Below are 43,633 nucleotides of genomic sequence, written 5' to 3'. Positions count from 1 at the left end.
GCCGGCTGGTCCACCGGATCCCGGTACGGGTCCGGCACTACTGGAAACTGCTCGCCACCTGCGCGGCGACGCTACTCGCGTTCGCCGTGGTGTTCAGCACCGTCCGCGTCGCACCGCTGGTCACCAGCGCGAGCAACGAGTCCGCCGACACCGTCACCCAGAACATCGAGGGCAGCACCGACCTGTTCGACGCCACGCAGGCGCACAGCATCAAGCTGACGTTCCGCGACGCCGACTACCAGGAGCTGCTCGACTCGTTCTGGGCGGACGGCGAAAAGGAGTACCTGGAGGCCGACCTCACTGTCGACGGGGTCACCATCCCGAGCGTGGGGATCCGGCTGAAGGGCAACTCCACCCTGTCCGGGCTCACCCGCAACGGTGAAACCAGCCCGAACGGGTTCGGCGGCGGCCGACGCGGCGGCGGTGGCGCCGGCCCGCAGATGCCGGAGGGCATGCAGCCACCGGAGGGCATGCAACTGCCCGAAGGTATGGAGATGCCCGGCGGCGGCCAGGGCGGTCCCGGTGGCGGGTTCGGCGGGTTCAGTTCGCTCAAGGCCGAGGAACCGGAGACCCTTCCCTGGCTGATCCGCTTCGACGAATTCGTCGAGGGCCGCCGCTACCAGGGGCACCGGGAGGTCACCGTCCGGGTGGCCGGTATGGGTGGCGGCACGACGGTCCTCAACGAGGCGGTATCGCTCAACGTGCTGAACACCGCGGGGCAACCGGCGCAGAAGTACGCCTATACGAGCTTCACCGTCAACGACCGGCCCACCACGGCCCGGCTCGTCGTCGAGCACCCCGACGAGAACTTCGCCGACACGCTCGGCGGCAACGGGGTCCTCTACAAGAGCCTGGCCAGCGGCCAGTTCACCGACCAGGGTGACGACCAGACCGAGTACGCCGACGACTTCAAGCAGATCTCCAAGAAGGGCAGCCAGGATCTGCAGCCGGTCATCGACCTGGTCCGGTGGGTCAACACAGCCAGCGACGCCGACTTCGACGAGCATCTCGGCGACCACGTCGACGTCGCGTCGTTCGCCCGCTACCTCGCCGTCCAGAATCTGCTGCTCAACTCGGACGACATGGCCGGTCCCGGCCGCAACTACTACCTCTGGTACGACCTGGACACCAGGAAATTCTCGGTCGTCGGCTGGGACTACAACCTCACCCTGTCCGGCAACGCCGAACAGGATCCGACCGAGGCGGTCAGCATGTTCGGCGGGGGAGGCGGCCCGGGTGGCGGGGGCATGCCCGAGGGCTTCCAACTGCCCGAAGGAATGCAGCTGCCCGAGGGCATGCAGCCGCCCGGTGAGGGCGGTGGTGGCGGACCCGGCGGTGGTCGTGGCCTCGGCGGGCACAAGCTCAAAGAACGCTTCCTGGCCAGCGCCGCCTACAAGTCGGCCTACCAGGACGCCTACCGCGAGCTGTACCAGCAGATCTACGGCAGCGGCGCCGCAGCATCGGCGGTCGACACGATCAGCAAGGTTCTTTCGACCGTCGACGGCCTCGACCAGCAGGCCGCGACCGACGAGGCGACCAAGCTGCGCACGCTGATCCAGCAGCGTACGAAATATCTCGCCAGCACCGAGATCATCAAGAAGTCCTGAGCGTTGCGGTGGGGCCGGCCCGTCCGGCCCCACCGCGGAGAGGACCCGACATGACACGCACCGGTGCCGGCCGGCTCCTGCTCGTCGACGCCGACCAGCAGGACAACCAGATGCTGCGGTCGGCGCTCACCCTCGAGGGCTGGCAGACCCGCGGCGCCGACAGCGGGCACACCGCCACCGCGACCGCCGCAGAGTTCCGCCCGCACATCGTCGTGGTCAACCTGGCGCTCCCGGACACCGACGGTTTGGGCCTCATGCACCGCCTGCACGACGACCGGCCCGATCTCCCGGTGATGTTCCTGACCAGGGCCGACCACGTGGAGACCCGGATCCGGGTGCTCACCGCCGGCGCTGACGACTGCATGACCAAACCACTGTTCGTCCCGGAGTTCGTCAGCCGCGTGCGCGCGCTGCTGCGCCGCACCCGGCTCGCGGAGAACCACACCCCGGCTCTGACCGTCGGCGACCTGACCCTGCACGAGCAGACCCGCCGGGTCCACCGCGGCGGTTGCACGATCAGCCTGACCACCACCGAGTTCGATCTGCTGCGCTATCTGATGGCCAACGCCGGCCGGGTCCTACCCCGCGAGCAGCTCCTGGAGCGGGTCTGGCAGTTCCACCTCGACGGAACTTCACGCATGGTCGAGCTGTACATCGGCCGCCTACGCCGCAAGATCGACATCGACGGGCGGCCACTGATCCACACCGTCCGCGGTATCGGCTACATCGTCGAGGACCGCGGCGCCTGACGCAGCACGGGACCGGCCTGCTCACCTGGTGGACACACGCCCGTACCTGCTCGGACAGGCCGACCAGCCGCACCCAGGCTTCGGCCCGGGTCTCGTCGGGGTGCCCGAGACTCACACCGAAGTACCGCATCCGTGGCGGGCGCACCGCCTGTTCCCGGGCCGAGGTCAAGACCGTCACAGGACTGATCGTGAGACCCGTACCGCAACGTGGAGCATCGCCGGAGCGGCCGGCGGGTGAACCTCGACCACAGACAATCACCCGGGCCGGACCGGCAGGACCAGACGGAAGACCGCGCCTACCGGCCGGTCGGTGTCGACCTCCAGCCGGCCACCGTGACGGTGGGTGATGGTGGCCGCGATGGCCAGGCCGAGGCCGGAGCCTCCGTTGTCGCGGGAGCGTGACCTGTCGACGCGGTAGAAGCGTTCGAACACGCGGGCCGCGTGCTCCGTGGTGAGACCGGGACCGTGGTCGGTGACCTCGACGACGGCGACCGCGGTTCCCGGAACCATCGGACGGTGATCACTGCATCGCCCGGGCGCGTCCGTGCCGCCGTCCTCCTTGCTGACGGCTGCTGCCCGAACCCGTACCTGCACGGTGGTCGCCTCCGGGGTGTGACGGAGGGCGTTGGCCAGCAGGTTGACGATGACCTGCTGGAGTCGGTCCGCATCGCCGCGGACGTGGACCGGTTCGGCGGCGACCAGCCGCAGACGGTGCTTGGGCGCGTGGGGAGCGGCTGACGCGATGGCGTCGGCCACCAGGTCCAGCAGGTCGACGTCGGTGGTCCGGATCGCCGGTTCACGGTCCAGCCGGGCCAGCAGAAGCAGGTCGTTGATGAGCCGGCTCATCCGCTCGGAGTCGCGGGCGATGATGCGGTCGGCCTCGCCGCGCTCTTCCGCGGTCCGGCCGGGGGAGCGCAGCGCCAGCTGGGCGAAGCCTTGAATGGTCGTCAGCGGCGTCCGCAGTTCGTGGCCGGCGTCCGCGACGAATCGGCGTAGTCGTTCCTCGGAGGCCCGGGTCTGTCGCAGGGCGGTCTCCAGCCGGTCGAGCATGGTGTTGAGCACGACGCCGAGCCGCCCGGTCTCGGTGCGGGCATCGACGTCGGCGATCCGCCGGTTGAGGTCGTGCGCGGTGATCTCGCCTGCCGTGCGCTCGATCCGGGCCAGGGGCCGTAACCCCATCCCGGCGACGATCCAGCCGAGGAACACGACGGCGGCCAGGCCGGCGAGCAGCAACAGCGCGTCGATCCAGAGCAGTTTGGCGGTGGTGTCCTCAACCGTGTCCAGCGGCAGACAGATCACGAAGACACCGCCGTCGGGCCCGGAGCGGACGCTGACCCGCCAGTTGCCGGTGCCGGTCTCGGCCGGGACCGAGTACGGCTGCCGGGCCGACGCCGGCAGCCCGGCGGCATCAGCGGGCAGCAGCGGTCCGGGAGCGGCGCCGTGACCGACGGTCACACGCCGCGGCCCCGTCGCGGCGTAGACGACGACCCGGAAGTCCGAGGGCAGGGTGATCCCGGTGTCCGAGGGAGGGCGGGGCATCCGCTCGTCCGGCAGCGGGAAGCTGGTCAGTTGCTCGTCGACCCGGTCCAGCAGCCAGGAGTGCAGGACGAGCAGGCCGGCCGCCTGGGTACCGAGCACCACGGAGGCGGTCAGCAGGGCGATACCCCACACCAGCCGCCCCCGCAGCGATCGCGGTCCGATCATCGTGTGTCAGCCGGGCGGCGCAGGCAGTACCCGACTCCGCGTACCGTGTGGATCAGCGGCGGGTCGAAGCAGTCGATCTTGCCGCGCAGGTAGCGGACGTAGACCTCTACGATCTTGGTTCCGCCGGCGAAATCGTGACCCCACACCGCGTCGACGATCTGGTACTTGCTGAATACCTGATTCGGACGGCGCATCAGGAAAGTCAGCAGCCGGAACTCGGTAGAAGTCAGCCACACCTCCTGACCGGCCCGCTGCACGCGATGCCCGTCCTCGTCCACCACGAGATCGGCGAAACGCAGGTGCTCCCCGGGGGTCACCTCAGGCAGCCCCGGATGGGCCCGCCGCAGCAGGCACCGGATCCGCAGCAGCAACTCATCGACGTTGAACGGCTTGGTGACATAGTCGTCGCCGCCGGCCTGGAAGCCGACCACCCGGTCCTCCGGCTCGCCCAGGCCGGTGAGGAACAGCACCGGCACCGTCCGGCCCTCCTCCCGCAGCATGCGGACCAGCCCCACCCCGTCGAGGTCGGGAAGCATCACGTCGACCAGCATCAGGTGCGGTTCCCGGCGGCGGACGCTGCGCAACGCGTCCATGCCGCCGGGAACACTGTCGGCGACGTAACCGGCCAGGCGCAGGGTCGAACCGAGCAGCAGCCGAATCCCGGGATCGTCCTCGACGACCAGGATCCTGGTGACGTCGCCGCCGGTCACGCCGGCCCGTCCGGCCGGGCGGCGCAGTCGTACAGCACGGACGCCATGAACGAGTCGCCGGACTGCCCACCGCCGTACTCGGCGGCCGGGACCACGGCGCAGTTCGCCGCCAGCCAGTCGGATCGCTGCTGGGCCGGCCCACCGTCGAGGCCGGGCATGCCACGTCCCATGCCGCCGCCCGAACCTCGGCCCAGCACATACCGGAGTTCACCGGCGGCAACCCAGGTCTGCAGCTGACTCACCGAAGGGGCGTCGTCCATCCCGCTGAAACCACCCATGCCGATGACCGTCGCGTCACTGCCGAGGATGTAGGCCGACGTGCCCATGGCGCCGCCCTCGACCGCGAGGGTGATCCGTGCACCGTCCGCACCGGCGACCGCGTAGGCGAGGCTGCTGCGCTGCTCGTCGGTCAGACCCTGATCGCCGCCGAAGCCACGCCCGCCCATCCCGCCGGGCCGCCCACCCATGCCACCCGGCATGCCGCCCTGCGTACCCGGGCCGGCCGGAAGGTCGGCGCCGGTGGGAAGGTCCACCCCGCCCGGTGGCGCGCCGAAACCGCCCGGGCCGCCGCCGGGACCGCCACCGGGTCCGCCACGACCGAAGGACATCACCGCCGGTCCGGCGGTCGGGTTGGTGCCGCCCATCGCGGCTTGCGACCAGGTCACCGACGCCGACCAGAATCCCGGCGCGAGCAGGATCGCCGCCAGCGCGACGGCCACCGCCACCGGCAGCAGCCGCCGCCGCAGAAACGCCACGGCCAGTAGAGCCACCGCGGCAACAGCCAGCCCGAGCACCGCCCAGCGCAGCCACCCGTGCCACGACGGCACCCGCGCGACGACCGCGAAAGCCCAGCCGGCACTCCCGGCGACGGTCACCCCGACGACCGGCAACGCCCAGCGCGCCCCGGCGTGATGAGACCGCCACAACGTCACAGCGAGCCCACCACACAGCGCACCGATCGCCGGCGACAGCTGCGAGGTGTAGTACGGGTGGAAGATGCCCTGCTGCGTGCTGAACACGACGGCACAGGTCAACAGCCAGACACCCCACAGGATCCAACCGGAACCGGGGAGCGGCTCTCCGGCCGAGGCGACACCCCGGCGATACAGCACCGCGACGACGGTCGCCACGATCACCGCAATCGCGCAGACCGGCAGCAGCCAGCTGATCTGCCCCGCCACCTGATCGTTGAACAGCCGGTCCCAGCCGGCCGAGCCACCGAACGAGGCGCCACCGCCCAGGCGGCCCATGCCACCGCCCGCGGACTGACCGAACACCCGGCCCAGCCCGTTGTAACCGATCACCAGATCCCAGGCGCCGCCATCGGTGCTGCCGCCGATGTAGGGCCGTTCGCCCGGCCACACCGCGACCAGCGCGACCCACCACAGCGACGAGACCACCAGCACCCCGCCCGCGACGGACAACCGCCAGATCCGTCCCCACCAGCCGCCGGTCGCCCCGATCAGCCACGCTAGGGCGAACGCCGGCACGACCATCCACGCGGCCAGCATCTTGGTGAGGAACCCGCCGCCGATCAGAAAACCACAGAGACAGAGCCAGGCCACGGAGTACGCCCGAAGCGCGCGAGTGAGTGCGTAGGCGGCCGCCACCAGCAACAGGATGAGCAGCGTGTCCGGGTTGTTGTCGCGGTCGATGGCCACCGTGATCGGCGTCAGGGTGAGCACGGCCGCAGCGATCAGCCCGGCTCCGTGGCCGGCCCAGCGGCGTACGGTCAGGTAGAGCAGCCACACGGCGACCACGCCGAGAATCGCCTGCGGCAGGATCACCGCCCAGCCGTGCATGCCGAAGATCTTCGTGCTCAGCACCTGTGGCCATAGTGCGGCCGGCGGTTTGTCGACCGTGACGACACCCGCTGGGTCGTACGCGCCGAAGAGGAAGTTGGTCCAGTTCAGACCCATCGACTTGACCGCGGCCGAATAATAGCTGTTGCCCCAGCCGAGCGAGCCGATCGCCCAGATGTGCAGGACCGCCGCGACCGTCACGATGCCCGCGAGTGGCGTGTGCCGCTTCACCGACTGTGTGTTCATGCGGCGGTCCTCCGGAACACCAGCGTCCGCAGAACCACGAAGCGCACCACCGTCACCAGCAGCGACGCAACGACGAGCACCACTGTCTCGGCGCGGACCGAAGCGCCCGGATTGAACTCCCGGAAGGCCAGCACCGCTCCGGACGTCACGAGATAACCGAGCAGGAACAGCAGGCCGGCCCCGAGATGGGCCCGCCGGACCGGGGTCGCTGCGGCGCGGAACGTCAACCGGCGGCTAACCTCGGTGTTCAGCACCGTCATGACAACCAGCGAGGCGAAGGTGGCGACCGCGGGCGGCCACCACAACCGCAGCAGCCAGTAGAGCAGGGCCTGCCCGGCGGTCGACACGGCGCCGACCGCCGCGAAACAGACCAGCTCCCAGCGCAGTCGGTCATGTCCGCTGGAGGGCGCGAGCACCGCCTGTGGATGCTGGGCAGCGGGTTCAGGCCGAGCCGGTATCACCACGGCGGCGTCGCCGGAGCCCTTCATCCGCCGGATCCGCCACAGACCACGCAGGTCCTCGGTGGCGGTGCGCACGACGTCGACGCGGGTGTCGACGTCCTCCACCCAGTCCACCGGCACCTCATGGATGCGCAGTCCGTTGAACTCGGCCAGCAACAGCAGTTCGGTGTCGAAGAACCACGCGTCGTCGCTGGTCTTGGCCAGCAGCGGCCGCAGAGCGTCGGTGCGGGCCGCCTTGAAACCGCACTGAGCGTCGCTGAACCGGGCTCCGTGTGTGAGCCGAATCAACGAGTTGTAGCAGCGGGAGATCAACTCGCGTCGCGGGCCCCGGACGGTACGGGATCCGGGCGCGAGCCGGCTGCCGATGGCCAGGTCCGAATGGCCACTGGCCAGCGGTGCGATCAGCGGCAGCAGCCCGTCCAGGCCGGTCGACAGGTCGACGTCCATGTAGGCGACAATGTCGGCGTCGCTGCTGCCCCACACCTCCCGTAAGGCCAGGCCGCGACCCTTGCGTTCCAGATGTATCACCGCGACGTTCGGCAATTCCGCCGCCAGCTGCCGGGCAACCGACAGCGTGGCGTCGACGCTGGCGTTGTCGGCGATCGTGATGCGCCACGGGAACGGAAGATCGTCACGCAGCCGGGTGTGCAGCGTTCGGATGCAGCCCGGCAAAGCTCGTTCCTCGTTGTAGACCGGAACGACGATCTCCACCGTTGGCGCCTGTACCTCGTCCACCGATCGTTCGGCGAACAGCACCCGGCGGGCGGCGATCGATGACGGGTCTGCGGACATGTGGTGTCCTCTTTCGGGTCGGGTCGGATACGACTCCCAGACCCTCCCGAGCCAGACCCCAAATTCGCCTAGAGCAACCTCAAAGCTCCGTAAACAGGACGTATCCTGGTCAACTGCATCCAGTGTTCTCGCAGCTCAGCGCGAGTGCCCACGTGCCGGACGGGTGGCCATTTGTGACGGGGGTCATATTCTGCTCGTCACTCGATAGTGAACATCAATCGAACCCCGCCATTCGCGCTGCTTAACGCATGTTTGCCGGCGCGGTTCGGAACGATCCGGCAGCGTGACCGGCCGACTGCTAAACGGCGATGTCGACCAGATCACCGCGGCGGTCGAGCACGTCCCGCAGGGCGGAGAGGTCGACACCTCTGCTCCGCAGCAGGCCGACCAGACTGGAGGCGCAAGTCACCTGATCGGCCACCATGCCGGCGTCCATGTCCAGCAGCCGGCTGATCCGGTCGAGTTTGCGGCCGTCGGTCAGGCCGGCGTTCGTCCCTCTCGGGCCGCCCGGCAGCGGGCCGAGCTCCGGCTGCGACGGCGTCTGGCTCGCGCCGGCGATCTGCTCGGCCAGGGCGTCGATGTCCTGCCTCCCGCCCGCGGCCTTGGCAGGCAGACCCCGCTTGATCGCGGCGATCAGGTCGTCGTGGCGGACGCCCCGGGATTCGGCGATGGCGCTGAGGCTCCGGCCGGCCGACCGCTGACGGTTCAGGGCCTCATGCGAAAGGCCGAGCACGACGGCCACCGGCGCCATCGGATCCTCGCCGCCAGACGACCGTCCGGTACGCCGGACGCGGGCAGAGTCGCTCATCGTCGTAACCCCTTCCCCGGGTGCGCCGTTCGCCCCCACATGCCGGGCCCATCGGGAAGACTCCGAACCGGATGTGGATTTGACAGCACCTCCACAGCAACTCTCAGCTCGCTGCTAGCCGGCCGCGGCACCGGCGCGACTATGCGGGAACCGACCATACTGCGGGCGGGCCCGAACATGCCCGGATGAATGGCCGGTCAGGTCAGGCGTTTGAGCCAGGTGCGGGCTTGTGGGGTGGCGGCGGTGACGGTGGCGAGCGTGGTGGTGGCGGCCCACCAGAGTAGGACGGCGATGTAGGCCCAGGTCAGATAGGCGATGGTGGTGACGCTGCTGACCAGGGCGTACCCGCCGCCGAGAATGACGGCGGTGATGACCCGCAGCAGGGGTTGGCGGGTGGCGGTCAGCGCGGTCGCGATCCCGAGCAGCACCGCGCCGACGATCTGTGCGAGCCCGTGTGCGGGTAGCAGGTCGGCGGGGAACGTATTGGTGAACGCCGCCCGCTGCAGGTACACGCCGAGGGCGGCGAGGGCGATCGCGGTGACCGGCGGGTTCGCCCGGCCGAGCCAGGCGACGATGCCGTCCTGCGGGATGCGCGGCGCGACGAGGGCGATGATCGCGGCACACGCGGCGAGCGGGATCGCACAGGTCAGCGCCGTCTTCAGATAGGCCGGGTCGTCGAAGCCGACACCGACGCCCACGCCGAGTCCCCAGAGCCCGGCGACGGCGAGCCCAAGGGCGGCGGCACCGAGATAGCCGCGCCGCAACAGGGCCCCGGTGGTGACGTCATCGTCAGCGTGAGCGGCCGTCAGCCACGTCGTCGGAACGAGCTGCGCGGCGGTCCACGCCGTCAGTACGGCCAGAGCGGCGGCGAGTCCGACGTTCTCGACCGGCAGCAGCACGCCGATGATGTCGCCGCCGAGTTTGCCGACGTCAGCGGTGGTGATGGTCTGCAACAGCACCGCGACGCTGGCGGCGGCGAGGACCGCGACGCGCGCCAGATTAGTGAGGGTGATCCGGGTGCGCGGCAGGCGCCCCGTCGCCACAGTGCCACCGGCCGGGGGAGTGGCACCGGCCAGCGGCTGGGTGATGCGGAGCGCACCGCGGGCGACAGCGTGCGGCTCGTCGACCACGACGGGGGCGGGCAGCCCGGCCGCAGTGAGCGCGGCCCCCAGCTCGGGGACGACCGCGTCGCCGCCGGTGACGATCACCGTGGTGACGTCGGCGGTGTCGAGGTCGGCGTCGGCCAACGCTTGTTTGACGGCTTCCGGCACCCGGGCCAGGTGCGGGGCAGCGGCCGCCGACACGTCGTCGCGTTCCAGGACCGCAGCCGGATGAGGCTGGGGGAGCAGCAGTGACGCCCGCGGCTGACCGGCGAGCACCGTCCGCGCCTGCCGGACTTCCCGCAGGACGGGCCAGCCGGTGGGCGGCGGATCGGCGAGGCGGGCCAGCAGCGCGGTGTCGATGTCAGGGTGGTCGGGATCGACGATGTCGGTGTGCGCGACCTGCTGATACCCGTCGTCCAGGTCGAGGATCGCCAGGTCGGGAGCCGTGGTGGCGACCAACACGAAACGGCCGGTGGTGGCCGTACCCGCGCTCAATGCCGCAGCCGCGGTGACGATCCCGGGAACCGGAAGCCCCACCTGGTTTGCCGCCTGTTGCAGGCGCTGCCGGGCGCGGTGCCCCCACCCGGTGGCGGTGACGACCGTCAGCGCCGTCACCGGGGTTCCGGCGAGCGCCGAGGCGTGGGTGGCGACGTGCGCGAGGACGGCGGCGACCGCCGTGACGTCGGTGCCGTTGTGCGCCAGGCCCATCGGATCGGGCCGGTACTCGTCGGTCCCGGCCATTGCGGCGGCGAGTGCGGCAGTGCCGGTGAGCAGGGAACCCGTGCCCGGTTCGGCAATGACACCGCTGGGCATCCGGGCCTGGCCGGCGAAATAGACCGGATGGGTGACGCCGCCCTGTTCGTAGACCGCGGTGGTCCACCAGGAGGCGATCTCGACGGCCAGGTGAAGATCCGTTGCGGGCATGCCGGGCAGTGTCGCAAAACGACATCACACCGGTCGACCTGAATTGTTCTTCTTCGCATAGTGATAGACCGCCGCAAATGCGGTGGCCGATGGTCGGTGGTGGCCGGTAGAGATCAGGGTTCGATCACGACCCCAGGGCAGGCAATGAGCGAGGACGTGCGCCGCAAGACCGCGGAGCTCACCCGGCAACCGACCGTCTGGCCGGCACCCCCACCACCGCAAAAGAAACCCAAGCGGGCCATACCCGGCGTCCTCGCGCTCGTCGTCGTACCGCCGTTGCTGCTGACTCTGGTCTTCGGCCCGCCGGCTGACCTGCTGCCGTCCTGGCCGCAGATCACCGGATTCGTCACCGGCGGTCAACGCCAGACCGGCACCCGGCTGATCATCGGCGCGGCCGCGATCCTGCTGTGGCTGGTCTGGGCGGCCATGATGCTGCTGCTCACCGGCAGTGTCCTGACCGTCGTCGCCGGCTGGAAGCTCCCGCGATGGCGGCTGCCGGCCCCATTGCACCGGATGCTGTTCGGCCTGGCCGGGACCGCGGTCGTCGCCGTCGCCACCACCCCGACCGGCACCGGCCCGGCTTCGACACCGGCAACGGCCGCGGCGACCTCGGGCGACAGCGTGCTGCCGCGCGGCACCGTCACCGTCATGGTCGGTCAGACCCGATTCGAGTACGAGGTGAGGCGCGGCGATTCACTGTCGAGGATCGCCCGGCGCTGGCTGGGTGACGCCGACCGCTGGCCGGAGATCTGCCGCCTCAACCGCCACCGCCACCAGTCCGGCGGCACCCGCCTGACCGACTGCGACCTGATCCAGCCGGGCTGGCACCTGCGGCTACCCGCCGACGCCCGCCCACCCGCCGGCACCCGCACCACACCACCACAACAGCCACCGACGACGCGACCCACACGACCGCAGACATCCACAGAACCGCCGCCCGAGCCGCCGCAGCAAACCAGGGCACCGGCGGACACCCCGTCCGCGGCCGCGGCGACAACGCCATCGCCTCGCAATGCTCAGCATGACGCGCCAGCGGAGGGTGAGGCATCCAGCAGCGACGACGGCATCCACCTGCCCGGCGGCAGCATCATCACCTGGGGCCTGGCCACCGCGATCGCCGGTGCCGCCGCACTGATGTGGACCCGCCGCCGGCGCCCGCGCCCGGACGAGACCGTCGTCCTGCCCGCGCCGACGCCACCGGAACCCGTCGCCGCGATCCGTCGCCACGTCGACAACGCCACGGTGCCGGCCCCGGCCCTACCATCGCTGCCGTCGCATCCCACCGGGATCGAAGGACCCGGCGCCGACGGCGCCCTCCGCGGCCTGATCCTCGCCGCCCTGACCGCCGACCATCCCGCCGACGTGCTCATCGACCGCGCCCTGTGCACCGACCTGTTCGGCCCCGACACGCCGCAGCTGCGCATCACCCGCGACTTCGCCGACACCCTCGCCACCGTCGACGCCCAGCTCCTGCACCGCAGCCGCATCCTCGCCGAACGCGCCGGCAACCAGGAAACCCTTCCGCCGACACTGGTGCTCGCCCGCGCCACCGACGCCACCGGCGAACACGCCCGCATCACCCTCAGCCTCGCCCACGGCCTGGACATCACCGCCGTCCTGCTCGGCCCCTGGCCACACGGCACCACCCACACCGTCACCGCCGACGGCCACACCTCCGACAGCGACAACCGGGCCCTACCCGGCCGCGTCGACGTCCTCGAACGCGACGACGCCCTCGCCATCCTGGCCGGCATCAACCCGTCGCCCCCGTCACCGCCCACCGAGCCCGCGACACCCGCCCCGGCCACGTTCGTGCAGGTGAGAGTGTTCGGCGTCCCCCGCATCGACGACATCACCCACCCCGGCCGCCCGCTACGCGCCAAAGCCGCCGAACTCGCCGTCTTCCTCGCCTGCCACCCCGGCGGCGCCGACAGCGACACCCTCGTCGAACACCTGCACGGCGACGCCCGCCAACGCCAGGCCAAACAGCAGCTGCACACCAACGCCTCCAACCTGCGCCACGTCCTGGCCCGCGCCGGAGGCCCACTACGCGGCGGCTACCTGCTCAAACGCGGCACCACCGACCGTTACCGCCTCGACCCGGCCACCGTCCAGGTCGACCTGTGGCAGCTACGCGACCTGCTCAACAAGGCCCGCCGCACCACCCCACCGCAACGCCTCACCCTGCTCCGGCAGGCATGCGACCTCTACACGGCACCGCTGGCCGACGGCCACTATTACGAATGGATCGACGTCGAACGCCGCAACGCCCACCGCTGGGGCATCGAAGCCCACCTGCTGCTCGCCGAGTCCCTGCTCCCCGACGACCCACAGGCGGCCACCGAGATCCTCGACAAGGCCATAAACCTCGACCCCTACAACGAGGACCTCTACCGTACGGCCATGCGCGCCCGCCACGCCGCCGGCGACCATGACGGCATCCCCATCCTGCTGCAGGCGCTGACCGCCGCGCTGGCCGAGATCGACACCGAACCGACCGTCGAGACGGTGCAGTTGGCCCACGAACTCGGAGCCTGACTTCCGCGTCGTGACCACGGTGTGAGACTCGGAAGAAACCGCGATCAGGAGTGTCGATCGAAGTCACGCTCCGGTCAGGCAATGCCGGGAGGTGGTGATTCGAAGTCGAAGGGATGAGCGATCACACCCGCCCCGGTCAACCCGAACCTCCGCACACGCTCAGCAGCGGCGGTGTCGCCGGCCCGTTCCCTCAACCGAGCCAGCTGCTGCAGCGCGCGAGTGTCGCCGTGATCGGTGGCCCGCCGGTACAGGGCCTCAGCAGTGGTGGTGTCGCCGGCCCGTTCTCTCAGCCTCGCGAGCTGCTGCAAGGCGAAGGTGTCGCCGTGATCGGCGGCTCGGTGGTACAGGATCTCGGCGCTGGTGGTGTCGCCGGCCCGCTCTCTCAACCGGGCGAGTTCCTGAAGAGCGTTGGTGTCGCCGTGGTCGGCTGCGCGCACCGCCAGAGTCTCGGCGCCGGTGGTGTCGCCGGCCCGCTCTCGCCGCGCGGCCAGTTGCCGCAGCGCATGGGTGTCGCCGTGATCGGCGGCTCGCCGGTACAGGACCTCAGCACCGGCGCTATCCCCATCCTGCTCTCTCAGCCGAGCCAGCTGGCGCAGCGCGAAGGTGTCGCCCTGTTCGATGGCTTGCCGGTACAGGATCTCGGCGCCGGTGGTGTCGCCGGCCCGCTCTTTCAGCCGGGCCAGCTCCCAGGGCGCGAGGGTGTCACCGCGATCGGTGGCCTGCCGGTACAGGATCTCGGCGCCGATGGTGTCGCCGGCCCCTTCTCTCAGCCTCGCGAGCTGCCGCAAGGCGAAGGTGTCGCCGCGATCGGCGGCCTGCCGGTACAGGATTTCGGCGCCGGTGGTGTCGCCGGCTCGCTCCCTCAGCCCAGCCAGTGTCTGGAGCGCGAAGGTGTCGCCGTGGTCGGCGGCCCGCATCGCGAGAGCTTCGGCGTCCCTGGTGTTCCCGGCCTGTTCCCGCCGCGCGGCCAGTGCCTGGAGCGCGAAGGTGTCGCCGTAGTCGGCAGCCCGCCGGAACAGGATCTCGGCGCGGACGGGGTCGCCGTTCTGCTCCTGCAGAACGGCCAACATACGCAGGGCGAAGGCGTCGCCGTGGTCGGCGGCCCGCACCGCCAAAGCCTCGGCCCCGGTGGTGTCTCCGGCCTGTTCCCGCCGCCATGCCAGCGTTTGCAGCGCGTGGGTGTCGCCCTGATCGGCGGCTAGCGTCGCCAAGGCCTCGGCGCGGTTGGTCTCCCCGCTTCGTTCCCACCGTGCGGCCAACTGCCGTAGTGCGTGGGTGTCGCCGTGATCGGCGGCCTGCCGGTACAGGACCTCGGCCCCGGCAGCGTCCCCGGCCTTCTCCCGGCGTGCCGCCAGTCGCCGTAGCGCGTGGGTGTCACCGCGATCGGCGGCTCGCCGGTACAGCCAGATCGCGTGCTCGTAGCGGCCTCGCCGTTCAGCCTGGTCACCGAGAGTACGCAGCAGATCGGGGTCGGTGACCGTGATGGCGAAGGCGTGCCACAGGCTGTCGGGCGGGTACACGCCGGCGCGTTCGGTGCGGCCGGCCTGTTCCAAGTAGTCGGCCAGCCGGTAGTACTGCCCGCCATCAGGGGTGTGTCCACCTGGGCGGGAACGGATCCGCGTGAGCGGCCCGCGGGCACCTTTGCACGGACGGGCGGTATCTGCCAGAGCCTGTTCCAGCCAGTCTGCCCCCAGCCCGTCCCAGTCGTGGTCGTCAAGGTAGCCCGGTGCAGCTCGTTCCAGGAGAGTGCGGGCGATGGCGAGAGGGTGACCGAGCCGCCGGGCGTCCATGGCGACCTGGATGAGTGCCCGGGCGGCCGGGTCGACGGTGCGGTAGCGGGTCTGCAGTTCAGGCGCGCCGGCCAGGTACTGGGTGATCCTGCCGTCCTCGACGTGGACGGCGGCGTACCGCAGCCGCGCATCAGCGCCCGCAGCGGCCAGTCCGGCGACCTGCTCAGGGGTGAAGGTGTCGGCGATCGGTACAGCAGTGCCGACTACCAGCTCCCGGGCCTGAGCGTGTGGATCCGGCTGGCCCGTGCCCGGCCGGACGGTGAGCGTGTCCCAGTGCTGCGGCCACAGGGTGGCGAGTACCAGCACCGGTGCCCGTCCTGAATCCTGGAGCAGTGTCCGCAGACCGGCAGCGAGCCGTTCCCCCAGGGCGGGATCGGTCGGCATCAGATAGTGCTGGGCCTCGTTCAACCACATCACCGTCTGCGGGCCGACCTGCTTCAGGTCGGCCACCGCCGCCTGGGGCCTGGTCGGGTCGTACGGGTGCCATACGCGCCACCGCCCCGGCTGTCGCTGATCGAGGTAGCGGGCCAGTTCCCAACAGGCGCGGGTCTTACCCGTCGACGACCCGCCCACCAGCGTCACCAACCGTGAGGATCCATCGCCGAGCACCTGATCAGCGACTTCGCGCAGCAGGAGGTCGTGTGACCGTGGCACATACCGGGGAAGCGGATCCACTGGTGCACTCACATCCGGGATCTGGATCGCCCGGTGCACCTCCAACGCCAGTGGATCGCAGTCGTTGACCGGGCGTCCTAGCCGCTGTGCCGGGGGCGGTGGCTCCGCGGTCGCGGCGGCAATCCACAGTCGGCGGACCTGATCCGCGATCGGCACGGTGTTCCTACGTCCGGCAGCCCGAGCCAGCGCCACCGCGACGGTCACGGCGTCGTGCTGACTGGCCAACCCGTCACCACTGATGATCTTGCCGATCAGGTCCTTGCCCGGCGAACCGGGAAAGTCGTCCTCGTTGTCCTTCGCTATCTGCTGGGCGAGCTCGGCCAACTGCGGGCGGTCCGCCTCCGCGTACAACCTGTAGACCGCGTCACGCAGATCCCTCGCCGGTCCGGTGGGCAGCACCTTCTTCTCCACCGCCCGAGGACGGCGACTCGACGATGGTCGGGACTCGTCGGCACTCATCGCGGTCCATCATGGCCGACCGCCCCTGATCGACACACTCATCGACACTCACCGGTAGGAGAAACGGCCGCGACAGGTGGGTCCGACTCTGGGGTGCACAGCCGGCGCCGGCTCCCACTCACCGATCAGACACCAGCGGAGCATCCCGATGACGCGAACCCCACGCAGGCCGAACAAGAACAGGACCCGTATTGCCCTGGCCGCACTCACCGGTCTCCTTGCCGGCGCCACCCGCGCGATCACCGACTGGCTACTCGATCACCTCGACAGCTAGCCGAACCGGACATCGAAGGTGACGCCGAAGGCTCGGCTGTGGAAAATCGGTCGCGACGATGTGTTGTGATCGATGTATGGGACTCGACTTCGAATGCTTGGCCGTTCCGCTGGACGCCGATCCGGTGCGGGCGATCCGTGCGAGTCCCGAGCTGTGGGCGATGGCCGACGATCAGCCGCCGTTCTCGGGTCCGTGGCCGGACGAGGAACTACCCGACATCACCCGGCGACTGCTTGCCGTGCTGCCGGAGGGCACGAGCAGGAATCTCGACTTCTTCGGCAGCCGCAATCACGAGCAGGCCGAGTACCTTCTGGATCCGGTGGCGTCCCGTACCACCCAGACGTGGGAGCAGCGCCGACACCTGCCGACCTACCAGGCGGTCTTCGGGGCGGAGCTGTTCGCCGAACACGCCGCGAGTGGCCAGGGCATCCGATGGCGGTGCTCGACACCGGACCAGCTGGCCGCCGCCGTACAACTGATCGACGCCCTGGACGTGGCCGCGGTGCGACGGGAGTTCTCCCTGGCGGAGATGGTGCGGCTCGGCGTGTACAAGGTGCACCCGGAGGAGGACGAGCAGGACTACTTCACCAGGAACCTCCAGGATCTGCGCACCTGGGCCGACCACTGCCGCCACGTCGCCACGCAGAACCTGGGCCTGATGATCACCCTCTTCTGAGTGCAGGGGGCTCCTCACGGGTGTTGCGTACGCTTACGGCCGGCGTCGGCCGTGCTAGCTTCTACAGCTTGTAGAAGACGCGTGCGGAGCAGAGGGATCATGACGGCCACGCTCGGCGACATCCTGCTCGTATTCCTTGCCGATCGACCCGGTACGGCCCACGACCTGCAACAACGTCACGCGCAGACGTTCGGGCAGCAGCGTGCCGTCGACGTCACGCGCGTCGGGGCGACGCTGCGCCGCCTGGAACGGCAGGGCCATGTTCGCGATCTGACGACGGCCAAGCTGGCCATCCGCCGGATCTGCACCGTGACCGACGCGGGACGGCAGCGGCAGCGTTCCTGGCTCCTCGACGTTCCGGCGGAGATGACCGGCCCGGAAGCCGTGGACCGGGTGCTGCTGGCGATGACCGCATCGGACCGGGCGACGTTCGAGCAGGTCGCCGCCGCGTGCGTGGCCACGCTGGAGGCCAGGCATCAGCGGGAGGCCCGGATGCCCCGCCCCGTGATGTCCGCCCGGTATGCCCTGGAAGAGTTCGAGGACGTCGTGACGGTCTCGGCCATCACCTGGATCAGCGACCTGACCGGGCGCTGCCGCGAGCGTGACGCGGCCTGACCAGGAAAGACGCGGCCAGCGAAAGGCGGCAGGGCCGAAGCGGGCAGGTTCGGCCCTACCGCCCTGGTGATGATCACCAGGGTCAGTTCCGGGCGAGCAGCCTCGGTCATTCGGCCTGCCACACCCTCGATCCAGCAGATGTCAGGGCGGGCGTCGGCATCCACTACAGTCGACCCACTGTCGATATTGGGGGGTGCGGTTACCCGATGGCTTTCACCGACGAGCTGGCGCGCGGGCTGGTGGCCGAGATATCCCCGGCCGAACTGCCGGTGTTCGAACTGGTCCGTGCCGGGTTCGAGGAGGACCCCGCTCGCATGCTGGGCCGCGGCGACCGCCCTGGCTCGGTGCTCGGCTCCGGCTTCGAGACGGTCCTGCTCGTGGTGACCCCGGTGGCACTGGCCGTCGCCGTCGCCGTTCAGCAGCAGCTGATCGATCGAGCTGCGGGATTCACGGTCGACGCGGTCATCCGGGCTGCAAAGAAGGGATGGAGGTCCCGGCGCGGAAGCCCTCAGCCCTCGCCGGAGATCACCGACAGCATGCGGGACGAGGCCGCGGCCGGCACCCGTCAGCTCGTCGAGGAGATCACCGGCGACGCGGACCTCGCCGTTCGATGCGCCGAGGTGATCCGGATCCTGCTGGCCGAGAAGGGCTGAGATGCCCGCGGCGCCGTCCGGCACCTCGGTGCGTTTCGGCGCGCTGGCTGCGGTCGCCGTTGCGGGAACACTTGTCGCGTACGCGAAATTCGCGACCTTGTGGCCCACCGATGGGGTCCGGCGTGAGGAAGCCTGCCAGGTCCGTGTCGGCATGTACTTCACCGATACGCTGGCTGTCGACCCCGACGAGGCGACGTGGGCGGCGTACCGTGCCTGTCTGGCCTCGGTCTGGCAGGCACGCCTGGGCTGGCTCGTCGGTGGCATGCTCGCGTTGGCTCTGGCAGCGGCCCTGCTCTACCGCCTCCAGCCAGTCTGGCGGATCCGGCGGTCCCGGCTGCGCCGGCTCGACGAATTCCCCTCGGTGAGCGCATTCCTCACCGGGCCGCTCACGGAGCTGATCGCCGTTGCCGGGCTGCGGCACCCACCTGTCTTCCTGCTGGACCCGGCGAGCCCGCGCGCCGGTGGCCTGGCATTCGGCCGACGACACCCCACCTACGTCTGCCTGGACGCCGGGATCGTCGCCGCGGCCGTCCGGGACCGGCCGACATTCGACGCGGTCGTGTTGCACGAACTGGCCCACGTCCGTGCCGGAGACGTGCCCGTCACCTACCTCACCATCGCCGTGTGGCGGGCATTCCTGCTGGTCGCTCTGCTTCCGTTCGTGGCGGTCACCTTCCACCCGGCGCTTCTGTCCGCCAACCCGTGGCGGATGCCGGATGCGGAGTCGGTCACCGCGACGAGCGTGTCCATGATGGGCCACGCGGTCGTGATGGTGGCGATGGTCTTCCTGGCCCGGGTGGCCGTGCTGCGGGCCCGGGAGAAGCATGCCGATGTGCTGGTGGCCGACTGGACCGGCCGCCACCAGCCGTACACCTCGGTGATCGCGACACCACCGGCGCGCCGCTGGCGCAGATGGACGACTCACCCGAGCAACGCCGCCCGTAGCCGGGCGATGCGCCGGCCGTACCTGCTGCTGCGTCCCGGTGTCGGCGAGTATTTCGCTCTCGGGCTCGCGGTGGATCTGGCCTGGCTCGAAACCGTCGAGGCGTTGCGCCTGCTCTACTGGTATCACGGCGACAACGCGTCTTTCCTGGTCATGCGGGTCGTGTGGGGCCTGTCGGCCGGACTGCTGATCTGCGGCCTGGTTCTGCAGGGGGTGGCATTCCGCCGAGCGGCCGCCGGCGCCCGGAGTGGTGTTTTCGTTCTGCCAGGGTTCGCGCTGGGCTCAGGGCTCGCGCTGGGCGCGCTGCTTCACGCGCCGGTCGGGGTGACACCCCTGGCCGGCCTCGGCGACCCGGTGCCGCTCGTGTTCGCGGCGGGTGTCGCGGTTTGCTGCGCGGCGCTCAGCGGATGGGCGGGACGCTGCACCGAACTGGCCGGGCCTGCCGTGGCCGGGTGGCGCACCGGCGCCGTCGCGGCCGTCACCCTGCTGACCTGTGTCGTGGTGATCGCGCCGCTGTATCGCTATCCGCACGCCGCGTCCACCGCGGTGTGGCAGTCGCTCGTCAGTCCCGCGCTCGATCTGGTGCGTGAGTACGCCACGGTGGCCGGCGACCCCACCCTCGCGACGCCCTCCCTGTGGGCAGTGGTGGTGCCGTTCCTCTACAACCCCGGCTACCGCGCGGTCGGCGTCTGCCTGGCCGCGTTGTGGGTGCTTCCGGTGCTACTGGTACCCGGCCTCGGCCGCCGACTGCGAGCCGGGCTCCTCGGCTCCGCCGTCGCGACAGCGGTATGGGTCCCGCTGATCGTGTTCCCGGGCGCCGACGACGACCCGGCCACCGCGCTGGTGATGTCCGCCCGCGAACTCACCGGCGCCGCGATCCTGCAACTGGTGATCGCCGTCGTGCTGACCCGCCGGTCAGGCTGGCTGGCGGCGTCCGTCGGCGTCTGGGCGTTCGCCGCGATCTGCACCGCCGGCATCTGGCTCGCGCACGGCAACGACGGTGTCGTCGACAGCGTCCTCGCCGCCCGCCCGATGCAGTTCCTGCCGCTCACCGCCACAGCGGCGCTCCTGATCGGAGCCGCCGTCCCTCGGCCGGCAGGCCCGCAGCCCACCGCTGCCGTCGCCTGGGGCGGCCGCGCCGGCTCCGGCCAGCCGGTTCTCGCCCTGGCCGCGTTGCTCACCATCGTCGGCGCCACACTCGTGTACTCGCCGAAGGCGCCAGGCGCGGTCCCGATACTGCCGCCTGCCACGGCCCCGGCCCGGATCAACCCCGACCAGGCCCTGGTCATCTGGAGCAACGGTGGCGGCCTGCAACAGCTCAACGCGATCACGGCCGCCAACGCGGAGATCTTCTCCGGCCCCGCCACCCCGGAGCACTATGCGGCGGCCTGCCGCCGTTTCCAGCCGGTCGTGGCCGATGCGGCGGCCTTCCCATCCCCGCCCGTGGAACCGGTACGGTCGCAGTGGCAGGCGATGCTGAAATCCTGGCAGACGGCCGCGTCCGAGTGCGTCCGCATCTTCGGCGAGCAAGGAACCGGATCCGACCTGCTGGGCAGGAGCTTCCAGGAGGCGCCGTCCCTGACCACGACGATCCTCGGCGAGTTGGATGCGGCCGCCGCCCGGGTAACCGGAGGCCGCTGAGTGGGTGTTTCAAACAGGATTGGCCGGATGAGTCGATCACATAGCGGGTCTGGCGTTTGGTGGGTCCGCCGCGGGTAGGCCGGTTGAGCATTCCGGTGAACCTGGCCGAGGTCGCACCACCGGCTCGTCCCGGTGGCCCGGGCGCCCGGGCATCTGCGACGCAGGCAGCAAGCCGAGGGCGGCGAGGACGGCCAGGACCAGCAAAGCCGGGCCCATCCTCGCGACAGCGGAGCCGGCTGCGCCGGCGGCGACGGCGATGCCCAGGGTCGGCCCGATGTTCATCGCTGTCTGCTTGAGCCCACCGACGACTCCCGCGTATCCGGGCGGTGCGTCACCGACCACGCTGGCGGTGGCAGTGACCATCACGGTGGCATACCCGGCACCGATGACGGCCAGGGCCGCGGGCATGCCGATCCACGGGCTGTTCGGACCGACCCGGGACAGCCCCACGATGCCGAGCACGACGAGGACAGTGCCCGCGATCGCGGTGCGCCGAGCACCGTGCCGACGGAGCGCGACGCTCGCGGCGGGTGCGCCGAGGATCATGAGCGCGGTCAGCGGAAGGACACGCACTCCACTGGCGAGCGGGTCGAGGTGAAGGGCGTCCTGCAGGAAGAACGTGCCCATGAACAGCACACCGAAGAGGCCACCGCTGATGACCAGCAAGAGTGCCATCGACGCCATCACCGGTACGGACCGCGCCACGGCACGCGCAACGATCGGGTGTGGAGTGCGGCGCTCGTGCCAGGCGAGCACCGCCACGACACCGGTGAAGGCGAGGATCTCCAGCAGCGTCGGCGCTGCGGTCCACCCCCGCGCTGGTACCCCGGCCAAGGCATGAACCAGGATCGCGAGCGCGATCGCGAGCAGGCCCGCCCCGGTCAGGTTGAGCTGCGACGAGACGGCACGTTGCGGTGCAGGCGTGCGCACAGCGGCGGCGAGCGCGGCGATGACCAACGCGATAGGCACGTTGACCCAGAACGCAGCTCGCCAACCCAACTGCGCCACCAGCACACCGCCGAGGAGGGGACCGGAGCCCGCTGCCACCGCGATCGCCGCGGTGCGGACGGCGATCGGCGTGCCGAGCCGGTCGGCGGGATACACCAACCTCAGCAGCGCGAGTGTCGCGGGCTGCAGAAGGGCACCGAACCCGCCCTGCACCGCGCGCAGGACGATCACCCCTTCGATGGCCGATACGAGCGCGATCCCGGCTGAGGCGGCCCCGAAACCGAGCACGCCGACGAACAGTAGGCGCGGATGCCCGTACCGGTCCCCGAGACGCCCGGCGATGACGAGTAGCGCAGCCACCGTGACCAGATAGCCGGTACTCGTCCACTGGACCTGCGCCACGCTCGCGTCGAGGTCACGCTGCAGGCTGGGCTGCGCCATGAGCAGGATGGTGCCGTCCAATGCGACGATCATCGCGCCTGCCGCACTGACCAGAAGAGCGAGCCGCCGCTGTAAGGGTGTGGTCATGAAGCCACCGGACCTGGATGGGCGTCCGCGACCCGCGATGCCGGACCGGCCACCGTGCCGAGCATGCTGTCCAAGGCTCCTCGTCAGCTTCGGGTCAGGATGAAGTCTTTGCGGCTGCGCACTGCGGCGAGCACCTCGCGTGGCGCCCGTTGCGGTGAACCGGCCTGGTAGGGCGGCTGCGGGTCGTACTCGTGAGCCAGCTGAACGGCCTGCGCAACGGCATCTCCGGCGATGCGGCCGGCCAGGGTGAAGGCCATGTCGAGTCCGGCGGACACGCCGGCGGCGGTCAGGTACTTGCCGTCGGTCACCACCCGCTGTGCGACCGGGACGGCTCCGAGCGGGGCGAGTTGATCGTGTGCCAGCCAGTGTGTGGTGGCGCGCCGGCCGGTAAGTAGCCCCGCGGCGGCTAGCAGGAGCGAGCCGGTGCAGACCGAGGTGGTCCAGGTGCTGGTGGTGTCCACCGCGCGTAGCCAGTCACGGATCGGCCCGTCGCCCATGTGGTGGCGTTGCCCAGGCCCGCCGGGCACCACGACCACGTCGGGCCGGTCCACCTCGGACAGGGCGGCGTCGGCGGTCAGCGCCAGGCTGCCGACCTCGGTGCGTACCGGTCCAGGTCGTTCGCCCACGAACACGACCTGCGCTCCGGGCAGGTGGGCCAGTACCTCGTACGGGCCGACCGCGTCCAGGGCGGTGAGCCGGTCGAAGAGCAGGACGGCAATCTGCATGGAAACCCTCCGTTGATCGGTCAGAATCGGCGCCGGTATTCGCCGGGCGAGACGCCCAACTCGCGGACGAACGCGCGGCGCATCGTCTCGGCCGTGCCGTAGCCGCAGCGGGCGGCGATGCGTTCCAGCCCGTCGTCACCGTCGTGCAGCAGACGGCGCGCGGCCTCCAGCCGTACGTTGTCGACGTAGCGGCCCGGTGTCCGGCCGACCTCGTCGGCGAAGGCTCGCGCGAACTGGCGCGGCGACAGGCTCGCCCGCCGGGCCAGGGCCGCCACGCTGAGATCCGCGTGCGGGTTGTCGGCGATCCACCGCTGCACCTCGCGCAGCCCCGGCCGCGCCGCGAGCTGCCCCGACAACTGGGTGCTGAACTGCGCCTGATTGCCCGGCCGCCGCAGGAACATCACCAGATGCCGGGCGATCTCCAACGCGATCTCCCGGCCGAGGTCCTCCTCGACCAGCGCCAACGCCAGGTCGATGCCGGCCGTGACGCCGGCCGAGGTGGCGATCGGCCCGTCCCGTACGAAGATGGGTTGCGGGTCGACCTCGACGTCCGGGTATCGCCGCGCCAGACTGTCGCACACCCGCCAGTGGGTGGTCGCCCGGCGGCCGGCGAGCAGGCCCGCTTCCGCCAACAGGAACGCCCCGCTGCACACCGAGGCCACTCGCCGCGCCCGCGACGCGTGCCGCCGCAACCAGTCGACCACCGCGGGGTCGTTGCTGCGGGTTCCTTCGCCGCCGGGCACGACCACCGTGTCCGGCGGCGGCGCGGCGGACAGGTCGAGGTCGGGAAGCAGGGTCAGGCCGCTCGACGTACGCACCGGCGTCCCGTCGGGGCTCGCAGTCGTGACCCGGTAGGCCCGTGGGCCGGCGCCGGTGAACACTTCCAGCGGACCCGTCACATCGAGGCTCTGCACGCCCTCGAAGACGATGATCAAAACGTCGCGGCCTGCCACGAACTCAGCTTCCTGGTCGTGGGCGGTGACAGCAATGTCGTAGATCCCACCTTTCCTGCCACCCATGTCGCCGCTCTCGTCAATGACGAGCGGACCGAGGACCATAGTGCGCCGGGCGTCTGCCGGGGGACCGGCTTGCCCGCAACCTCGACGAACTCCGCAGGCTCGTGCGGACGCTGACTGGCAAGGCCGTGCGGGGGGAAGCCCGTCAAGAAGGGCCCCATGGCCATCGGCTGCTGCCGGTGATGGGTGCCTTCGCCGAGTACGAGCGCGCCCTGATCCTGGAACGCCAGCGCGAGGGCATCGCCGTGGCTGGCCGCCGGCACCACCGCCTGCCCTCGATCAAGGCCCGCCTTCGGCGACCCGTTCGGCAACCACATCCGCGTCACCCAGCCAGCCGAGCAGGCGACCGCCATCACCGACAAGGACCGAGCCCGCTGGTACGGCTCCGCCGTGTCCTCGGAGTCGTTGGGCGGAGCGATCCGCGCCAGAGGAGGCCGACGATCTCGGCGCCGGTAGGCCCTTTCGCGAACCTGATCCGCACCGCCTGAACTCCACGCTGACCCCGCTTTGCGGACGGATGCCACGATGCCCGTCGTGACGACGCCTCTGACACCGATGAATGCCGGTATCGCCCTGTCCGGTCGTGCAGCAACTGTTCTCGGTGCGGCGACGGCCGTGTTTCTTCTCGGCATCCACCTGCAAGGCGATGGCGTCTGCAGCCCTGACGAGACCGCCGTGAACGCGTTCATCGTGGCTGCCATGATCGCGGTCGTGGGCTTGACCGCGGTGGCACTCACCGTGCTGCGCAGCAGATACCGGGGTGTGCGGGTCGCTGCCCTGGCCGGATGGTGCGCGACCCTGCTGCCGGCGTATCTACTAATGGACTGGTCGATGCGATACATCGCTTCGACCAGTTCGGGCTGCCCGATGTGAGGCTCAAGCGGATCGGCTCGACCAACGTCCCGCCACATCGACCCCGCAGTGACCGGGGCCCGGCCAGACTGGGCCGTCAGCCACCGGCACGACGATGCTGGCACAAAACCGTGATCACTCCGGGCGCGGGTATCCCTAGGCTGACCAACGTCAATTGATCAACACGTTCGTTGGAGACACCGTGTCCACCCGCACCATCGCGTTACTGCTCGCCGGCGCCGGCCTGATCCTGAGCACCACCGCCTGCACCAGCGGCACGACCACCCCGGCCGCCGCGGCCAGCGTCCCGGCTACCGAGGCCACGTCTCCGGCCCCGGCAACACCCAGCCGGTCGTCCGACTCCACCGGTGTACCGGGCACTCCGACCGGGTCCGCGGCGCTGAAGGCGAACCAGCGACTCGCCGACGAGGGCGCGTTCCCGTTCCAGGCGGCACTGCTGAACCTGAAGGCCACCGAGGAGGGGAAACCCGCCTCCGATGACCGGGAACGACTCTCCTGCGGCGGCAGCCTGCTCGACGAACGCCACGTCCTGTCCGCCGCTCACTGCTTCTACTTCGACTCGGCGGAGGCACCCGACCCGCTGCAGGACTTCCGCGTCGTGGTCGGCCGTACCACCCTCACCAGCAAGCAGGGGCAGGTGCGCCGGATCGCCCGGGTCGACCTGCACCCCAAATACAGCGTGCGGCCGCAGAGTTACGACGTCGCCGTGATCACGCTCGACCAGCCGGTGACCGGCATCGAACCGGTGACGCTGGTAGAGCCGGGCGACACGTCCCTGCAGCGTCTCGGCAGCCTGGTCACCTACACCGGGTGGGGTTCCCCGGAGACGCACCTGGACGATGATCCCCTCCAGCCCACTTCGGATCGCATGAAGCAGGCCAGCGTGCCGATGATGGCCGGTGACGCCTGCCGGACGGCCTACCAGAAGCACGCGTATCAGGCCGCGCCGGACCTGCGGGTGTCGCTGTGCACCAGCACCACGGATCGGATCGGTCACTGCGTCGGCGACAGCGGAGGCCCGCTGTTCGCCACCGACGCGGGCCGGGTCGTCCAGCTGGGCGTCGTCAGCTTCGCGGCGGGATGCGGCGATCCCCGCTATCCGAGCGTGTACACCCGGCTGAACAAGGGCGACATCAACGCCTTCATCCGAAAGACTGCCGGTTCAGGCGCCTGATCGATCCCATCTTGTACGCCTTCCGTGAACCGACGGGCGGCGCAGCCGGCGCCGCCCGCCGGATCATGGACGGGCCGACTCTGTCACAACGCCGGGACCCGCTCGCCCCGTTGAAGGCGGGCGCCGAGTCCGGCCCGGCCGATGCGTTCGGCGTAGAACGTCAGCGCGTACGGCTGCACCGACAGCAGAATCAGGAGCCGGTCTCGACGACGATCGCCAGGCCCGCCAGGCCCAGCAGGCTCAGCGTGACCGCCGCGAGCAGGAGCACGAGCAGCAGCTTGGGGTAGGGCCGGGAGAAGTAGACGCCGGCGGCGCAGACACCACCGACCGCGCAGGCCAGGGTAGGAACCAGGCGGGCGCCGGTGCTGTCGCCCCAGGCGATCGACAGCACGGCGAGGATTCCGATGGACAGGCATACGCTGGCGATGGTCGAACGCAGGTTCCAGTAGGCCGTGCGCTGAAGCCGCTCGATGGCCTCTCGATACCTTGCCGCGGCGGCTTCCCGTTCCTGCGGCGTACCACGCCTTCTGCGCTCGTTGTCGTCCGCCATGACATCGACCGTAGTCATAGGCGCGGATCGGTGCCGGCATGCGGCGGTGTTGTTGACGTGGACCAGGTGGCATTAGCGCTTGCGAGCGACGCCGGCCCAGGCGTGGGCCGCCTCCAAGTTGTTGACCGGTTCGTCGGGCCGCCATGCCGACACCGGGCAGAGGCCCGGGCACAACAGCTCCCAGTCGCCGAAGAACTTCTGTACTGCTTCACGGGCGCGGGCGGTCAGGGGCATGCCGGCATCGGTTGCCGTGGCGATCGCCGTGTTGATACCGGCGGGGTTGAAGTCGGCGGTCGGGTGGGTGATTGCCAGGTAGCTGCCGGATGGCAGGGCGTCTCGTAGCTGGTCGACCTGGCTCCATGGGTCGTCGGTGTCGGCCAGGAGCATGAGGGTCGCGATCAGGGTGAGCCCGACCGGCCGGTTCAGGTCGAGGGTGTCGCACAGTGTCGGGTCGGTCAGGATGGTGGCCGGGTTGCGGAGGTCGGCGTCGAGGTAGGCGACGTGGCCGTCGGGGTGGCTGGTCATCAGGGCGCTGGCGTGGACGAGCACGATGGGATCGTTGTCGACGTAGACGATCCGTGCCGTCGGATCGACGTCTTGGGCGATCTCGTGCAGGTTCGGTGGGTGGGGTAGGCCGATGCCGATGTCGAGGAACTGGCGGATGCCCTCCTCTGCGGCCAGATAGCGGGTCACCCGATGGACGAACCTGCGGTTCTCGGCGGCAGTGTGATGCAGTCGGGGAACAGCGCGGATCATCGCGTCGCCGACGGCGCGGTCGACGATGAAGTTGTCCTTACCGCCGAGCCAGTAGTCGTACACGCGGGCGTAGTGCGGCGCGCTGATGTCGACGCCGCTGCGTCTGGGCGAGGAAGTCCTGTCGTCGGTCATGACCTCGCCGCCCTCGGAGAACCGTCGGCGTCGGCCGATGCCGGGCAGATGATCTGGCGATGGCTACGCGAGGTGACGGTGTTCCAGGCCTGTTCGGCGGCGAATACCGCCGACAGGTCGGGTGCGCCGTCAGTGTCGAGCTGCCGGGTGCAGACGGGGCGATGCTCAGCGACGAGGCGCATCGCGGTCGGTGATCCGGGGAGGATGATCGGTTCCAGTACCGATTCCCGCGACCATGCCGTCCTGCGTGTCTGGGTGCGCAGGTCTGCCGCCTCTCGGCGCATCTGGCAGCCGACGAGGGCTTGGGCGTAGACGACCGCGATCCGTACGCCCAGTCGCGCGCTCCGGATGCGGATAGTGGTCCAGTCCTGCCAGGTTCGGCTGGTATGCCACAGAGCCTGGCCGCACCGGCCGCCATGGTGCGGGCTGCCGGCCAGCCGCAGACGCAGCCGCACTGTGAAGGAGTCGTCCCCGTGGCCGGAGGCCCGCTGCTTAAACGGCTGCGGGCAGCCAGGGTTGCCGTCGTAGGTCTGTCCGTGTCGTAACCAGGCCGGTGGCGCCGCGAGTTGATGCAGCCACTCCTCATCATCTGCGTTCACGCGGACCTCCGGGACCGGCGGCGGGGGACCAGCCGGTGTGTGGTTGCTCGGGAACGTCATGCCGCCGCTCGCCCGCCAGCCTGCAGAGAGGGCTCCGGCGTGCTTCTCAGCGCGTCGGCCCATGCGATCACGCGTTTGCGGATCACGCCTGGCAGTACGCCGGTCGTGCGTTCGCCGTATACGTCTTCCAGCATTTCGATGGCTGCCGACGCCAGGTAGAGGAAGAGAATGTTGCGGTTCATGTACTGCTCGGCCAGTTCGACCTTGCCGGGCGCGCACGGCCACGCCTCTTCGCACTTCCGGCAGTTCCAGGAGGGGCGGTTCGGTTGATGCTCGGTGCGGGGTGTCAGCATCACCACGACCGCCCGATGTCCGTGTTGTTCCCCGGCCGCGTCTGCGGGTAGCGGGTGTGTACAGACTCCAGCCGCGCGTCCGGACACCGGTGCCAGCGAAGGCCACAGGCGCACAGCGCCGTGCGGAACCAACGTCTCCGTCGTTCGTGCACCTGACCTCCTCCGAGGCGGAATCTCGCCCTGGGACCTTGTCGTTTGCATCCAAGAGCGGAAGGCCAGAGGGTTCTGGCATATGCCACTCAGGTGGAGTGTGGCATAGGCCAGTCGAAGTCGGCAATGTGCGGTGACGTTCTGTTCACGGACGTGGAGGAGCTGCGGCGATCACGCCACCGGGTAAGTCGCCTCGAACGCCCAGCGATCCGGTGGATACATGGCCTCAGTGAACTCGAGCGGCCGATCCTCGCTGTCATACACCACGTGACGTACAAGCAGGACGGCCGACGGATCCGGTAACCGCAGGAACTCGCGCTCGACATCTGTGGCAAGCCTGGAGCTCATCTCGTCGCGGGCGTACCGCGCCTGCCGGCCGGTAGCCTGCTCGACATATGCCATCGTGCCGACACGGATGCGTTCCCGAATCAACAGATCGGGTGCCTTCTCGCCGACCGCGTGCGCGTACCAGGCAGTGGAGAGTTCGACCGGTGCATCATCGGCATGGATCAGCCGCTGACGGCGTACCACCCGGTCGCCGACAGCAAGACTGAGTGCCTCTGCCACATGAACTGGGGCAACGTCATAGGCGGCGGACAGGATCACCGCGTGCTCGTTCGCTGGATAGATCTTGCCGGTATCCCGCGCCCGGGAGTACCGCTCCCGAGCCAAGCGGTTGGGTTTCATGCGGTCACGCACATACGTGCCCGAACCCTGTCGACTCTCCACGAAACCCTGCTGTCGCAGAGCATCGAGTGCTCGCGCGGCGGTGGGCCGGGCAACGGACCAGTCGACGGCGATCTGCCGCTCTGACGGCACCTCGTCGCCGGGACCCAGGTCGCCGCGCAGGATCTGATCGCGCACGTGGTTGGCGATCTGCAAGTACTTGGGCAGGACCCGCTGAAGCTCCGGCAACTCGTTACCTTCTGTGACTGGCATAGCCTGGTGGCCACTGCGCCGAGTATGCCATCGATAGGCTGGCAGGATGGGAACGCTACTGGTCGCCGCTGGCGGCGGCGGCGACGCCATCGCGGCAGCAGCTCTGTCGGCGCTGGCCCCGGATGAAGCCGTCGGCATAGCGACCATGGCCTGGGACCGGTTGATCATCGACCCTCTACCGGGTCCCCGCCGCGCAGCCGACTTCCGTGCACTGGAAAAGCGTCAAGGCTGGTGGCAGGTGACTCCGCACAGCCGACCCATCGCTCCGGCAGGATCCACGCTGCCACGCCTCGCTGACGAGATCCCGCTACCTCTGGTGCTGCTGGACCCAACCAACGGCGCCCACGACATGCGACAACAGATCGAGAACGCTGCGACGGAGCTGCGCGCCGACCACATCCGCCTGGTCGACGTGGGCGGCGACCTGCTCGGCCAACCCGGAGACAGCGGGCTGCGGAGCCCGTTCGGCGACGCACTCACCGCCGCCAGCTGTCTGACACTTCCCACCAAAGCGTGGATCGCCGGCCCCGGACTCGACGGCGAACTGAGCGAAAGCCTCGTCTGGCGCCGTGCCGAGAAGCACGCGACAGTGCAGACCCTCGACCCCGAAATCTGGAAACCCTACCTTCGTACGCTCGACTGGCACCCGACCGAGGCCACAGCCCTTCTCGTCTCCGCGACCTACGGCCTTCGCGGAACAGTCGAAATCCGTGACGCCGGACTACCTGTTTGCCTTTCCACGCGGAGCCCGACCGTCCTCGAGATGGAGCTGACCGCCGTCGCCGACATCAATCCTCTCGTTTCGCTGCTGGCCGACACCGAGTCCCTCGCCGAGGCCGAGAGCCGTGCCGTGCAGACCATGGGCGCCACCGAACTCGAAACCGAAAGAACCAAAGCAGCCAAGACCAAGCGGAGTCGCGTTTTTGCCTCCGACGTGCTCATGTCGCTGCCCGAATGGGAAACGGAGGCCAGGGGCCGCAACGTTGACTTCGTCACCTATCGACGCCTTGCTGAAGCACTCGGCCACATTGATGTGCCAGCCATGAAGGCGCTTCTGGCGGCTCGTCATCCCCGTCGAGTAAACGGCTTTCTCTGGGCAGTTAGTGACGAAGCGGACCAGCCGCTTCAATGACCTCGCCTCAACACGTGATGTGGGCACCGACGTACGCCAGCCAGGAGCAATCCCCGAAATGTCGGCTCCATCGGGCAATATGGCAGCGTGCTCAGCGACCTTCTCGCCCTGGCGGAACAGAACCGGGTGGCTGCCTTGGCCGGCCTCGACCCGAAGACTCAGGATTCCCTGGGTCAGTTCTTCACGCCCGCGCGCGCGGCGGCGCTGATCGCCTCGTTGCCGCGGCTTCCCGGCAGCGGTCGGATTCGAGTGCTGGATCCCGGCGCCGGTTCGGGGATGCTGACCGCCGGGTTGGTGGCTCGCGTGATCCAGGAGCGACCCGGCCTCGCCGTTCACGTGGTGGCCGTGGAGCGTGACGAGGCTGTCCTCCCGCAGCTGGCGGACACCCTCGACGCTTGTAAGGCCGCTGGCGATGGTCGATTGACCTGCGAGCTGATCCCCGGCGACTTCATCGCTGCCGCCACCGGATCGAGCGCGGACGAGCGTCTCACCGGCTTCGACCTGGTGATCCAGAACCCGCCCTACGCCAAATTGGCCGTGTCGTCGCCGGCCCGGGCAGCCGTGCGCACGGCTGGCGCAGACGCTCCTAACCTGTATGCGGCTTTCCTGACCCTGGGGGCTGCCGCACTCAACCCCGGTGGCCAGCTGGTCGCGATCACTCCCCGATCATTCTGTAACGGGCCGTACTTCGGTGGCTTCCGCGCTTACCTGCTGCGTCAGATCGCGCTCGACCGTTTGCATGTCTTCGAGTCCCGTTCGACCGTCTTCGCCGACACCGGCGTGTCACAGGAGAATGTGGTTTTGTCAGGCACCAAGGGCGGACTCCGCGAGACGGTGGTGTTGTCCACGAGCACCGGACACGAAGACGACGCTGCTCACCGCGAGGTGCAATACGCTGATGTGGTTCATCCTGACGATCCGCATCGGTTCATCCGGATCGCCACCAATGATGACGACACCGCGGCGGCTGAGCGCATGCTGTCGCTACCGGACACCTTGGCGTCACTGGAAATCACCGTGTCGACCGGCCGCGTGGTCGGCTTCCGTTCGCGGGATTGCCTGCTCACTGATGCCTACCCGAACGCCGCTCCGCTGGTCTACCCGGGAAACCTCAGGGGTGGCCGGGTGGTGTGGCCGCGGCAGATCGGGAAACCCCAGTGGTACCGCGCTGTCGCCGAAAGGGATGAGAAGCTGCTGCTCCCGGAGGGTTGGTACTGCGTCGTCAAAAGGTTCTCCTCCAAGGAGGAGCGCCGCCGCATTGTTGCCGCCGTCTGGTCACCCGAGCAGGTCCCGGGTCCGGTGGCGTTCGAGAACCACGTGAACGTGTTTCATGCCGGCGGTGCGGGCCTCGACCGCGACATCGTTTTCGGCCTGTCGATGTGGCTCAACTCATCGTTGGTCGACACGTTCTTCCGAACTTTCTCCGGTCATACCCAGGTCAACGCCACGGACCTCCGGACCATGCGATTCCCCGACGCGGAGTCGTTGCGGCAGATCGGTCGACTGGCCCCGGCACAGCTGCCTGAGCAGGCCGACATCGACGCTACGGTCTACAAGGTGCTGGACGCGACCGGTTCAGCGCCTGGCAGCGAGCCTTTCACAGCCAGTAGATGAAGACCGTCTGGCCGCCGCCCGTGGGTCTCACAGCTGGCGTCGCTGTGCCAACAGCGCTTCGGATGACCTGCGGAGCGCGTGCCGCCGTACATCTGCCGTCTCAGGTTTTTGACCTTGATGTTGGTGGGTTTCAGGTGGTGTGGGCCTCGATCTGGTGCAGGAATCGGTTGGCGTGCCGGCGGCTGGTCAGGTGCAGGTAACGGGCGTGTCCGGCATGGTCGGCCACGAGCTGGTCGACGCGTGGGCGCATGCGGCGGCGGTAGCCGAGGACGTACTTGACGAACGACCAGGTGATGCGGTCGTAGACGCCGTCGGTGTGCTGCCCGCCCCGGTACTGCCGGCGGCGCCGGACGATGCTCGCGAGACAGATCGCGGCGGGCAGGTCGAGGAAGATGACAGTGTCGGCGCGTTCCAGGCGGATCGGCAGCGTCGAGGCGTAGTTGCCCTCGATGATCCACCGCTCGCCGGCGACCAGGTCCCGTTGTGCCGCGGCGAACCTCTCCGGCGGGCTGGGGTTCCAGTCGTCGTCGTAGTACAGCGCGTCGAGGTTGGTGACCGGCAGTCCGAGACGGGCCGCGAGCGCGCGGGCGAGGACGGTCTTGCCGGAGCCGCCGCAGCCGATGACGGCGATTCTGTCCATGGACTCCGACGGTAATCCCCGCTGCGGTGCATGCCGGTCACCGCCGGACTTCCGCCGAGGTGACGTTGCGCCAGCCCACCATTACGAATACAGTGTTCGCGAACGGTGTTCTCCAATAGGTGAGGCGACGATGACCAGAACCCACATCACTGCAACCAACGGTGACGTACGGCTCGCCGTCGACGATCTCGGCGGCGCCGGCGGTGATCCGCTGCTGCTGATCATGGGGCTCGGCGTATCCCGCTTCTACTGGCCCGACGGCCTGGTCAACGCACTGATCGAGGCCGGCTTCAGCATGGCCTCGTTCGACGGACGCGACGCCGGCGGCTCCACCCACTTCGACGACGTCCCGGTCGGCAACCCGGTGACCGAGCTGTTCCGGCGCCGGCCGCCCGTCTACACCGCCGAGGACATGACCGACGACACCGTCGCCGTCCTGGACGCGCTCGGCTGGCAGCGCGCCCACCTCTTCGGCGTCTCCCAGGGCGGCCTGGTCGCCCAGCGCACCGCGCTACGACACCCGGACCGGGTACACACCATGACCACGTACGCCGCCATACCCAGCGACATCCGCGGCGCGTCCGTCCTGCGCTACGTTCGACTGCCGTTCCTGGCACGCATGGCCCGCATGCGCCACCCCGCCGGCCGCGACGGCGACATCGCCGCCGGCCTGGACCTGCTCCGGGCGGTCGCCTCACCGGTCTACCCGTTCGACGAGCACGACGCCCGCCTCCGGGTGGAACGCGAACTCGACGCCGGACTGCCCAGCGGTGTCCGCGACAGCCGCGCCCAGGCCCGGCAGGTCAGCGCCACCTGGCACGGCCCGCGCCTGCGCGAACTCCGCGTGCCTACCCTGGTGATGCACGGCGAACTCGACCCGCTGGGCCGCCCTGCCGCCGGCCGCCGCATCGCCGCGTCGGTGCCGGGCGCCCGCTACGTCGAACTGCCCGGCGCCGGCCACGACCTGCCCCGGGAGATCTGGCCCACGGTGGTCCGCGAGATCCGCGCCCTGGCCGGCTGACGAAGCTGTCGCCGCGTGAAGGGCCGACAGGGCCCCGCCTCCTGTCCGGCCACTTCGTGTCAGGATGCGGTCATGGCGGTTCCGCGATCCCACACCTCCGGCGCGGTAGCGGCGATCGGGACGTCCGTGCTGCTGCTGGCCTACTGCGCTTTCATCAGTCTCGGCCTGCCCGACGGTCTGCTCGGCGTCGGATGGCCGTCGATGGCACGCGAGCTGCGGGTCTCCACCGATTCCGTGGGCGTGCTGCTGTTCGCCAGCACGGTCGGCTACCTGCTGTCCAGCGTCGCGGCCGGATTCACCCTCGCCCGGCTGGGTGTCGGACGGCTCCTGGCCGGCAGCACGGCGCTCGCCGCCCTCGCCCTGGCCGGATACGCCGCCTCCCCGGCGCTGGGATGGCTGCTGCCCTGCGCCCTGCTCGCCGGAATCGGCGGCGGAGCGATCGATACGGGCCTCAACGCGTACGCCGCGAACGCCTTCGGTCCTCGGCACATGAACTGGTTGCACGCGTTCTTCGGCCTCGGTGTCGCCATCGGGCCTCTGATCATGACCGGTGTGCTCGGTGGCGATCTGTCATGGCGATGGGGCTACGGGCTGGTGGCCTGCGCGCAGGCGATACTGGCCATCGCCTTCGTCGTGACCGCACGGGCCTGGACACCCCACCGCGCCGCCGGCACGCAGGCGCAGGCATCCGGGGCCGCCCCGGACGTGCCGCTGCCGCGAGTCGGAGCGACCCTGAGGATGCCCGCGGTGTGGCTCAGCATGTCGGCGTTCGCCGTCTATGTCGGGCTCGAGGTGGCCACCGGCCTGTGGGCGTACCTGTTGCTCACCGAAGTCCACGCCCTCAGCGCCACCGCTGCGGGGCTGTGTGTCTCGGCCTACTGGGCGAGTCTGTTCGTCGGCCGGGTCGTGCAGGGCTTCACCGTGGAACGGCTCGGCACCACCCGTACCCTCCTCGGCGGCCTCGTCGGCATGCTGGCAGGCGCTGTGCTGATCGCCGTTCCCGGCCCGGCCTGGGTGGCCGTCGCCGGCCTGATGATGATCGGTTTCGCCGCGGCGCCCGTGTTCCCGCTGCTGACGTTGACCACGGCTGACCGGGTCGGGCCGGCGCACGCCGACCGGGTGATCGGTTTGCAGATGTCGGCCACGGGTCTGGGTGGAGTACTCATTCCCGCCGGCGTCGGTGTGCTCGTCGAGCGCGTCGGGGCGTACACCCTCGGGCCGTCACTGACCGTTCTGTCGGTGGCCCTGCTGGCGCTGTATGTGGCCGCGACCCGCTATCGCGGGCGCTCTTCCTGACCGGTCGCCTGTCTCGAGTGCCGCTGACGCCCGGCCCCGAGACAGGCGACCGTGCCGACCGGGCCGCGATCGGTCACCGTTCGAACAGGTCTTCCGGTTCGCTCACCCAGGCGGAGAAGACCGGCACTCCGTGCCATGGCCCGGTGGTACGGCCAGGTGCGGACGGCTGTGCGGCCACGGCCACCACGGCGTACGGATGGGCGAACCGCAGCTCGGCCTCCCGGGCGAGCAGCGGGCCGAGTCCGCCGGATCGGTAGGACGCCATGGTGGTCAGTCCGGCGGCCTCGAAGCCGTACCGCCCGTACCGGGCGACCGCCGTCTGCAGTGCCTGATGCGGGAGGCTCTCGGCGCCGAGCAGGCCCGCGAGGACGTCCGCCGCGGCGGGGAAGCCCGGACCCGCTACGGACAGGTCGTGCGTGGAGTTCGCCGACCAGCAGGGAAGCACCGCGGAGTAGCGCTCGGTGGCGCCGTGCACCTCGGTCTCCCGGATGGTCCACAACGGGGTCTCACCGAGCGGCAGTTTGTACAGCGAGACCTGGCTCTTCGGCTGACGGTTCGAGACACATGCGGGAGCGATCTCGTACGCCGCGGCCAGCACCTGGGCCGGATCGACGCCGGGTGCCGCGGCCACCGACACCACCTCGAGGGCGTCCCCGTCGGACGCCTGGTCGTCGTCCTCGGCGGGCTCGCCCGACGCCACATGCACGATGATCTCACCGGCTTGTTCCGACCGGGCGATGAACATCCGGTGGCCCTTGTCCGGTGTCCGCAGCACCCGGCGCAGCCGCGACGCCCACGGCGTGTCCCGGCCGAGATCCGCCGCCGGGGTGTCCTCGAACGGCGTCCGCCACGAAACCTTCGTCGCCAGCACGCTCGCCAGCGTCAGCAGTGCCTGGGGCGAGATCTCCGGCATCGAACCGATGAGACCGAGGCTATGGTCCTGCACCCATCGGTCCAGCTCCGGCCGGCCTGGCAGCGGCCCGGCACTCGTCGTCGACGGCAGTCCGGCCCACCAGCCGGCCAGCCCGGAGACATTGGCTGTTGGGCCGTGCCACACCGCGGAGGCGGCCGCCACCATGCTGTGCGGCTGATCGAGCAGGGCGCCTGCCACGGCGGCCGCCTCGTCCGAGTCCATCCCGAGGGCCTCGGCCAAGGCGTGACCGGGCGGTGCCGCCTTCGCGACCAGCGCCAGCAGCAGCCAGGCGCCCAGCGGAGAGGCCACATGGTGCCGTGCCCCGGCGGCCTGGTGAAGCCGCTTCGCACACCGGCCCAGCGCCGAGGTCCACTCCATCGCCACGTCCCTCCGTCGGGTGTGGCTCCACCTTCGCAGGCGGGTTCAAGAACCACCCCGGCCCGGTGGCGGCGGCCTCCGAACGGCCTGCTCATCGGATGGGTCAGCGCAGACGGCTCCGCCACGACGCCGGCCGCAGACGGGCGCGCCGGGCAGCGGCCCGCCGTCGGCGGGCCACCACGATCACCGTGCCGACGACGGTCGCGACCGCCGCGGCGATCGCCGCGGGCGGCACCGCTCGGCGGACCCGCGGATCCTGGCTCGCCTCGGACACCCGTACCTTCGCGGCGTCGACCGCGTCCACAGCGGTCGTCTTCGCCGTGGACAACTGCTGCCGGGTCCGGTCGGCGGCCCCGTCGAGGGCTTGCTTGGCGCGAGCCTTCACGTCGGTCTTGGCCGCCAGCGCCTCGACGGTGTCGCCCAGTTCGGCGCGGGTCTGCTCGATCTCGTCACGCAGGTGCTCCGGCTGACCGGGAACGTCGGATGAAGTCATGAGTGCCGTCCTCGTTGAACTGCGTTCTTCACTGTCTGCACGTCGCTCTCCACGCGGGCGATCGTGTCCTGCGGCACGAGCGGCCCGGCCTTCGCCAGCTGCTTCTTGCCCAGCAGTGCGGCGATCCCGGCGGCGGCGAACACCACGACCATCACGACCAGGACGGCCAGCCAGAGCGGCCAGGCCAGATCCAGCGCCACGACCGCGAAGGTCAGCAGCAGACCGAGACCGAACCAGGCCAGCACTGCCGCTCCGCCGAACAGTCCACCACCGACCCCGGCACGCTTGCCCTTCTCCGCCAGTTCGGCCTTCGCCAACGCCAGCTCGTCACGCACCAGCGTCGAGATCTGGGCTGCGGCCTGACTCACCAGGTCCGCTGTCGACGCCGTATCGGGGCCACTGTGCGCCGGCCCGTTCACCGTCACGGTTCGCACCTCGTATCAACCATGCGAAAGCTGTGCCCGCCACATCAACAGGCGAAACTGCCATTCCCTCCATACCCGGCCCGGTCGCCGCACGTGCCCCGCAAGGCCACGACCCCCGCCCATCGCCACGATTGGAGGGCCGAGCGGCGGAAGCGGGTACGGCTCCGACGTCATCCCGGCGGTGCTGCCGATGCTGGAGGTCGCCGGCACCGACGACCACAGGCGCGCGATTGTGCTTCGGCGGTGCGGAACCGAGCTCGGCAGCACCGCCGGGATGCCGTCTCAGGCGTACGGATCGGTTATCTCCCGCAGGTCGGTGAGGATCTCACGGAGGCGATCGGCCCGGTCCGCGCCGAGGTGGGCGGTCCACTCGGCCTCCACCTCGGAGACGATCGCGGCGGCCACCGGTACGGCTCGGGCGCCGCGCGGGGCGATGCGGACGAGCCGGGCGCGGGCGTCGGTCGGGTCCGGGACCCGTTCGACGTAGCCGGCTCGGGCGAGCTGGTCGACCAGGAATCCGGCGGACTGCTTGGTGATCTGTGCCTGCTCAGCGAGGTCGGTCAGCCGGCTGCCGGTGGGGGCGATGCGCTGGAAGACCCGGGCCTGTGCGGGCGTGATGTCGTCGAAGCCGGCTGCGGCCAGGGCGGCGAAGACCCGGGCCTCCATGGACCGGTACGGGATGAGCAGGAGCAGTCCGAGATTCAGCGGTTCGGGGGCCACCGGAAGCCTTCCATATCGTCAGTCTCTCTGACTAATATTAGTCAGAGAGACTGACCATAACAGGAGGGTGGCGCCGACATGGACGAGGAGACCAGTTGGACGGTCATCACCGAGCAGCGGCTGGCGCTCGCCGACCTGCTCGACGGCCTGACCGCCCAGGAGTGGGAACGCCCGTCGTTGTGCGACGCCTGGCGGATCCGGGACGTGGCCGCCCACGTCGCCATGGCACCCCAGCCGCCGCCCCTGGCCGTCATGCTCGGCACAGCGATCCGCGCCCGGGGTGACTTCGACAGGATCAACCACGATCTGGCCGTACGGCATGCGCCCGGCCCGCCCGACGAGATCGCCGCGCAGTTGCGCCGTCACGCCGCATCGCGGCGCCTGCCGGTGGTGACCAACCACCGCAACATCGTCGTGGACGTCCTGGTGCACGGCCAGGACATCGCCGTCCCGCTCGGCCGCGACCTGCCGATGCCGATCGTCGCGGCCCGGGCCGCCGCCGACCGGGTGTGGACGATGGGCTGGCCGTTCCACGCCCGGCGCCGCCTCCGCGGCCTGCGGCTGACCGCGACCGACACTGACTGGTCGGCCGGCGCCGGTGATGACGTGACCGGCCCGATCGATGCCCTGCTGCTCCTGCTCACCGGCCGCACGGCGACCGCTTGGCCCCGCCTGACCGGACCGAAATAGCCCGCCGAGCCGACGTCCGATTGTCGGCGCCGGCCTGTTCACCACCGTCACCGTCGCCGGGGCGTCACCGCGGCGGCCGACTGCTGAACCGGTAGCGGGCCCGGCCCGGGCAGACGGGATGTGACGTAGTGTCGAAGCGGCGGCTGGAGTAGCGGCCGCCCGCCGCACCCTGACCGCTAGCAGGGGAGCATCAATGGACCCGTCCACCGATCCGCTCGCATTCGGCCAACGCCTCCAGATCCTCCGGACGCGCCGGGGACTCACCCGAGACCAACTCGGCGGCCTGGCCGGTAAGTCCGGGTCGTGGGTCAAAGGCCTGGAGACCGGCCGCCTGAAAATGCCGAAGCTGGAGGTCATCCTCGCCCTCGCCGAAGCGCTGCGGGTCCGCGACCTCGCCGACCTCACCGGCGACCAGTCACTGCACGTCGACCTGTTCGTCGGCCCCGGCCATCCGCGTCTTGCAGCCGTCAAAGCCGCCGTCGACGCCTGGCCAATCGCGACCGCACGGGAGGCGCCGGCGATCGTGCATGTCCGTGCCCGGCTCGCCAGCGCCTGGACCGCACGCCACTCGGCCCCCAACCACCGTGAGGTGATCGGTGCGCTGCTGCCCGAGCTGATCCGAGACGCGCAGATCGTCGTCCGGCAGGCCGACACCGCCTCGGAGCGCCGGGCCGCGCAGGCCGTGCTGGCCGAGGTCTATTCGCTGACACAGTTCTTCGTGGCCTATCAGCCAGACTCCGCCCTGCTGTGGCGCGTCGCCGAGCGCGGCCTGGTCGCGGCTCAGGAATCCGAGGATCCGTACGCGATCGGTGTGGCGGCATGGCTGGCCACCCAGGCCCACCGCGATACCGGGCCGGGACAGTACGACGCCGCCGACGCGGTGAACCGGGCGACGCTGGACTACCTGGAGCCTCTGCTGGCGGACGCGTCGTATGAGGTCCTGGCGATCGCGGGGGCGCTGACCTTCGAAGCCGGGTACACCGCCGCACGGCGCGGTGAGACCGGTGTGGCGTGGCGGTACTGGGAGACCGCCCGAGCGATGGCCAATGAGCTGCCGACCGGTTTCTATGACCCCGTCACCTCGTTCTCCCAGACGATCATGAGCGCGCACGCGGTGACCGTTGCCGTCGAGCTACGCCACGGCGGCGAGTCGATGCGGCAGGCTACCGCAGCCGAAGCGGTCACGATTCCGTCTCGCCCTCGGCGGGCCCGGCACCGGATCGAGGAGGCCCGCGGATACCAGATCGCCGGCCAGCCTGACGTCGCCCTGGCCACCTTGGAGAAAGCACACGAGGCCGCGCCCGAGACGATCCGCTACAACGGTTACGCGAAGCGGATCGTCCTCGAGGAGGCTGAGTCCAAGACCCCGGCCCGGCGCCGGCGCGCGTCTCAACTCGCCGTCAAGATCGGCTTACTGGCCGCATAGCGAGGGGGCACGAACTGTGCCTCTAACCTCACTCGCGCGCCCCTACCTTCGGTTGCAGCGGCGGCAGGTATCTCGTGCCCGTCGTCGCCCCGAGTCGGCGGCGGGCGTCCCGTGATGCGCCCGCCGCCTCCCTGATCGGAGGCGAGCGTGTTCACCGAGATCGTGCGGCGAGTGATGTGGCGACGGCGGCTGCGTCGGGCCCGGGCCTGGCAGGAGGCCGAGCGTACGCAGGCGGCTGAGCACAGCGCCGCGGTGCGACGCATCCTCGACCAGACAAGACACGCCGCGTGAACCGGTCGATCCTGGTCGAAGGACCACGCGCACTCCCGGCCGGCGGCCGGGTAGGGGTCTGGGTCGACACCGGATCCGGACCGGGTCACGTGAACCAGGTCGGCGTCGACCGCCTGGCCCTGGCCGACATCGACGACGGACAGTCCAGCCGGGCGATCTACGAGCTCCACGAGCAACGGGGAGGGCGCCGACCTGAACGGCGCGAAGTGGCGCACGAGCAGCCGGTCCGGCACTGCCGGACACTGCGCTACGAGGATTGAGTCCTCAGCGGCGGGTGCCAGAATCCGTCTGTGCCGGACGCTGACTACTTCGCCGCCACCGCACCGAGGAGGACCTGTGCCGGACCACACGCCGATGGATCTCGCCGTGTTCGCCGACGACGAGGGGAACAGCGTCCGCATCACCGTCCTCGGCCCAGAACCGAGCTGGTCGGGAGGTTTCGCAGCCGAGATCATCGTGGAGACCCCGTTCGTGAACGGGCGCACCGACCTGATCCTGTACGACTCCAAGTTGCAGGCCTGGGCCGAGGCCCTGGACAGGCTCGACGCGGGCGAGGACATCGCGTGGATGGAGATGTCCAACGGCCCCTCCGTCTTCATCCGGCTCGCCGGCGACCGGGACTGCCCAGAAGTGACCGTGGAGGACGAGTCGCACTCCATGGTCACCGTTCGCGTCCCCGTCGTGCTGCCGGACGGATGGATCGCCGACCATCGGGAGCGCCTCCGCCTATTGCGGGAAGGTCCCCGCCCCCGACCTTGACGGCGGCTCCGCCAGCAGGTGCGATGGTGCGGTGAAGGCCGTCGTGTACACCCGCTACGGCGGGCCGGATGTTCTGCGTCTCACCGAGATTCCCACGCCGGTTCCCGGCAGCGGGGAGATCCTGATCCGGGTGCACGCGGCCGAGGCGACCAAGTCCGACTGCGAACTCAGGAGCCTGCGCTTCCCGGTGAAGTGGACGGTGCCGATGATGCGGCTCGTGATCGGCGTGACCCGGCCGCGGCGGCACGTCCTGGGCGGCTACTTCGCCGGCGAGGTGGTGTCGGTGGGGGAGCGGGTCACCCGCTTCGCGCCGGGCGATCAGGTCTACGGCTCGGCCGGCCTGCGGCTGGGCGCCTACGGCGAGTATGTGGTCCTGCCCGGCGACGCCGCGATTGCGGCGAAACCGCGGACCATGACGTACGCCGAAGCCGCCGCGGTCCCGCTCGGCGGCCTCAACGCGTTGCACTTCATGCGCCGCGCCCGGATTCAGCCGGGGGAGCAGGTGCTGATCAACGGTGCCGGCGGCAGCATCGGCGCCCACGCCGTCCAGATCGCGCGGGCGATGGGCGGCCAGGTCACCGCAGTCGACCACAAGATCAAAGAGGATGTGGTACGCCGCCTCGGCGCCACCGATTTCCTCGATTACACCGCCGGCGATGTGACAGCCACGGGTCGCCGTTTCGACGTCATCTTCGACATGGTCGCCGGTAGCCCGTACCGCCGCCTTGTCGAAATGCTGCAACCCGGCGGCCGATATCTCAACGGCAACCCGCGCCTGTCCGTGCTCGTCCGCTCGGTGACGACGAGCCGTCTCACCGACAAGACCGTCACCGTCGCCTTCGCCCCGGAGACCCCCGAGGCTCTGACGGCACTGACCGAGATGATCGAATCCGGTCAGGTCGCATCGATCGTCGACCGGGTCTATCCGATGGCGGAGGTGGCAGCCGCCCACCGCCGGGTCGAGTCCGAGCAACGGCTGGGCGCGGTCGTGATCAGCCTCGTCGAGCAGTAACCCCGTCGACGGCGTCGCCCACCTCATCTTGGGTTTCACCGTGCCCGGGACATGCGACAACAGATCGAGAACGCCGCGACAGAGCTCGGTCGACCCGGCGACAGCGGGCTGCGAAGCCGTTCGCTGCTGCCGACGGTGAGGACACACTTGTTGACCAGACGATCCAGCTGGCTGGCTCGGTCGCCTTGTTACGGCCAGGATGAAGGGCGTTCGCTGATGGCGCCGTTCTGCAATGGCTGGTCGTGAAAGCGGGGTGCTGGTGTCCGACGGGGTACGTGGCGGTGTGATGGCATCGGGTGTCCGTTGGACGCAGGCGGGGACTCTACGTATCGGCGTGGGTCTACTGATGGCGGCCGGCGCCACCGCTGCGTTGGCGAATTTCGTTTGGTGGTGGGTGGCCGGGCTGATGGGGTTGGTCGCCGGAGCGCTGGGGTTCGCCGGTTCGGAGGTCCTGGCCCGCCGCCAGCGGATGCGTCAACTCGGCGAGGACTGGGCCGCCGTCACGACACCGTGGCCGGCGACTGATGCGGCGCAGGCCGCCGGCCACAGTGTGCTGGCCGCGCTCAACCCGACCGAGAGGGTAGTGCGGTTCAACCTGTTGCACCAGAAGTGGTTGAACACGCTGGTGCGCTGGTGCCAGGACGATGACGGCGGGGCCGTGTGCCTGGTCCAGGCAGATGCGGGCGAGGGCAAGACCCGGCTGTTGATCGAGGCTGTGGACGAGCTGATCGAGGCAGGCTGGGTGTGCGGGTGGCTGCGCCCCGGCAAAGGCAGGGAAGCGGTGGCGGTGGCCGCCCGCTGGCAACGGCCGGTGTTGCTCCTCGCCGATGACGCGGCCACTCGGGGCGAGGTGGCCGACCTGCTCATCGCGGCCGCTGATGAGGGCCCACGGGTGCGGGTCGTGCTGGCC

Annotated in this window: 42 protein-coding genes (1 of these 42 cut by a window edge); 22 read left to right on the top strand and 20 right to left on the bottom strand. The window is 69.9% G+C overall.

What is annotated here, in order from left to right; all coding sequences use genetic code 11:
• Positions 1 to 1,607, top strand: a 1,607-nt coding sequence (locus ACFO0C_RS02020; RefSeq protein ID WP_378064728.1) for a CotH kinase family protein, incomplete at its 5' end; no start/stop codon positions are given.
• A 50-nt stretch (positions 1,608 to 1,657) separates the two neighbouring features.
• A complete protein-coding gene (locus ACFO0C_RS02015) occupies positions 1,658 to 2,356 on the top strand; it encodes a response regulator transcription factor (protein WP_378064727.1) in 699 nt (232 codons plus the stop codon).
• A gap of 255 nt (positions 2,357 to 2,611) precedes the next feature.
• On the opposite strand, the gene ACFO0C_RS02010 is transcribed toward ACFO0C_RS02015, so the two are convergent.
• From ACFO0C_RS02010 to ACFO0C_RS01985, 6 genes are all read right to left on the bottom strand, one after another.
• Complete coding sequence (locus tag ACFO0C_RS02010) at positions 2,612 to 4,060, bottom strand: sensor histidine kinase (protein WP_378064726.1); 1,449 nt, start codon at positions 4,058 to 4,060, stop codon at positions 2,612 to 2,614.
• On the bottom strand, positions 4,057 to 4,770 hold the full coding sequence (locus tag ACFO0C_RS02005) for a response regulator transcription factor (RefSeq protein ID WP_378064725.1): 714 nt from the start codon (positions 4,768 to 4,770) through the stop codon (positions 4,057 to 4,059). The genes ACFO0C_RS02010 and ACFO0C_RS02005 overlap by 4 nt, the downstream gene beginning before the upstream one ends.
• On the bottom strand, positions 4,767 to 6,818 hold the full coding sequence (locus ACFO0C_RS02000) for an ArnT family glycosyltransferase (RefSeq protein WP_378064724.1): 2,052 nt from the start codon (positions 6,816 to 6,818) through the stop codon (positions 4,767 to 4,769). The genes ACFO0C_RS02005 and ACFO0C_RS02000 overlap by 4 nt, the downstream gene beginning before the upstream one ends.
• Complete coding sequence (locus ACFO0C_RS01995; RefSeq protein WP_378064723.1) at positions 6,815 to 8,071, bottom strand: glycosyltransferase; 1,257 nt, start codon at positions 8,069 to 8,071, stop codon at positions 6,815 to 6,817. Before ACFO0C_RS01995 ends, ACFO0C_RS02000 begins: the two co-directional genes overlap by 4 nt.
• A 298-nt stretch (positions 8,072 to 8,369) precedes the next feature.
• Positions 8,370 to 8,879: a hypothetical protein gene (locus ACFO0C_RS01990; RefSeq protein WP_378064722.1), complete on the bottom strand. Its 510-nt coding sequence runs from the start codon at positions 8,877 to 8,879 to the stop codon at positions 8,370 to 8,372.
• 197 nt (positions 8,880 to 9,076) lie between these two features.
• Complete coding sequence (locus ACFO0C_RS01985) at positions 9,077 to 10,906, bottom strand: Hsp70 family protein (RefSeq protein ID WP_378064721.1); 1,830 nt, start codon at positions 10,904 to 10,906, stop codon at positions 9,077 to 9,079.
• 144 nt (positions 10,907 to 11,050) lie between these two features.
• Between ACFO0C_RS01985 and ACFO0C_RS01980 the strand changes: the two genes are divergently transcribed.
• Entirely contained in the window at positions 11,051 to 13,444 is a 2,394-nt protein-coding gene (locus tag ACFO0C_RS01980; protein WP_378064720.1) for a BTAD domain-containing putative transcriptional regulator, read from the top strand.
• A gap of 74 nt (positions 13,445 to 13,518) precedes the next feature.
• On the opposite strand, the gene ACFO0C_RS01975 is transcribed toward ACFO0C_RS01980, so the two are convergent.
• The gene (locus ACFO0C_RS01975; RefSeq protein WP_378064719.1) at positions 13,519 to 16,368 is read right to left on the bottom strand and encodes a tetratricopeptide repeat protein; all 2,850 of its coding nucleotides are present in this window, start codon (positions 16,366 to 16,368) and stop codon (positions 13,519 to 13,521) included.
• Positions 16,369 to 16,516: 148 nt separating this feature from the next.
• Between ACFO0C_RS01975 and ACFO0C_RS01970 the strand changes: the two genes are divergently transcribed.
• The 5 genes from ACFO0C_RS01970 to ACFO0C_RS01950 all read left to right on the top strand — a co-directional run bounded on the left by ACFO0C_RS01970 (position 16,517) and on the right by ACFO0C_RS01950 (position 21,170).
• On the top strand, positions 16,517 to 16,642 hold the full coding sequence (locus tag ACFO0C_RS01970; protein ID WP_378064718.1) for a hypothetical protein: 126 nt from the start codon (positions 16,517 to 16,519) through the stop codon (positions 16,640 to 16,642).
• 76 nt (positions 16,643 to 16,718) lie between these two features.
• The gene (locus ACFO0C_RS01965) at positions 16,719 to 17,318 is read left to right on the top strand and encodes a DUF1877 family protein (RefSeq protein WP_378064717.1); all 600 of its coding nucleotides are present in this window, start codon (positions 16,719 to 16,721) and stop codon (positions 17,316 to 17,318) included.
• Between the two features lie 99 nt (positions 17,319 to 17,417).
• Entirely contained in the window at positions 17,418 to 17,933 is a 516-nt protein-coding gene (locus tag ACFO0C_RS01960) for a hypothetical protein (protein WP_378064716.1), read from the top strand.
• Positions 17,934 to 18,139: 206 nt separating this feature from the next.
• Positions 18,140 to 18,586 carry a hypothetical protein gene (locus ACFO0C_RS01955; RefSeq protein WP_378064715.1) on the top strand — a complete coding sequence of 149 codons (447 nt, stop codon included), beginning with the start codon at positions 18,140 to 18,142 and terminating at the stop codon, positions 18,584 to 18,586.
• Position 18,587: 1 nt separating this feature from the next.
• Positions 18,588 to 21,170: a M48 family metalloprotease gene (locus ACFO0C_RS01950; RefSeq protein ID WP_378064714.1), complete on the top strand. Its 2,583-nt coding sequence runs from the start codon at positions 18,588 to 18,590 to the stop codon at positions 21,168 to 21,170.
• A 36-nt stretch (positions 21,171 to 21,206) separates the two neighbouring features.
• Here the strand turns inward: ACFO0C_RS01950 and ACFO0C_RS01945 are convergent, their stop codons facing one another.
• The 3 genes from ACFO0C_RS01945 to ACFO0C_RS01935 all read right to left on the bottom strand — a co-directional run bounded on the left by ACFO0C_RS01945 (position 21,207) and on the right by ACFO0C_RS01935 (position 24,324).
• Positions 21,207 to 22,646 carry an MFS transporter gene (locus ACFO0C_RS01945; protein WP_378064713.1) on the bottom strand — a complete coding sequence of 480 codons (1,440 nt, stop codon included), beginning with the start codon at positions 22,644 to 22,646 and terminating at the stop codon, positions 21,207 to 21,209.
• A gap of 83 nt (positions 22,647 to 22,729) precedes the next feature.
• On the bottom strand, positions 22,730 to 23,371 hold the full coding sequence (locus tag ACFO0C_RS01940; protein WP_378064712.1) for a DJ-1/PfpI family protein: 642 nt from the start codon (positions 23,369 to 23,371) through the stop codon (positions 22,730 to 22,732).
• Between the two features lie 20 nt (positions 23,372 to 23,391).
• Entirely contained in the window at positions 23,392 to 24,324 is a 933-nt protein-coding gene (locus ACFO0C_RS01935) for a GlxA family transcriptional regulator (protein ID WP_378064711.1), read from the bottom strand.
• Between the two features lie 167 nt (positions 24,325 to 24,491).
• Here ACFO0C_RS01935 and ACFO0C_RS49025 point away from each other — a divergent pair, with 167 nt between their 5' ends.
• From ACFO0C_RS49025 to ACFO0C_RS01920, 3 genes are all read left to right on the top strand, one after another.
• Positions 24,492 to 24,875, top strand: coding sequence for a hypothetical protein (locus ACFO0C_RS49025; protein WP_449190629.1), 384 nt, complete (start codon positions 24,492 to 24,494; stop codon positions 24,873 to 24,875).
• 37 nt (positions 24,876 to 24,912) lie between these two features.
• Entirely contained in the window at positions 24,913 to 25,260 is a 348-nt protein-coding gene (locus tag ACFO0C_RS01925; RefSeq protein WP_378064710.1) for a hypothetical protein, read from the top strand.
• Positions 25,261 to 25,441: 181 nt separating this feature from the next.
• Complete coding sequence (locus ACFO0C_RS01920; RefSeq protein ID WP_378064709.1) at positions 25,442 to 26,434, top strand: serine protease; 993 nt, start codon at positions 25,442 to 25,444, stop codon at positions 26,432 to 26,434.
• Positions 26,435 to 26,624: 190 nt separating this feature from the next.
• On the opposite strand, the gene ACFO0C_RS01915 is transcribed toward ACFO0C_RS01920, so the two are convergent.
• The 5 genes from ACFO0C_RS01915 to ACFO0C_RS01895 form a co-directional block, all read right to left on the bottom strand.
• On the bottom strand, positions 26,625 to 26,984 hold the full coding sequence (locus ACFO0C_RS01915; RefSeq protein ID WP_378064708.1) for a hypothetical protein: 360 nt from the start codon (positions 26,982 to 26,984) through the stop codon (positions 26,625 to 26,627).
• Between the two features lie 72 nt (positions 26,985 to 27,056).
• The gene (locus tag ACFO0C_RS01910; protein ID WP_378064707.1) at positions 27,057 to 27,872 is read right to left on the bottom strand and encodes an SAM-dependent methyltransferase; all 816 of its coding nucleotides are present in this window, start codon (positions 27,870 to 27,872) and stop codon (positions 27,057 to 27,059) included.
• Positions 27,869 to 28,471 carry a hypothetical protein gene (locus ACFO0C_RS01905; RefSeq protein WP_378064706.1) on the bottom strand — a complete coding sequence of 201 codons (603 nt, stop codon included), beginning with the start codon at positions 28,469 to 28,471 and terminating at the stop codon, positions 27,869 to 27,871. The genes ACFO0C_RS01910 and ACFO0C_RS01905 overlap by 4 nt, the downstream gene beginning before the upstream one ends.
• A 56-nt stretch (positions 28,472 to 28,527) precedes the next feature.
• Positions 28,528 to 28,830, bottom strand: a complete 303-nt coding sequence (locus tag ACFO0C_RS01900; RefSeq protein WP_378064705.1) for a hypothetical protein — start codon at positions 28,828 to 28,830, stop codon at positions 28,528 to 28,530.
• Between the two features lie 315 nt (positions 28,831 to 29,145).
• Entirely contained in the window at positions 29,146 to 29,889 is a 744-nt protein-coding gene (locus ACFO0C_RS01895; protein WP_378064703.1) for a GntR family transcriptional regulator, read from the bottom strand.
• Between the two features lie 70 nt (positions 29,890 to 29,959).
• Here ACFO0C_RS01895 and ACFO0C_RS01890 point away from each other — a divergent pair, with 70 nt between their 5' ends.
• Both ACFO0C_RS01890 and ACFO0C_RS01885 read left to right on the top strand, forming a co-directional pair.
• Positions 29,960 to 31,045: a DUF1152 domain-containing protein gene (locus ACFO0C_RS01890; protein WP_378064702.1), complete on the top strand. Its 1,086-nt coding sequence runs from the start codon at positions 29,960 to 29,962 to the stop codon at positions 31,043 to 31,045.
• 87 nt (positions 31,046 to 31,132) lie between these two features.
• Positions 31,133 to 32,659 (top strand): Eco57I restriction-modification methylase domain-containing protein, encoded by a 1,527-nt coding sequence (locus ACFO0C_RS01885; protein ID WP_378064701.1) that lies wholly within the window; start codon positions 31,133 to 31,135, stop codon positions 32,657 to 32,659.
• A gap of 130 nt (positions 32,660 to 32,789) precedes the next feature.
• Here ACFO0C_RS01885 and ACFO0C_RS01880 read toward each other — a convergent pair whose 3' ends face one another.
• On the bottom strand, positions 32,790 to 33,299 hold the full coding sequence (locus ACFO0C_RS01880) for a topology modulation protein (RefSeq protein ID WP_378064700.1): 510 nt from the start codon (positions 33,297 to 33,299) through the stop codon (positions 32,790 to 32,792).
• Positions 33,300 to 33,429: 130 nt separating this feature from the next.
• Here ACFO0C_RS01880 and ACFO0C_RS01875 point away from each other — a divergent pair, with 130 nt between their 5' ends.
• Positions 33,430 to 34,320 (top strand): alpha/beta fold hydrolase, encoded by an 891-nt coding sequence (locus ACFO0C_RS01875; RefSeq protein WP_378064698.1) that lies wholly within the window; start codon positions 33,430 to 33,432, stop codon positions 34,318 to 34,320.
• A gap of 72 nt (positions 34,321 to 34,392) precedes the next feature.
• Entirely contained in the window at positions 34,393 to 35,616 is a 1,224-nt protein-coding gene (locus ACFO0C_RS01870; RefSeq protein ID WP_378064697.1) for an MFS transporter, read from the top strand.
• A gap of 73 nt (positions 35,617 to 35,689) precedes the next feature.
• Here the strand turns inward: ACFO0C_RS01870 and ACFO0C_RS01865 are convergent, their stop codons facing one another.
• From ACFO0C_RS01865 to ACFO0C_RS01850, 4 genes are all read right to left on the bottom strand, one after another.
• Positions 35,690 to 36,907 (bottom strand): hypothetical protein, encoded by a 1,218-nt coding sequence (locus tag ACFO0C_RS01865; RefSeq protein WP_378064696.1) that lies wholly within the window; start codon positions 36,905 to 36,907, stop codon positions 35,690 to 35,692.
• A gap of 103 nt (positions 36,908 to 37,010) precedes the next feature.
• The gene (locus tag ACFO0C_RS01860; RefSeq protein ID WP_378064695.1) at positions 37,011 to 37,400 is read right to left on the bottom strand and encodes a DUF3618 domain-containing protein; all 390 of its coding nucleotides are present in this window, start codon (positions 37,398 to 37,400) and stop codon (positions 37,011 to 37,013) included.
• Complete coding sequence (locus ACFO0C_RS01855) at positions 37,397 to 37,825, bottom strand: phage holin family protein (RefSeq protein WP_378064694.1); 429 nt, start codon at positions 37,823 to 37,825, stop codon at positions 37,397 to 37,399. Before ACFO0C_RS01855 ends, ACFO0C_RS01860 begins: the two co-directional genes overlap by 4 nt.
• 282 nt (positions 37,826 to 38,107) lie before the next feature.
• The gene (locus tag ACFO0C_RS01850; protein ID WP_378064693.1) at positions 38,108 to 38,545 is read right to left on the bottom strand and encodes a MarR family winged helix-turn-helix transcriptional regulator; all 438 of its coding nucleotides are present in this window, start codon (positions 38,543 to 38,545) and stop codon (positions 38,108 to 38,110) included.
• A gap of 78 nt (positions 38,546 to 38,623) precedes the next feature.
• On the opposite strand from ACFO0C_RS01850, the gene ACFO0C_RS01845 reads away from it, so the two are divergent.
• The 7 genes from ACFO0C_RS01845 to ACFO0C_RS01815 all read left to right on the top strand — a co-directional run.
• Positions 38,624 to 39,235 (top strand): maleylpyruvate isomerase family mycothiol-dependent enzyme, encoded by a 612-nt coding sequence (locus ACFO0C_RS01845; RefSeq protein WP_378064692.1) that lies wholly within the window; start codon positions 38,624 to 38,626, stop codon positions 39,233 to 39,235.
• Between the two features lie 193 nt (positions 39,236 to 39,428).
• Positions 39,429 to 40,661 carry a helix-turn-helix domain-containing protein gene (locus tag ACFO0C_RS01840; RefSeq protein WP_378064691.1) on the top strand — a complete coding sequence of 411 codons (1,233 nt, stop codon included), beginning with the start codon at positions 39,429 to 39,431 and terminating at the stop codon, positions 40,659 to 40,661.
• 147 nt (positions 40,662 to 40,808) lie between these two features.
• The gene (locus ACFO0C_RS01835; protein ID WP_378064690.1) at positions 40,809 to 40,952 is read left to right on the top strand and encodes a hypothetical protein; all 144 of its coding nucleotides are present in this window, start codon (positions 40,809 to 40,811) and stop codon (positions 40,950 to 40,952) included.
• Positions 40,949 to 41,212, top strand: coding sequence for a hypothetical protein (locus ACFO0C_RS01830; protein ID WP_378064689.1), 264 nt, complete (start codon positions 40,949 to 40,951; stop codon positions 41,210 to 41,212). The genes ACFO0C_RS01835 and ACFO0C_RS01830 overlap by 4 nt, the downstream gene beginning before the upstream one ends.
• Positions 41,213 to 41,288: 76 nt before the next feature.
• Positions 41,289 to 41,711: a DUF5959 family protein gene (locus ACFO0C_RS01825; RefSeq protein ID WP_378064688.1), complete on the top strand. Its 423-nt coding sequence runs from the start codon at positions 41,289 to 41,291 to the stop codon at positions 41,709 to 41,711.
• Between the two features lie 31 nt (positions 41,712 to 41,742).
• The gene (locus ACFO0C_RS01820) at positions 41,743 to 42,723 is read left to right on the top strand and encodes an NAD(P)-dependent alcohol dehydrogenase (protein WP_378064687.1); all 981 of its coding nucleotides are present in this window, start codon (positions 41,743 to 41,745) and stop codon (positions 42,721 to 42,723) included.
• A gap of 334 nt (positions 42,724 to 43,057) precedes the next feature.
• On the top strand, positions 43,058 to 43,633 hold the 5' end (the start) of the coding sequence (locus ACFO0C_RS01815) for a tetratricopeptide repeat protein (protein WP_378064686.1). The gene runs 2,322 nt beyond the window's last position; only the first 576 of its 2,898 coding nucleotides appear in the window; the start codon lies at positions 43,058 to 43,060; its stop codon lies off the right edge, out of view.

The organism is Actinoplanes subglobosus, from assembly GCF_042650585.1.
GTDB lineage: Bacteria > Actinomycetota > Actinomycetes > Mycobacteriales > Micromonosporaceae > Actinoplanes > Actinoplanes subglobosus.
Note: the sequence above shows the minus strand (reverse complement) of the source record. Positions and strands in the feature narration are given on the sequence as shown.

Coding starts and splice junctions, on each gene's coding strand:
- ACFO0C_RS02015 (WP_378064727.1), top strand. CDS start 1,658: ATGACACGCACCGGTGCCGGCCGGCTCCTGCTCGTCGACGCCGACCAG.
- ACFO0C_RS02010 (WP_378064726.1), bottom strand. CDS start 4,060: ATGATCGGACCGCGATCGCTGCGGGGGCGGCTGGTGTGGGGTATCGCC.
- ACFO0C_RS02000 (WP_378064724.1), bottom strand. CDS start 6,818: ATGAACACACAGTCGGTGAAGCGGCACACGCCACTCGCGGGCATCGTG.
- ACFO0C_RS01995 (WP_378064723.1), bottom strand. CDS start 8,071: ATGTCCGCAGACCCGTCATCGATCGCCGCCCGCCGGGTGCTGTTCGCC.
- ACFO0C_RS01990 (WP_378064722.1), bottom strand. CDS start 8,879: ATGAGCGACTCTGCCCGCGTCCGGCGTACCGGACGGTCGTCTGGCGGC.
- ACFO0C_RS01985 (WP_378064721.1), bottom strand. CDS start 10,906: ATGCCCGCAACGGATCTTCACCTGGCCGTCGAGATCGCCTCCTGGTGG.
- ACFO0C_RS01980 (WP_378064720.1), top strand. CDS start 11,051: ATGAGCGAGGACGTGCGCCGCAAGACCGCGGAGCTCACCCGGCAACCG.
- ACFO0C_RS01975 (WP_378064719.1), bottom strand. CDS start 16,368: ATGAGTGCCGACGAGTCCCGACCATCGTCGAGTCGCCGTCCTCGGGCG.
- ACFO0C_RS01970 (WP_378064718.1), top strand. CDS start 16,517: ATGACGCGAACCCCACGCAGGCCGAACAAGAACAGGACCCGTATTGCC.
- ACFO0C_RS01965 (WP_378064717.1), top strand. CDS start 16,719: ATGGGACTCGACTTCGAATGCTTGGCCGTTCCGCTGGACGCCGATCCG.
- ACFO0C_RS01960 (WP_378064716.1), top strand. CDS start 17,418: ATGACGGCCACGCTCGGCGACATCCTGCTCGTATTCCTTGCCGATCGA.
- ACFO0C_RS01955 (WP_378064715.1), top strand. CDS start 18,140: ATGGCTTTCACCGACGAGCTGGCGCGCGGGCTGGTGGCCGAGATATCC.
- ACFO0C_RS01950 (WP_378064714.1), top strand. CDS start 18,588: ATGCCCGCGGCGCCGTCCGGCACCTCGGTGCGTTTCGGCGCGCTGGCT.
- ACFO0C_RS01945 (WP_378064713.1), bottom strand. CDS start 22,646: ATGACCACACCCTTACAGCGGCGGCTCGCTCTTCTGGTCAGTGCGGCA.
- ACFO0C_RS01940 (WP_378064712.1), bottom strand. CDS start 23,371: ATGCAGATTGCCGTCCTGCTCTTCGACCGGCTCACCGCCCTGGACGCG.
- ACFO0C_RS01925 (WP_378064710.1), top strand. CDS start 24,913: ATGCCCGTCGTGACGACGCCTCTGACACCGATGAATGCCGGTATCGCC.
- ACFO0C_RS01915 (WP_378064708.1), bottom strand. CDS start 26,984: ATGGCGGACGACAACGAGCGCAGAAGGCGTGGTACGCCGCAGGAACGG.
- ACFO0C_RS01910 (WP_378064707.1), bottom strand. CDS start 27,872: ATGACCGACGACAGGACTTCCTCGCCCAGACGCAGCGGCGTCGACATC.
- ACFO0C_RS01890 (WP_378064702.1), top strand. CDS start 29,960: ATGGGAACGCTACTGGTCGCCGCTGGCGGCGGCGGCGACGCCATCGCG.
- ACFO0C_RS01880 (WP_378064700.1), bottom strand. CDS start 33,299: ATGGACAGAATCGCCGTCATCGGCTGCGGCGGCTCCGGCAAGACCGTC.
- ACFO0C_RS01875 (WP_378064698.1), top strand. CDS start 33,430: ATGACCAGAACCCACATCACTGCAACCAACGGTGACGTACGGCTCGCC.
- ACFO0C_RS01870 (WP_378064697.1), top strand. CDS start 34,393: ATGGCGGTTCCGCGATCCCACACCTCCGGCGCGGTAGCGGCGATCGGG.
- ACFO0C_RS01865 (WP_378064696.1), bottom strand. CDS start 36,907: ATGGAGTGGACCTCGGCGCTGGGCCGGTGTGCGAAGCGGCTTCACCAG.
- ACFO0C_RS01860 (WP_378064695.1), bottom strand. CDS start 37,400: ATGACTTCATCCGACGTTCCCGGTCAGCCGGAGCACCTGCGTGACGAG.
- ACFO0C_RS01845 (WP_378064692.1), top strand. CDS start 38,624: ATGGACGAGGAGACCAGTTGGACGGTCATCACCGAGCAGCGGCTGGCG.
- ACFO0C_RS01840 (WP_378064691.1), top strand. CDS start 39,429: ATGGACCCGTCCACCGATCCGCTCGCATTCGGCCAACGCCTCCAGATC.